Genomic DNA, 56851 nt, shown 5'->3' on the forward strand with positions numbered 1-56851 from the left:
GTTCTTCCGGGCTGACAAGTGCTAATTTAAAAAAAATTCTCGTTCGCATTAATTTTCAGCAGATCGCTGTTAATCACGCCGATTTGGCGGGCAATTGAGCGAATTCCTGCGCAAAGCGCCCCACCTGATGCCAGTCGGTATACTCCACCTCTTTCGTCTTATCCGTTTCTCCGCCGGTCATGCGCATAATCAGCTGGATCATCACCCGGTCGAACCAGCGGTAGCGCGGATAGCGCAGCGCGCCGGCGAACACTGCGCAGCAGTCTGGCTGCCACGGCGACTGCTGTAAGAACTTACGCGTATAGGTGTTGGTCTGCGGCGAGCGCTTCTCCGGTTTGCGCGCGGTCAGATTCACGCAAAAAAAGCCGCTTACGCGCATCTGCAATTCACGCAGATGTGTCTTAACGAATTTCGCCACTGCCGGATGGAAATTGCCGTAGCGAATTGAGGCACCAATCAGCACGCGATCGTATTGCGCCCAGTCAATCGAATCGGCATGCAAAATATTGAGGACGTCGCACGCCTGCCGCGCTTTCATTTCATTAGCAATATAAGAGGCAATTTCGCGCGCTTGCCCGTCGCGGCTGGAAAAGAGAATTAACGCTTTCATCGTGACTTCCTGTTTTGCTTATTCACGCCAGAAGGTCGGCGTAAAGAGGACTAATAAGGTAAAGACTTCAAGACGCCCGAACAGCATGGTCGAGATCAGGATCCATTTCGCCACATCATTCATTGACGTAAAGTTATCCGCCACTACCCCCAGGCCGGGTCCCAGGTTGTTCAGGGTCGCCGCAACCGCCGCAAAGGCGGAAAAGTCATCGACGCCGGTGGCGATAATCGCCAGCATGCTGACCAGAAACACCAGCGCATAGGCCGAGAAGAATCCCCACACCGCTTCCAGAATGCGTTCCGGCAGCGCGCGATTGCCAAGCTTAATGGTATAAACCGCATTCGGGTGCACCAGACGCTTCAGCTCGCGCGAGCCCTGCTTACAGAGCAGCAGAATGCGGATCACCTTCAGCCCCCCGCCGGTCGATCCCGCCATGCCGCCGATAAAAGCAGAACAGAGCAGCAGCACAGGCAGGAACAGCGGCCAGCGCGCAATGCTGTCGGTAGTGAATCCTGCCGTAGTCGCCATCGAAACGACCTGGAAGAAGGCCTGATTAAGCGTTTGCCAGCCGCTGGCGTATACGTTATGAAACCAGAGCACCAGCGTACAGATGACCACCAGCGTCAGCTGCACGCCAATAAAGGTGCGAAATTCTGGGTCGCGCCAGTAGACGCGCAGGTTGCGATTGCTGAGCAGCGAGAAGTGCAGGCCGTAGTTACAGCCGGAGATCAGCAGAAAGACAGCGACAATGGTATTGATGGTGCCGCTGTTGAAATAGCCGATGCTGGCGTCGTGCGTTGAAAATCCGCCGATGGCAATAGTAGAGAAACTGTGCCCTATCGCATCGAACAGCGGCATGCCCGCCAGCCAGAGCGCCACCGCGCAGGCGACCGTCAGCAGCACATAGATCAGCCACAGCGTTTTGGCGGTTTCCGCAATTCGCGGGCGCATCTTATTGTCTTTTAGCGGTCCCGGCATTTCCGCGCGGTAGAGCTGCATGCCGCCGACGCCCAGAATAGGGAGAATTGCCACCGCCAGCACAATGATTCCCATCCCGCCCAGCCATTGCAGCATTTGCCGGTAAAAGAGAATGGCTTTCGGCATGCTGTCGAGCCCCACCAGCGTAGTTGCGCCGGTAGTGGTCAGGCCGGAAAAAGATTCAAAGAACGCGTCGGTTACGGAGAGATGCGGCTGCTCGGCGAAGATAAAAGGCATCGCCCCCACGCTGCCGAGCACCGTCCAGAACAGCACGACGATCAGGAAGCCTTCGCGCGGCTTCAGCTCGGTGCGCTGTTTGCGGTTCGGCCACCACAGCAGCGAGCCGATCGCCAGCGCCATCAAAAAGGTCTGGCTAAACGCGCGCCCGGCGCCGTCGCGATAAATCAAAGCCACCAGTCCCGGCACAATCATGGTGACGGAAAAGAGGATTACCAGCAGACCGACAATGCGAGTAATGGCGCGAAAATGCATTCAGCCGTTCCTTAGAAAAGAGTTGTCAGGGTGTTAACGGGTCGAGGCTCAGCGCGCCCCGGCTAAAGTCAGAAAGCGTTTGTTTGAACGCCTCGATATGCGCATAGGGCAGCGCCAGCGTCAGCGCGATGTGGTCAAGGTAGACAATCTCATCGATGCGGCCGTCGAACCTGCCCAGCAGACGTTCGATATCGCCGAGTTGAGCATAGTCGCACTTTAGCGCATAGCGCTTCATCGGCACTTTGCGCGTGCGCGCCAGCTGCCTGAGTCCTTGCTGTACGCCGCCACCGTAGGCTTTTACCAGCCCACCGGTGCCGAGCATGATGCCGCCATAGTAACGCACCACCACCGCGGTGATCTCGCCGATATCCGCGCCCATCAGCTGCGCCAGCATCGGTTTTCCCGCCGTGCCGGAGGGTTCGCCGTCATCGGAGAAGCCCAGCTGCTGCGAATCGTGCGGCGCGCCCGCGACCCAGGCCCAGCAGTGGTGGCGCGCGTCGGGATGTTCGCTTTTCACCTGCTGAACAAAGGCGCGCGCCGCTTCTACGCCGTCGGTATGGGCCAGCAGCGTAATAAAGCGGCTTTTCTTAATCGTCTCCTCGCTGATGCTGACGGCATCAGCGGGAATATCGTAAGCGTCCATCAGGCAAGGTGCAGATCGCGCGTCATGTTCTCAATGCGGTTGGCATGCACCACCACGTTGTCTTCAATGCGGATGCCGCCGTAAGGCTTCAGCGCGTCAATCGCCTGCCAGTTAAGATACTGGCTGAATCGACCTTCACGCAGCGGCGCCAGCAGCGACTCGATGATATAGAAGCCTGGCTCGATGGTCAGCACCATGCCCGGCTCCAGCACGCGCGTGCAGCGCAGATAAGGGTACTGCGCCGGCGCCGCGAGATGGGTACCCGCTTCATCCTGCATAAAGCCTGCGACGTCATGAACCTGCAATCCGAGCGGATGACCCAGCCCGTGCGGCATAAAGGGGCCGGTGATGTTCTCCGCCACCAGCGCCTCTTCGCTGATGCCTTGCGCCAGGTCGAACTTTAGCAGCAGCTTCGCAATGCGCTGATGCATCTGCAGATGATAGTCGGTGTAGCGTACGCCCGCTTTCAGCGTGCCGATCAGCGCCAGCTCTTCGCTGTTCATCGCCGCGACCAGGCTGGCGTAAAGCGAATCCTTCTGCGCTGCGTAGCTGCGCGTTAAATCGGCAGCGTAGCCAAGGTATTCCGCTCCCGCGTCGATCAGGAAGCTGTGACGCTTCGCCGGCGGCAGGTGATCAAGCCGGGTGTAATGCAGCACGGCGGCATGTTCGTTAAGGGCGACGATATTGCCGTAGGGCACGTCGATATCGCGATGGCCAGTCGCCGTCAGGTAGGCCTGATTGATATCGAACTCGCTGAGGCCAGAGAAAAAGGCCTCTTTCGCGGCGCGGTGTCCAGCGACAGCGAGCTTTTGCGCCTCGCGCATGCAGGCCAGCTCGTAATCGGTTTTAATGCTGCGGTGGTAGTGAAGAAAATCGATCACCGCTTTCGGGTTAGTGTTGTCGGCGCTGATGCCGAGCTGCGCGGCGCGATGCACCACCGGCCCGATATAGGCGACATTCTCGCGCTGCGCGGGCAGCAGTTGCCCAATCTCGTCGGCGCTTTTCAGCCCGACCACGTCGACGGCTTCGGTCCAGAAGCTGTTCGGCAGCGGCTCGACGTTATGCCAGTAATCAACCGGCGAGTAGAACCAGAGTTTCGGCTTATTGACGCCGTCGATCCAGAGCCAGCAGTTCGGCACCTGCGTGACCGGCACCCAGGCTTTGAACTGAGGATTCACCTTAAAGGGATAGTCATGATCGTCGAGAAAAACCGTCAGCAGTTCGCCGGAATGAATCAACATCGCATCCAGTTTATTGCGCGTCAGCACCTGCTGCGCCCGCTGTTGCAGCATGGCGATATGCGTCTGATACAGCGTTTTCAGTGAATCCATTGCTCGCTCTCCCGTGTCGCGAAAATCGCCGCAGTGTAGCACAGCCGCCGCCTGAACGCCGCGTTCCCAACGCTGTGATCCTGTTAGCAAATAAGCAAACTTTGGTTTGCAAAAAATTAACACGAATCCCACACTCCTGATCATCTGGTATGACCAGATCCCTTTTCGCGATCAGGAGACGCACATGCTCTACCAAGGCGATACCCTTTCCCTGCGCTGGCTCGAGGACGGCGTCGCTGAGCTGCAGTTCGACGCCCCCGGCTCAGTCAATAAACTCGACACCCGCACCGTCGCCAGCCTTGGCGAAGCGATTGGCGTGCTGGAGCAGCAAACCTCGCTGCGCGGCGTACTGCTAAGCTCGGCTAAGCCCGCCTTTATCGTCGGCGCCGATATTACCGAATTTCTCTCGCTGTTCGACGCGCCGACGGAAAAGCTCAGCCAGTGGCTCGCTTTCGCCAACAGCATCTTTAACCGGCTGGAAGATCTGCCGGTGCCGACCATCGCCGCGATAGACGGCTACGCGCTGGGCGGCGGGTGCGAATGCATTCTGGCGACCGATCTGCGCGTCGCTACGCCTGGCGCGCGCATCGGTCTGCCGGAAACGCGGCTGGGTATTATGCCGGGCTTCGGCGGTAGCGTACGCCTGCCGCGCCTGCTGGGCGCCGACGCCGCGCTGGAGATTATCGCCGCCGGAAAAGATGTCGACGGCGCCAGCGCGCTTAAGCTCGGGCTGGTCGATGCGGTGGTCAGCAGCGATAAGCTGTGCGCCGCCGCGCTCGCCATGCTGAAGGAAGCTATCGCGCAGGGCGACTGGCAGGCGCGCCGCGCGCCGAAGCTGGCGCCGCTGCGCCTCAGCCCGATTGAAGCCGCCATGAGCTTTACCGTGGCTAAAAACGTCGTGCTGCAAACCGCAGGCAAACACTATCCCGCACCGCTCGCTGCGGTTAAAACCATCGAGGCCGCCGCCGCGCTGGGGCGCGACGATGCGCTGAAGCTGGAAACCGCCGCCTTCGTGCCGCTGGCGCAGAGCGATGAAGCGCGGGCGCTGGTCGGCATTTTCCTTAACGATCAGTATGTCAAAGGGCTGGCGAAAAAGTACGCCAGCGCCAGCAGCGCGCCGGAACAGGCGGCGGTGCTGGGCGCGGGCATTATGGGCGGCGGCATCAGCTATCAGTCGGCGTGGAAAGGCGTGCCGGTGAAGATGAAGGATATTCAGCCGCAGGCGCTGACGCTGGGCATGAACGAGGCGAGCAAGCTGCTGAATAAACAGCTGGAGCGCGGCAAGATCGACGGCGGCAAGCTGGCCAGCACCATTGCCATGATCCAGCCTACGCTCGACTATGCCGGTTTCGAGCGCGCCGATATCGTGGTCGAAGCGGTGGTCGAGAATCCGCAGGTCAAAGCGAAAGTGCTGGCGGAAACCGAACAGCATCTGCGCGCGGATGCGGTACTCGCTTCCAATACCTCGACGATCCCCATCAGCCAGCTGGCTCAGGCGCTGCAGCGTCCGGAAAATTTCTGCGGCATGCACTTCTTCAACCCGGTGCCGCGTATGCCGCTGGTAGAGGTGGTGCGCGGCGAGAAGAGCAGCGACGCCACCATCGGCAAAGTGGTGGCCTGGGCGAGCAAAATGGGCAAGACGCCGATCGTCGTCAATGACTGTCCTGGCTTCTTCGTCAACCGCGTGCTTTTCCCCTACTTCGCCGCCTTCGGCCTGCTGCTGCGCGACGGCGCGGACTTCCGTCAGATCGATAAGGTGATGGAAAAGCAGTTCGGCTGGCCGATGGGCCCGGCGTGGCTGCTGGACGTGGTCGGCATCGATACCGCGCATCACGCGCAGCGCGTGATGGCGGAAGGTTTTCCGACGCGCATGCAGAAAGAGTACCGCGACGCTATCGACGTTCTGTTCGATGCGGGACGCTATGGCCAGAAGAACGGCAAAGGCTTTTACCGCTGGGAGACGGATCGCAAAGGCAAAGCGAAAAAAGCGGTCGATCCCGAGGTGGACGCGCTGCTTAACCCTGTTTGCGCCGCTACGCGCGTCTTCAGCGACGAAGAGATCCTTAATCGCATGATGATCCCGATGCTGAACGAAGTGGTGCGCTGCCTGGAGGAGAAGATCGTCGCCTCGCCGGCCGAAGCCGATATGGCGCTGGTCTACGGCCTCGGCTTTCCGCCGTTCCGCGGCGGCGCGCTGCGCTATCTCGACACGCTCGGCAACGGCAACGTGGTGGATCAGGCCAGACGCTACGGCGATCTGGGCGCGCTCTACCAGCTGCCTGACCTGCTCCTGCAGAAGGCGCATCAGCGCGAAAGCTGGTATCCGGCGGTTCAACCTATCGACGAAGCGGCGCTGCAAAGCGCCTGAGGACAGAAGATGGAAAATGTGGTGATTATTGACGCGGTCCGCACGCCGATGGGCCGTTCCAAAGGCGGCGCCTTTCGTCAGGTGCGCGCGGAAGATCTCTCTGCGCATCTGATGCGCGAGCTGTTAAGCCGCCATCCGGCGCTAAATCCCGCCACGCTGGACGACATCGTGTGGGGCTGCGTGCAGCAGACGCTGGAGCAGGGCTTTAATATCGCGCGCAACGCCGCGCTGCTGGCGGAAATTCCCCATCGCGTGCCGGCGACCACCGTCAATCGCCTGTGCGGATCGTCGATGCAGGCGCTGCACGATGCGGCGCGCGCCATTATGGTCGGCGACGCGCACGCCTGCCTGGTCGGCGGCGTCGAACATATGGGTCACGTGCCGATGAGCCACGGCGTCGATTTTCATCCCGGACTGGGCCGCACGGTCGCGAAAGCGGCGGGCATGATGGGTCTGACCGCCGAAATGCTGGCGCATATGCATCATATCGGCCGCGAACAGCAGGACGCCTTTGCGCTGCGCTCTCATCAGCGCGCCTGGGCCGCGACGCAGCGCGGCGATTTTCGCCGGGAGATCGTGCCGACCTACGGTCACGATGCCGACGGCGTGCTGAAGCGCTACGATTTTGACGAGGTGATCCGCGAGGAGACCAGCCTTGAAGGGCTGGCGGCGCTGAAGCCGGCGTTCGATCCGGTGAACGGCACGGTCACGGCGGGCAGCTCTTCGGCGCTCTCCGACGGCGCCGCCGCGCTGCTGGTAATGAGCGAAAGCCGCGCGCGTGAACTGGGGCTGACGCCGCGCGCGCGCGTCAGAAGCATGGCGGTCATCGGCTGCGATCCGTCGATTATGGGCTACGGTCCGGTGCCTGCCAGCAAGCTGGCGCTGAAGCGTGCCGGATTAAGCGTGGAGGATATCGACATATTCGAGCTGAACGAAGCGTTCGCCGCGCAGACCCTGCCCTGCATTAAAGATCTCGGTTTGCTGGATCGGCTGGACGATAAGGTGAATCTGAACGGCGGCGCCATCGCGCTCGGTCATCCGCTTGGCTGCTCCGGCGCGCGCATCAGCGCCACGCTGCTGAACATTATGGAACGACGTGATGCCCAGTTCGGCCTGGCCAGCATGTGCATCGGCTTAGGCCAGGGCATCGCCACCGTATTTGAGCGTCTGTAATACGTTGGATCACGTTGGAAGTCAGTTCCCGCCCGTCAGGGGCGGGTTTTTTCTGCCTGACGCCTCAAATAAAGGCGAACGCGTCACCGAACATCTGCGCTTCTTTTGCGCCGCGCTCAGCGCAGAAGCGGTCACGAGCGATCTTCGCCATCTCAAAGCGGCCGGCGATATAGATATCATGCTCCGCCAGGGTGGCGAAATCCTGCATTACCGCCGTCAGCACCGTGCCGGAACGTCCCTGCCAGCCCTCTTCGGGCTGTTCGACCACCGGCACCACGCGCAGATTAGGGTGCTTCACCGCCAGCGCATTGAGCTCGTCGAGATCGTAGAGGTGCTGTAGTTCGCGACCGCCCCAGTAAATAGCGATTTCGCGATCCGGCTGCTGCGCCAGCGCGGTCAGCAGGATAGAGCGCGCATAGGAGAAGCCGGTACCGCCAGCGATCAGGATAATCGGACGCGTGCTCTCTTCCCGCAGCCAGGCGTCGCCGTGCGGAATATCCACGGTGATCTGCCGGTCGTCGCGGATGCGATCCATCACCGCCATGGCGTAGAGATTGAGATCGGAGGCACCGATATGCAGCTCAATAATCTCTTTTTCCATCGGCGTCGAGGCGAGCGAGAACGGACGCTTGTCGCGCTCGTCCATCACCACCATCAAATACTGCCCGGCGCGGAAGGTAAAATCCGCTTCGGGTATCAGGCGGACGCGATACACGGTCTCGGTAATCGCTTCAACTGAAGTTACTTTACAGCTTAAAATCGTCATGCGTTCCCTCTGTCGGGTCGTCATTAGGGTTGTGCGCGCCGTCAGCGCTGCGGCGGCTGAGTAAAGATGCCTAAGTCATCCCAGATCGCGTCGATGCGCGCCGTGACGGCGGGATCTTTCACGATCGGTCGTCCCCACTCGCGCTGGGTCTCGCCCGGCCATTTATTGGTGGCGTCCAGGCCCATCTTGGAGCCCAGGCCGGAAACCGGCGAGGCGAAGTCCAGATAGTCGATAGGCGTGTTTTCCACCAGCACCGTGTCGCGTGCCGGATCCATACGGGTGGTAATGGCCCAGATCACATCGTTCCAGTCGCGTGCGTTAACATCGTCGTCACACACAATAACAAATTTGGTGTACATGAACTGCCGCAGGAATGACCAGACGCCGAACATCACGCGCTTTGCGTGTCCTGCGTACTGTTTTTTCATCGTCACCACCGCCAGGCGATAAGAGCAGCCCTCCGGCGGCAGATAGAAATCTACAATCTCCGGGAACTGCTTAATCAGGATCGGCACCAGCACTTCGTTCAGCGCGACACCCAGCACCGCTGGCTCATCGGGCGGACGGCCAGTATAGGTGGAGTGATAGATGGCGTTCTGCCGCTGCGTAACGTGCGTGACGGTGAAAACCGGGAAGTTATCCACTTCATTGTAGTAGCCCGTATGATCGCCATAGGGCCCTTCCGGCGCCATATCGCCCGGCTCAATGTAACCTTCCAGCACGATCTCCGCGCTGGCGGGCACTTCCAGATCGTTGGAGAGGCACTTCACCACTTCCGTTTTATTACCGCGCAGCAGACCGGCGAAGGCGTACTCCGACAGCGTATCCGGCACCGGCGTTACCGCGCCGAGAATAGTGGCGGGATCGGCGCCGAGGGCGACGGAAACCGGGAAGCGTTCGCCAGGGTGGGTCTGGCACCACTCCTGATAGTCGAGCGCGCCGCCGCGATGGGAGAGCCAGCGCATAATCAGGCGATTTTTGCCAATCACCTGCTGCCGATAGATGCCCAGATTTTGCCGCTCTTTGTGCGGCCCGCGCGTAACGGTCAGCCCCCAGGTAATCAGCGGTGCGGCGTCGTCAGGCCAGCACTTCATCACCGGAATGCGCGACAGGTCGACCTCATCGCCGCTGAACACCTCTTCCTGACAGGGCGCGTTGCGCAGCCGTTTGGTTGGCATGTTCAGCACCTGTTTGAACTGCGGCATCTTGTCGAACAGATCGCGAAAGCCTTTCGGCGGCTCCGGCTCTTTCAGAAACGCCAGCAGCTTGCCGACTTCGCGCAGCGCGCTGACCTCTTCCTGGCCCATGCCCATCGCCACGCGTTTCGGCGTGCCGAACAGGTTGCACAGCACCGGCATGTCATAGCCTTTGGGATTTTCAAACAGCAGCGCCGGTCCGCCCGCGCGCAGCGTGCGGTCGGCAATTTCCGTCATTTCCAGCTCAGGATCGATAGCGTGGCTAATGCGCTTTAACTCGCCGCGCTGTTCCAGCAGCGTAAGGAAGTCTCGTAAATCGTGATATTTCATGCGGCCTTCGCTTCCAGCCAAAGTGAATCGGCCATTATAGGGCCGATTCTTAAGGCGTGTTGGATTTTATGCAGCAACCTTAGTCGCAGCGAAAGGGAACCAGTGCCTGCAGCGCCGTCGCGTCGCGGCAGGCCTGAATCGGCTGATTATGGCGGAATACTTTAAAATCCTCGCCGCGCACGCTGAAGTAAGAGAGCTGGTTTTCATGCACATGCAGAAAACTGCCTTCGCGCAGCGCAATCACTGACTCTTCGGGATTAACGGCGCAAAACTCCGCCAGCCGTTCGTCGCGGGTTTCGCCCATATGCCCGCTGGCGTGCGCGTCAAGGTAGTGGGGATTGATCTGAACCGGAAACAGGCCCAGCGCAGGCAACACCACGCTGCTGCGCACCGGCATATCGTTGGTGGTGCGAATCGAGGGCGTCGCTACGTTGCAGCCCGCGCTCCATCCGACGTAAGGCACCGCCCGTTCGCGTACGGCGCGCTGGATCGCCACAATCAGGCCGCTCTCGTGCAGCATCTGATTCAGCAGCCAGGTATTGCCGCCGCTGACCAGAATCAGCTCCGCCTGCTCAATGGCCGCCACCGGCGTCGCGAAATCCTGTACGCAGCGCACGGTAACGCCCAGCGACGCGCTCAGCTCGGCGGCGCGCTGTTGATGGTCACCGCGAATAATGGCGTAAGGCACCAGCACCGCCGAACGAATGCCGCGCTGGGCGATCATCGCATGCAGCTGCGGCTGCGCATAGCCAAGCAGCGGCGCATCGTCGGCCAGCCTGCCGTTGCTTAATAAAAACAGTTCCATCAGCAGATCCTTTTCGCAAACGTTATGAGTCCCGAGTCTGAACCAGCGCACCGCCGCTCGTCAATTTTCCCGCTTGTGTCGGGCAGTTTGCGGAAACCTCGGCCACTTTGTCCGCTTCGGCATCTTTCCACGCTGCGATGCGCTATAACTCTGGCAGCAGGTTTGCTATTCTTAGCGTCCATTCAATGGGAGCATTTATGGAATCCTGGTACTTACTCTATTGCAAACGTGGACAGCTGTTGCGCGCGAAAGAGCATCTTGAGCGGCAGGAGGTGCATTGCCTCAGCCCGATGATCGCTCTGGAAAAAGTGGTGCGCGGCAAACGGACCACCGTGAGTGAGCCCCTGTTTCCTAACTACCTCTTTATCGAATTCGATCCGGAAGCGATTCATACCACCACCATCAGCAGCACGCGCGGCGTCAGCCACTTCGTGCGCTTCGGCACGCTGCCTGCGACAGTGCCTTCCGCCGTTATCGAAGCGCTGCAAACCGACGTGCCGCAAACGCTGATCGATCCGGAAACGCCGCAGGTCGGCGATGAGGTCATCATCACCGAAGGGACCTTTGAAGGCCTGCGCGCCATTTTCGCTGAACCCGATGGCGAAACGCGCTCTATGCTGCTGCTTAACCTGCTAAATAAACAGGTAATGCGCAGCGTCGACAACAAGCAGTTCCGCAAGCTTTAGGGCAGACGGAACAGCGCGCGCGCGTTACGATCTACCTGCTGCGCCAGCGCCTCCTGCTCTTCTCCGCGCCACTTCGCCACCTGCTGCACGATATGCGGCAAAAAACAGGGTTCATTACGACGCGACGTCGGCCGCGGATGCATATCGCGCGGCAGCAGCCAGGGCGCGTCCGTCTCCAGCAACAGTCGCTCTGCCGGGATCAGCGGCAGCATCTCACGCAGCGCCATACCGCGACGCTCATCGCAGACCCAGCCGGTAATGCCTACCGACAGCCCCATCGCCAGACAGGCCTCCAGCTCGTCGCGCGTGCCGGTAAAGCAGTGTACCACCGCGCCTGGCAGCTTCGGCAGCCAGGGTGCCAGCACCGCTGCAAAGCGGTCATGCGCCTCGCGACAGTGCAGGAAAACCGGCATATTCAGCTCGGCGGCCAGCGCCAGCTGCGCGTCGAAGGCATACTCCTGCTGCTCGTGGGCAGCAAGGTTGCGGTTGAAATCGAGGCCGCATTCGCCAATCGCCACCACCTGCGGCCGCTCTGCCAGGCGCCGCAGCGTATTGGCCGTCTCATTCGACCATTCGCTGGCGTGATGCGGATGCACACCCGCCGTCGACCAGCAGAAGTCGGGCTGACGCTCGGCCAGCCGCTGCGCCTGTTGGCTCTCCAGCGCATTGGTCCCGGTGATTAACATGCCGGTGACGCCCGCTTCGCGCGCACGCTTTACCACCTTGTCGCGGTCGGCGGCGAATTGCGTGCTGGTCAGGTTTACACCGATATCAAACATAATCTTTCCCATAGCTTATTAAACAAAAACCGCCCAGATGGGCGGTTCGGTAACAGGGTCTACCCGCCAGGCGCGGGAAAGATACTGATAACGGGTCAGGAATCGGTATGCTGTTCCTGTTCCTCTTCCTGTGCCCGCCGTCCCTTCCCGACGTAGTAACGGGAAAAGAATACGCCGACTTCAAACAGGCAGTACATCGGAATAGCGAGCAAAGTTTGCGAGAAAACGTCCGGCGGTGTGAGCAGCATCCCAACAACGAACGCGCCGACCAGAATATAGGGGCGTTTCTTTTTCAAATCTTCCGGCGTAGTGATACCGGTCCAGCAGAGCAGCACGATCGCCACCGGCACCTCGAACGCCACGCCGAATGCCATAAACAGCGTCATGACGAAATCGAGGTAGTTGGTGATGTCGGTCGCGATGGTCACGCCCTGCGGCGCGGTTTTGGCGAAGAAGCCGAACGCCAGCGGAAAGACGATGAAGTAAGCGAAGGCGACGCCGACGTAAAACAGCAGGGTGCTGGAGAAGAGCAGCGGCATCACCAGCCTGCGTTCATGCCGGTAGAGCGCTGGCGCAACAAAAGCCCATACCTGATAGAGGATCACCGGCACCGCGAGAAACACCGACACGATGATGGTGAGCTTAATCGGCGTGAAAAACGGAGAGGCAACGTCGGTCGCGATCATGCTGGCGCCGGCCGGCATCTGGCTGATCAGCGGCGAAGCGACCAGGTGATAGATGTCGTTGGCGAAATAGATCAGCGCCATGAAAATCGCAAACACCGCGACGATGCAGTACAGCAGACGCTTACGCAGCTCAATTAAGTGGCTGATAAGCGGTTGGGTATCTTCAACGGCCATGGTTATCGTTCATCACTTGCAGAAGAGGTTGTTGTCGGACTGCGCGGCGCAGCCGGCGTCGAATTAACAACCGCCGCCTGCGGGTTCACATCGGTTTTAGCGGCTTCAGCGGCCTCCGTTGCCGCTTCCGGCGTCTGTGCCGGCGCGCTGGCCTGAGTATGGGCCGTCGCTGGCGTTACGGATTCTGCCGCGCGTTGCTGAGGGGCATGGATGGTATTGGCTTCATCCTCGGCTTTTTCGATGTCGATGCTCTGCTGAACCGAACGCTTCATCGAATCGGCAGTCTTGCGCAGCTCTTCCATCGACTCTTTCAGCTCCGGCGACATGGCGCCGCGGCTCGCCTCTTCCACCTTTTTCAGGCTATCCTGCAGCTCCTGCAGTTTCAGCTCCTGCGCCAGCTCGTGCTGCACGTTGGCGGCCAGCGAGCGCATCGCACGAATCCAGCCTACTACGGTTTTTACCGCAACCGGCAGTCGCTGCGGGCCGAGAACAATTAGCCCGATCACGAACACCAGTACCAGTTCACTAAAACCAATGTCGAACACGGTTTACACCTGCTTGTCGTTTTTGACGTCTTCTTTGTTAGCCGAAGTTTGCTGTTTGTCCGCCAGCGTTTTGGCATTGAAATCAGCGTCCTGCTGGTTTGGATGATCCTTTTTCTCATCCTCATCGCTCATGGCTTTTTTAAAGCCCTTGATAGAGGAACCGATATCGGAACCCAGATTTTTTAACTTATTGGTGCCAAACAGGAGTACAACGATGACGGCAATAATTAATAATTGCCAGATACTGATACCGCCCATGAGATAGTGCCTCTGATGTTGCGAGAAAATTAAGAAGAGTAATGTCAGCCAAAAGCCCTGATGACGCCGGGCTTAAGGCTGCGACATTACCGCGATTCAGGCGTGGCTGACAATTAGTTTGTCTTGCGCCAGCCGATTAGCCAGGCAACGAAACCCGCCGCCATTAACAAAGCCGGAAAGAAATCCCAGTCCGGGCGGCTCAGTAATACGGCCGTACCGCTGAGCAGCAGGGTGGCGCCGACGCCGAACAGATAGCGCGCTTTATGATGTTGCGTCCGCTGGGCGTGCATATCCTTGCTCAGCTTATCGACGCTGTGCTGCAAAAGTTTATGATGCCGCATGCTTTCATAAAACAGTTCTGGCAGTTCCGGCAGCTTCTCCGCCCAGAAAGGCGCTTTTTCTTTTACTGCGCGCAGGATTGCCGGCAGACCAATCTGGTCCTTAATCCACTCTTCCAGGAATGGCTTGGCGGTTTTCCACAGGTCGAGCTGCGGATAGAGCTGGCGGCCGATGCCTTCGACATAGAGCAGCGTTTTTTGCAGCAGCACCAGCTGCGGCTGCACTTCCATATTGAAGCGGCGCGCGGTACTGAAGAGGTTAAGCAGCACGTGGCCGAAAGAGATTTCCGCCAGCGGCTTTTCGAAAATGGGTTCGCACACGGTGCGAATAGCGAACTCAAAGTCTTCGACGTTGGTATCGGGCGGCACCCAGCCTGAATCGACGTGCAGCTCCGCCACTTTGCGGTAGTCCCGGTTGAAGAAGGCGATAAAGTTTTCCGCCAGATAGCGCTTATCCTCTTTGTTCAGCGAGCCGACGATGCCGCAGTCGATACCGATATATTGCGGATCTTCCGGATGGTCGTAGCTGACGAAGATATTGCCGGGATGCATATCGGCATGGAAGAAGCTGTCACGGAATACCTGCGTAAAGAAGACCTGCACGCCGCGCTCGGCCAGCAGCTTCATGTTGACGCCGTGCTGCTCCAGCGTGGCCACGTCAGAGATGGGAATGCCGTAAATGCGCTCCATCACCAGCATGGTTTCGCTGCAGTAGTCCGAATAGACTTCCGGCACGTAGAGCATGGGGCTATCTTCGAAGTTACGGCGCAGCTGAATGGCGTTGGCCGCTTCGCGCAGCAGATTCAGCTCGTCGATCAGGGTCTTCTCGTAGTCGCGCACCACTTCCATGGGACGCAGACGACGTCCGTCCGGCAGCAGCCGCGCCACCAGGCGTGCCAGGCGATAGATCAGCTTCATGTCCGCACGGATCACCGGCAGGATGTCCGGGCGAATCACCTTGATTACGACCTTCTTGCCGGTGGATTTCAGCGTGGCGGTGTGCACCTGCGCAATGGATGCCGAGGCCAGCGGTTTGATATCGAAATCATCGAACCAGGTTTCTACCGGGCCGCCGATCGATTTTTCAATCTGCTCTTTGGCCTTTACGCCGTCGAAGGGCGCCACGCGATCCTGCAGGATAGCGAGCTGATCGGCGATCACGGGCGGAAAAAGGTCGCGACGCGTGGAGAGCATCTGGCCGAACTTAATCCAGACCGGACCGAGCTGCTCCATTGCCAGGCGCATACGCACGCCGATCTCTTCATCTTTATGACGGTTAGGCAGCCAGAAAATCGTGCGGCGCCACAGGCGCAGCGGAATGGTAAGGCGCATGCGGGGGATCAGTTCATCAAGACCGTAGGTCAAAAAGATCCTGATGATGAAATATAAACGGCGAATCTCTCCAAACGTCATTTCGCCTCCAGCTGCGCTAAACGCGCCGTGAGCGCATCAAGCGAACGTTCCATCGCGTCTACCTCCTCAGAAAACCACGCCAGTTCCAGCGCGCCCGGCGCGACGCGCCACTCTTCGGTTAACGCCTGTCCCAGATAATCCTGACGGCGCGCGACCTCGCCGCGTAACAGCCGCAGGGCGCGCTGCGCCGCCTGGCTGACGCCCTGCGCGGCGATATCGCCAATCCAGGGCGCGAGATATTCGGCCGGGTCCAGCTCGGCCAGATCGATGAGGGCGGAAAAGCGCTGCACCACCTGCAGATCGCCTTCGACCTGCAGCTCGCCGCTGCGGATCAGGCTGGTCAGCTGCTGTCGATCGCGCAGCTTCGGCAGGGTTTTCAGCTGCGTAATCACGGTGCAGTCGCTGCTGTCCTGCCAGTCGCTCAGCACGTCAAGCTGCTGTTCGCTGAAGACCAGCACCAGCGGATGGGAGAGCTCCTCAAGACGTAGCGTCAGCACCTGTCCTGCCAGGCGCTGACGTGCGGCTTTCAGGCCGCGATCGCGATAGAGCATGCGGTTTAGCGCGGTCTCAAGACCGGCGGTAATCAAGGGCGTCAAGCGCATCACCATATCCGGTTAAAACTTAAATCCACGATGCAGCGCGACGATGCCGCCGGTCATGTTGGAATAAGTGGTGTTCTCGAATCCGGCGTCGTTCATCATCGCCTTCAGGGTCTCCTGGTCGGGATGCATGCGGATCGACTCTGCCAGATAGCGGTAGCTTTCGGCGTCCTGCGCCACCAGCTGACCGACGCGCGGCAGAATATGGAACGAATAGGCGTCGTAGGCTTTGCTGAGAGGATCGAGCACCGGTTTAGAGAACTCCAGCACCAGCAGGCGTCCGCCTGGCTTAAGCACGCGGAACATTGACGCCAGCGCCTTCTCTTTATCCGTCACGTTACGCAGGCCGAAAGAGATGGTGATGCAGTCGAAATAGTTATCCGGGAAGGGCAGCGCTTCGGCATTGGCCTGCACATAGCTGACGTTGCCGACTACGCCGAGATTGCGCAGCTTGTCGCGGCCCATTTTCAGCATGGAGCTGTTGATGTCCGCCAGCACCACCTGGCCGGTGTCGCCGACCAGACGGGAAAACTTCGCCGTCAAATCGCCGGTGCCGCCTGCCAGATCGAGCACGCGCTGACCGCGACGCACGCCGCTGCTGTCGATGGTAAAACGCTTCCAGATGCGATGGATGCCAAAGGACATCAGATCGTTCATCAGGTCATATTTCGCCGCTACGGAGTGAAACACGTCCGCGACTTTGTCAGCTTTTTCGCTTTTGGCGACCGTCTGAAAGCCAAAATGGGTAGTTTCCTGCTGTGATTCATCTGCCATCGGTTTTACCTGTTCCACAAACAATACTTCCCGAAGTGTATCAGAGTCAGGGTAGTCAGGCACGCAACGACCCGCTTATTCGTGGAGCCGCCTCACACGCGTCTCCAGGCTTTCAGCAACGTCGTCTGGCGCCTCATGGTCATCCCATGCCTTTTCCGGCATCGCCTGCTCGACTAACTGCGGATTGATTGAGCGTTTAACTTCAACGCCCAGGGATTTAAACGCCTCGCTCTGCGCGATCAGGTTGCCGCGCCCTTCCGCCAGCTTTTTCATCGCCTCGCGGTAGCTGTTGTGCGCCTTATCCAGATTATGGCCGATGCCGCTCATATCATCGACGAACAGTCGCATCTTGTCGTAAAGCCGCGCCGCGCGATCGGCGATGCGCTGCGCGTTGCGGCTCTGATGCTCATAGCGCCACAGGTTGTTAATGGTGCGCAGCGCCACCAGCAGCGTTGTCGGGCTCACCAGCATAATGTTCTGCTGCAGCGCCTCGCTGATCAGCTCTGGCTGACGATCGATCGCCAGTAGAAAGGCTGGCTCGACCGGAATGAACATCAACACATAATCGAGCGAGCGTAAACCGGCCAGTTGTTGATAATCTTTACGGCCCAGCAGCCGAATATGGCTGCGCACAGCGGCGACATGCTCCTGAAGCGCCTGCTCGCGCGTCACTTCATCTTCCGCGTTGAAGTAGCGCTCATAGGCCACCAGCGTCATCTTGGCGTCAACCACCACATCTTTGCCCTGCGGCAGCCGCACGATCACATCCGGTTGCATTCTGCCCTGCTGTTCCGACTGCAAACTGACCTGCGTCTGATACTCATGGCCTTCGCGCAGGCCTGACGCTTCCAGCACGCGGCTCAGCACCACTTCGCCCCAGTTGCCCTGAATCTTGTTGTCGCCTTTCAGCGCCCTGGTGAGGTTGATCGCCTCCTGCGCCATCTGCGCATTCAGCTGCTGCAGCTGGCGGATTTCGTGCGCCAGCGTGTGACGCTCACGCGCCTCCTGGCCGAAGCTGTCATGCACCTGGCGGCGAAACCCGTCCAGCTGTTCGCGCAGCGGGCCGATCAGGCTGTTCAGGCTCTGGCGGTTCTGCTCGTCGACGCGGCGGCCGCTGTTTTCGAAGATGCGGTTGGCAAGATTTTCGAACTGCGCGCTGAGGCGCTGCTCGCTGCTGGTGAGCAGGCGCTGCTTCTCTTCGGCGGCGAAGCGCGTCTCTTCAAGGCGGATGGTTACCTCGCGCAGCTCGGCCTCCTGCGCGCTGTTGACCTCTAGCTGGTTACGCAGCTCGCGGTTAAGCTGTTCGCATTCGCCGCGCCAGTAGTCGAGCTGTTGCAGCCGCTCCTGCGCGCCGCTCAGCGCGCCGTGCAGCTGGCGCAGCTCCTGTTCACGCTGCTGCAGCTGTTGCTGGAGCTGTTCAAGCTGCTGCTGCTGACGCTGCTGCGCCTCCTGCTGCAAACGCCGCTCGGTGGCAAAGCTGGCGGCCTGATGGCCAGCGCGCAGCTGCGCCAGCATCCAGCCGATACCCAGTCCGGCGAGCGCCAGACAGGCGCTAATAATAATCTGCTGATCCATGGTTCCCTCGCGACGCGCATTGCTCGGGAAAAGGTAAAGTCGGCCTGTATGAATGTCCAGACTATTTTCGGGCGGTTTTCACCCCCACGGCAGGCGCTATAGCGCTTTGACCTGCAGCTCGCCCGCTTTCCATGCGTCGGTAAGGAAAAAGGGCATCGGCATCAGCCATTCATCCCCTTTTACCCGCGCCGGATAGACAAAGACGTTGCCGCCCCAGGTGAACGCCACGAACTGCGTCTCTCCCTCTTTCACCGTCGCCTTGCCCGCCATGCTGGCAAAGCCGGCGTTGCTGCCAACGTGGAATTTCTCCATGCGCCAGCGCACCGGCGCGTGCGGCGGCCAGGGCTGAGCCTGATGAAAACGGAAAATCTCATCGTGGCTCAGCAGGCTTTCGCGCACCGTCGGCCACAGCGCCGCCTTCAGGAAATATTGATCGGTAAAGCGCGCGCTGCCGCTGTAGCGGGCGATAAAGTCGCGCATCGCCTGTGCCATCTTGCTGAAGACGCCGTTACAGCCGCCCCACATGCCCGCCAGCAGCAGCTCGGTATGGGAAAAGTAGTCGCGCATATGGTGGAACCAGTACGGCGAGGCGAGCCAGGCGTCGACCGCCGCCGCTTCGCGCTCCGACAGCAGCGAGTCGGCGTCACGGATAATAAAGCGTTTGACGCCGGGATCGTCCATCACCAGAAAACGCCACATCGTCGGGTAGATCGCCTTTTCCTGCGACATATCGACCAGGTCCACGTGCGGCTGATTGAGACGCTGCCACACATGCTGCGGCACGCTCTGATCGAGATAAATGCGGCAGCGCCAGCCGGGATAGAATTGCTGCGCGACCTCGACGTTTTTAATCAGCGTTTCGCAGTAGCGCGGCTGACCGCCATAGAGGCTGAAGGCGATCGCGTTCTGTTCGGGTTTCGTCAGGTCGATCGGTTCCGGCCGCGCCGCCGGGAAGGGGTAACGCTGCCCCTGGCGAAAACGCGCGTCTGCGCCGTTCAGCGCTTCCAGGCCATATTTCGCCAGCGCCTCTCGCTTGCCCATCCAGCCGCACAGCTCCGCCAGCCCGTCCAGCCAGGTTTCCGAAGCGGTGGCGCGCACCGCAGGCGGCGCCTGATAGATTTTCTGATAGACGCGGTAAGATTTGCTGTAGTGGCCAAGCCGCATCAAGCAGAGCGCATAGTCGCTCAGTACCTGCATCTGATTTGGCATGATGCGCAGCACCTCTTCGCAGCAGCTGGCGGCGGCGGCGTAATCCTGCTGCGCCATATGCTGGCGAAAGCGGGCGGCGGCATTTTCAAGGCGCGCCTGCATGGCGGCGGGAGAAGCAGTTAAGGCGGATTTGTGTCGTGGCGGCGTGTGGCGCATCGGGCAATCCTCGCTTTTGCTGTAAAGAGCAACGGCAGCGCGCAGAAGCGCTGCCTGAAAGCGTTATAACAAACGGCGCGCCGCTTCGACCACAATTTTTACCGCATCGCTCTCGGTCTGCTTCATGGCGGCCGCATCCGGGATCTCTTTCTGGGTACGATTGACGATGACGCCCGCCACCATGCCCGCGCGCAGCCCCTGGCTGGCGCACATCGTCAGCAGCGTCGCAGATTCCATCTCATAGTTAAGCACGCCCATCTGCTGCCACTCCTTCATTGAGCCCTGGAAGCGGCTGGCCACGCGGCCGGAGAAGGTGTCGTAACGCTCCTGGCCCGGATAGAAGGTGTCGGACGACGCGGTTACGCCGATATGGGTGGTCGCGCCGCTCGCTTCTGCCGCCGCGACCAGCGCGGTGGTGCAGGCAAAATCCGCTACGGCGGGGAATTCCAGCGGCGCGAAGTGCTGGCTGGCACCGTCGAGGCGCACCGCGCCGGTAGTCACCAGCACGTCGCCGACGTTAATGTGCGGCTGAATAGCACCGGTGGTGCCGACGCGCAGGAAGGTGCGCACGCCAAGCTGCGCCAGCTCCTCTACTGCGATAGAGGTTGACGGGCCGCCGATACCGGTGGAGCAGACTACCACTGGCTTACCGTCCAGCTTCGCCAGCCAGGAAGTGAACTCCCGGTGCGACGCCAGCGGCTGGGCATCCGCCATCAGTCCGGCAATTTTCTTTACGCGCTCCGGATCGCCGGGAACGATTGCCAGGGTCGCGCCCTGCAGATCGGCTTTGGTCAGGCCAAGGTGGAAAACGTCAGACATAGCAAACTCCTGAACAGGGAAGTGAAGCGCGCCACCTACGTCAGCGCAGCGCAAATTTGTGTGATAACAGTCACTATCAAAAATGAAAGTTACATTTTACATAGAAAGCAATGAGATCTGAGTCACATAACCAAGCCATTCAGAACGCCATTGCTACAAGCTGTGTGCGTCGGGCTTCGCAGCAATGTTAAAGAGAAGAGTGTTTTTGCTTGCTCCCTACTCTGTACCCGGTCTCTGGTCCAGGCGTCATCTGGCCAGGCTATAGTTACGTGATTGCGCTACTGCCAGCACGGAGAAAAAAATGAAAACCGAAGACAATATGGCACAAAAATCATCGACGGGCGGCTTTGCACCTGCAGTCCAGCCGACCGCCTCAACCACGATTCACACCGACAGCCCGGATATCCAGGCAGGCGAAACCTCAGTGCCGAGCCAGGGCGAAAATATGCCCGCTTACTACGCCAGACCGAAAGAGACGAACGGTCCGCTGCCGGTAGTGCTGGTGGTGCAGGAGATCTTTGGCGTGCACGAGCATATCCGTGATATCTGCCGTCGGCTGGCGCTGGAGGGCTATCTGGCCGTGGCGCCGGAACTCTATTTCCGCGAAGGCGATCCGAACGATTATAACGATATCCCCACCCTGTTCAGCGAGCTGGTCAGCAAAGTGCCGGACAGCCAGGTGCTCTCCGATCTCGACCATGCCGCCAACTGGGCCGGCCGCAACGGCGGCGATATTCGCCGCATGGGCATTACCGGCTTCTGCTGGGGCGGTCGCATCAGCTGGCTTTATGCCGCGCACAATCCGCAGCTGCGCGCTGCCGTCGCCTGGTATGGTCGCCTCATCGGCGAGAAAACCATGAAGCAGCAGAAGCATCCGATCGATATCGCCGTGGATCTCGGCGCGCCGGTGCTGGGCCTCTACGGCGGCCAGGACGATGGCATTCCGCTCGAGAGCGTGGAGCAGATGCGTCAGGCGCTGCACGCCGCTAACGCCAAAGCGGAGATCGTCGTCTATCCCGATGCGGGCCACGCCTTCAACGCCGACTATCGTCCGAGCTATCACGCCGAATCGGCGCAGGATGGCTGGGCGCGCATGCTGACGTGGTTTAAGCAGTTCGGCGTCGCCTGATGACGCACGCAATAAAAAAGGGGCGCCGCAGCGCCCCATCCTCAGCAGCAACACCTTACACTCCGGCGTTTTCGCCGCGCAGTCTCTTCGCCGCCTCGACCATGTTCGCCAGCGCCTGACGGGTTTCCGTCCAGCCGCGCGTTTTCAGGCCGCAATCTGGGTTGACCCACAGACGCGCTTCCGGGATGCACTGCGCGGCTTTACGCAGCAGATTCTCCATCCACTCGACGCTCGGCACGTTCGGCGAATGAATATCGTAAACGCCGGGGCCGATTTCGTTCGGATACTCAAATACTTTAAAGGCTTCCAGCAGATCCATATCGGAACGCGAGGTTTCGATAGTGATGACGTCGGCATCCAGCGCCGCGATGGACGCCATGATGTCGTTGAATTCGCAATAACACATATGGGTGTGGATCTGGGTGTCGTCTTTCGCCACCGCGGCGTTAAGGCGGAAGGCGTCTACCGCCCATGCCAGGTAGGCGGCCCAGTCAGACTGGTGCAGCGGCAGGCCTTCGCGCAGCGCCGGCTCGTCAATCTGGATAATGCCGATGCCCGCCGCTTCGAGATCGGCGACCTCGTCGCGCAGCGCCAGCGCGATTTGCTTCGCAATGGTTTCACGCGACACGTCTTCGCGCGGGAAGGACCAGCAGAGAATGGTTACCGGGCCGGTCAGCATTCCTTTTACCGGCTTGCTGGTCAGCGACTGCGCATAGGTCGCCCACTCCACGGTAATCGGCCGCGGACGGCTGACGTCGCCGATAATCACCGGCGGCTTGACGCAGCGCGAGCCGTAACTCTGTACCCAGCCGTTCTGGGTGAAGACGAACCCCTCCAGGTTCTCGCCGAAATACTCCACCATATCGTTACGCTCCGCTTCACCGTGCACCAGCACGTCGAGGCCCAGACGCTCCTGTTCGACGATCGCCTGTTTGATATGCTGCGCGATGCCGGTGCGGTAGCTGCTACCGTCGATATTGCCTTTTTTGAAGTCGAGGCGTAGCCCGCGGATCTCAGTGGTCTGGGGAAAGGAGCCGATGGTAGTGGTGGGCCAGGCGGGCAGATTAAAGCGGCTGCGCTGGGCACGGGCGCGGACGGCGTAAGCGCTGGCGCGCGCGGTATCCTGCGCGGAGATCGCCGCCAGACGCCTGCCGACCGCCGCGTTGTGGACGCGGCTGGAGTGGGCGCGATGGCGAATGGGCGCGCTCCAGGCCTCCAGCGAGGCCGCGTCGTTATGGTTGAGCGCGTCGCTCAGCAGCTTTAGTTCGCTGCATTTCTGCAGCGCGAAGGCGAACCAGCTTTTGACTTCATCGTCGAGGCGGGTCTCTGCATTCAGATCGATCGGGCTGTGCAGCAGCGAACATGAGGTGCCGATCCACAGCCGTTCACGCTGGCCGACCAGCGGCTGTAGGCGTTCGAACCAGCGGCTCAGGTCGGCGCGCCAGACGTTGCGGCCGTTGATAACGCCCAGCGACAGCAGCCACGTCGCCGGCAGCTGCTGGTTTAGCTGCGCAAGGTCGTCGCGACCGTGCACCAGATCGACATGCAGCCCCTGCACCGGCAGCGCGCGAATGACCTCAAGGTTCTGCCCGATGCTGTCGAAATAGGTGGTCAGCAGCAGCTTCACGTTGCCCTGCAGCGCCTGGTAAGCGGGCCTGAACGCTTCGCGCCACGCCTGCGGCAGCTCCAGCGACAGCGCCGGCTCGTCAATCTGCACCCACTCGACGTCGCGCTTTTTCAGCTCGGCCAGCAGCTGCTGGTAAACCGGCAGAAGATCATTCAGCAGCGACAGGCGATCGAACGGCTCGCCTTTAACTTTGCCGAGCCAGATATAGGTCACCGGGCCGAGCAGCACCGGCTTCACCTTGTGGCCCAGCGCCAGCGCCTCGTCCACTTCGTCCAGCAGCTGGGTCCAGGCGAGCCTGAACAGCTGGCCTTTTGTGAACTCCGGCACGATATAGTGATAGTTGGTGTTAAACCATTTAGTCATCTCGGCGGCGGCGGCAGGTTCGCCGGTGGGTGCCCGGCCGCGCGCAATGCGAAACAGCGTATTGAGGTCAATAGACCCGTCTTTATTCTGATGGCGCGCCGGAACGTTGCCCAGCATCAGGCTGGTGGTCAGCACATGATCGTACCAGGCAAAATCGCCTACCGGCAGCAGATCCACGCCCGCCTCTTTCTGCTGCTGCCAGTGGCGGGCGCGCAGTTCGCGTCCGGTCGCCAGCAGCTCTTGCTGGGTCGCCTTGCCCGCCCAGTAGCTCTCCTGCGCTTTTTTCAGTTCGCGACGCAGGCCGACGCGGGGAAAGCCAAGGCTGTGGTTCAGAATGGTCATACGCTGTTCTCCCGATAGGTTCTCTTTGGCTCAGTCTGGCAGCCAAAGATGTTTAGCCGTCCAGATGTTTACACCGCTATATTCTGCGGGTAGTGTATGTTGCTCAAGCGCAAATTGTTCAATCTCCATGTGAAGGACGCTCATGATCGAACTTAAGCACCTGCGGACGCTTCAGGCTCTGCGTAATACTGGCTCGCTGGCCGCTGCCGCCGCGCAGCTTCATCAGACGCAATCGGCGTTGTCGCATCAGTTCAGCGATCTCGAGCAGCGGCTGGGATTCCGCCTGTTCGTGCGCAAAAGCCAGCCGCTGCGCTTCACGCCGCAGGGTGAAATTCTGCTGCAGCTGGCGGAGCTGGTGCTACCGCAAATTCAGCAGGCGCTGCAGGCGTGCCACGAGCCTTATCAGGCGACGCTGCGCATCGCCATTGAGTGCCACAGCTGCATTCAATGGCTGACGCCGGCGCTGGACAACTTTCGCCAGAGCTGGCCGCAGGTAGTCATGGATTTTAAATCGGGCGTGACCTTCGATCCGCAGCCTGCGCTGCAGCAGGGCGAACTGGACGTGGTGCTGACCTCCGATATCCTGCCGCGCAGCGGCCTGCACTACACGCCGATGTTCGACTTCGAAGTGCGCCTGGTGCTGGCGCCCGATCATCCGCTGGCGCAGGTCGAGCACATTACCCCCGAGGACCTGGCGCAGGAGGTGTTGATGATCTATCCGGTGCAGCGCCAGCGGCTCGATATCTGGCGGCACTTTCTTCAGCCGGCAGGCGTCAGCCCGGCCCTCAAGAGCGTCGACAATACGCTGCTGCTGATTCAGATGGTGGCGGCGCGCATGGGCATCGCCGCGCTGCCGCACTGGGTCGTAGAGAGTTTTGAAAAGCAGGGATTAATCGTGACGAAAACTCTGGGCGAAGGGCTGTGGAGCCGCCTTTATGCTGCCGTGCGCGATGGCGAGCAGCGTCAGCCGGTGCTGGAAGCCTTTACCCGCTTTGCGCGGCAGCACGCCTGCGAACACCTGCCGTTCGTGCGCGATGCGGCGATTCCTGGCGCGATTTTGCAACGCTGAGCCGCAAATTCCCCTATAATGCGCAGCCTGTTAAACGACCATGAGAAAATCTCACCATGACCAATAACGATATTTTGCGCAGCGTGCGCTTTATGCTGAATTTAAGCGATGCCAAAGTGGTAGAGATTTTCGCACTCACCGACTGTGAAGTTGCGCTGAGCGACGTGCAGGCCTGGCTGAAAAAAGAGGATGACGCCGCGTTTAAACCGCTGCCGGACGTGCTGATGGGCTATTTTCTCAACGGCCTGATTTTCTTCCGTCGCGGCAAAAGCGAAGAGATGCCAGCGCCCTCAATCGAACGCCGCATGAACAACAACATTTTTATGAAAAAACTGCGTATCGCGTTCGATCTGAAAACCACCGATATTCCGGCCGTGCTGGAAAAGGCGAACTTTACGGTTTCTCAGGCGGAAATTGGCGCCATTTTCCGCAAGCCGGATCATAAAAACTATCGCGAATGCGGCGATCAGATTATGCGTAACTTCTTAAAGGGCCTGACCCTGACGCTGCGCCCGACACAGCCGGTAAAAACCAGTCCGACGCAGGCGGTGAAAAGCGCGCCGTCTCAGGCCACTAAACCCCGTCCGACGCAGCCGGTAAAATCCTCCCCCTCGAAAACGGCGAAACCGCGCCCGACCCAGCCGCCAAAAGCAGGAAAATAGCTCCGCCGTTTCGCGCACAATGACCGTCAGGGCGATCGTCACTGCCCTGACGGATGGGACGCCTCAGCGACGGCGTATTACCCAGCGCTTATGCACATATAGCGAGGCGAAAATTACCAGCGCGCCAGCGATAAAGCTGGGCCAGTGCGGCTTCTGCTGCCAGATTGCCAGGTTCACCAGCAGCCCCGCCGGAACATGCATATTGTTCATAATGCCCAGCGTGCCCGCATCCACCTGCGTGGCGCCGTAGTTCCACATAAAGTAGCCCAGCCCCGACGCCGCCACGCCCAGCCAGACCAGAATGCCCCACTGCAGCGAGGTGGTCGGCAGTTTCGCGGGGTTGCCCCACAGGCACCAGGCGATAATCGCAATCAGCACTGCACCAAGGTAAAACCAGGAAAAAGCGGTGTGCTGCGGCATCGGCCGGGTTTCCTGCAGCCGTTTATAGCCCACCATGCCTATGGCAAAACAGATATTTGCCAGCTGCACCAGCAGCAGGCCGAACCAGAAATGATCGCTAACCTTGTCGTAGCGAATAATGGCCGCGCCCGCGACTGCCAGCAGCGCGCTGAAGGCGTAGCCGATACGCAGCGGACGCTTGCTGATCAGATCATAAATCAGGGTAACGTAGAGCGGCGTCATGACGGTAAACAGCAGGAACTCGGAAACGCTAAGGTAGAGATAGGCTTCGAAGCTAATCAGGTACATGATGCCGAGCTGCAGCATCCCCACCAGCATATAGAGCAGCAACGTCGACGGGCGATAGCCACGCCAGCGCAGAAAAGGCAAAAACACCAGCGCCGCCAGCGCCAGACGCATCAATACCGAGAACCAGGAATCCACCTGCCCCGCCAGATATTCTCCAATCAGGCTGAAGGAAAACGCCCAAAGAATAGTGGTAACGATCAGTAACAGCACAGCTTCGATCCTGCAAAAAGAGAGAGGCCGCTAGTGTAATCAATGTACTTTTCCTGCGCGGCCCTTTCTGGTTGACAAGCGGGCATAAAAACACCGATTGACGCATTTCGCCGCTGCGCAATTCACGATTTATGCGCGATTATCGCTATTTTGTGAATTTCACCCTACGTGACTGTCATAAAAGTGTAACAAATGTGTCAACTATCACAGCCAGCATGCGCGAAAAGCACCATGATAAACGCGAAAAGGAACATGGCGGCGACCTCTGGGATGCGTCGTCCCTTTCCATAATGACAACGTGCCTGGGAGGGCAATTATGCTGAGCATCTTTAAACCCGCGCCGCATCGGCCACAGGTGGCGGAAGATCAGGTTGATCCTTTATACCGCCGCCTGCGCTGGCAGATCTTCTTCGGGATCTTTTTCGGCTACGCCGCCTACTATCTGGTACGCAAAAACTTCGCGCTGGCGATGCCCTATCTGGTCGAGCAGGGCTTTTCGCGCGGCGACCTCGGTTTTGCGCTTTCCGGTATCTCGATTGCGTACGGCTTCTCAAAATTTATTATGGGTTCGGTTTCGGATCGCTCGAATCCGCGCGTGTTTCTGCCTGCCGGACTGATCCTCGCCGCCGCGGTGATGCTGTTTATGGGCTTCGTCCCCTTGGCGACCTCCAGCATTATGGTGATGTTCGCGCTGCTGTTTGCCTGCGGCTGGTTCCAGGGTATGGGCTGGCCGCCCTGCGGGCGCACCATGGTGCACTGGTGGTCGCAGAAAGAGCGCGGCGGCATCGTTTCGGTATGGAACTGCGCGCATAACGTCGGCGGCGGCCTGCCGCCGCTGCTCTTCCTGCTCGGCATGGCCTGGTTCAACGACTGGAAAGCGGCGCTCTATATGCCCGCTTTCGCCGCCATCGCCGTGGCGCTGATCGCCTTCGCGCTGATGCGCGATACGCCGCAGTCCTGCGGATTGCCGCCCATTGAGGCGTATAAAAATGATTATCCGCCAGACTACAGCGCCACGCATGAAGAGGAGCTGACGGCGAAACAGATCTTCACCCAGTATGTGCTGCCCAACAAGCTGCTGTGGTATATCGCGCTGGCGAACGTCTTCGTCTACCTGCTGCGCTACGGCATTCTCGACTGGTCGCCCACCTACCTGAAAGAGGTGAAGCACTTTACGCTGGATAAATCCTCCTGGGCCTACTTCCTGTACGAATATGCTGGCATCCCCGGCACGCTGCTGTGCGGCTGGATGTCGGACAAGGTGTTCAAGGGGAATCGCGGCGCGACCGGCGTCTTCTTTATGACGCTGGTAACCATCGCCACGATAATCTACTGGTTTAATCCGGCCGGCAATCCGGGCGTGGATATGGCCTGTATGATTATCATCGGCTTTCTGATTTATGGTCCGGTGATGCTGATCGGCCTGCACGCGCTGGAGCTGGCGCCGAAAAAAGCGGCGGGCACCGCCGCAGGCTTTACCGGCCTGTTCGGCTATCTTGGCGGCTCGGTCGCGGCCAGCGCCATCGTCGGCTATACCGTCGATTTCTTCGGCTGGAACGGCGGTTTCCTGGTAATGGTGGTGGGTTGCGTGCTGGCGGTGATCCTGCTGCTGTTGACCATGATTAACGAACGCAAGCACAAGCAGCAGCTGGCGTCATAAACAAAGAGGCCGGCATCGCGCCGGCCTCTTGCGTCAGGATAAAAACAGCGTGCGCAGCGTATGCGGCACGGCATCATCCGCATTGCTGCCGATCACTTCCAGGTCCGGCAGCGTATCCTTCAACCGCTGGTGGGCGTTACGCATAATGCAGCCCTTGCCCGCCATGCTCAGCATCTCTACGTCGTTCATGCCGTCGCCGAAGGCGATGCACGCCTTGAGCGAGTGCCCCAGCTGTTTCGCCACCGCTTCCAGCGCATGCCCCTTCGACACCCCGCCCGCCATCACCTCCAGACAGGTCGGCAGCGAAAAGCTGACGTTCACGCGATCGCCCCAGCGCGCCTGCAGCGCCAGTTCGAGCGGGATCAGCGCCTCGGGATCGTCGCTGGTGAAAAAGACCTTGCTGATATTGTCGCCCGGCAGCATGCCTGGCTCATACACCTGATAAGTGAATACCGACTCGCGGAAATAGTCCTGCTCCGCCGGATGGGTGCGGCTCATAAACCATTCATCGTCGCGATAGACGTGCGTCAGGATGGCGGGATTGGCGTAGTGCAGCTCATAAAGCTCCAGCGCGATATCTTCGTCGAGGTTGTGGCTGAACACCAGCTCACCCTCGGCGTTGTGCACGCGCGCGCCGTTGGAGGTGATCATATAGGCGGGAATGCCCAGCTTGTCGCGCATCTGCCCCACGTCGATGTAATGACGGCCAGTGGCGAAAACAAAGTGGATATCGCGCGCCACCAGCTGTTGCAGAATATCGTGGGCGTAAGGCGTTAACCGATGTTCAGGAGAGAGCAGCGTGCCATCCAGATCGAATGCGACGATTTGAAACATGAAAACCTCAGGTATTGTTATAGGCCGTAGCCGGTAAGATAACTTTTCGAATCAGGGATGCGCCTCGAAGAAATCGACCAGCGCATTCAGCGCTTCGGCGCGCATGGCATCTTTTTCAAACAGAATTTCGTGGCGCGCCTCTTTGATGACGCGCGTTTCGCAGGGATGGCCCGCCTGCGCCATCGCCGCGCAAAAAAGATCCTGCGAACGGTTGTCCACCACGCGATCCTCGCCCGCCTGCAGCAGCAAAAGCGGCGTGGTAATGGTACTGGCCAGGCTCAGAATATTGCGCCCGGCGTGAATGCCTTCGCGCACCCAGTGATAGGTGGGGCCGCCGACGCGGATGGCGGGATCGTCAGCGTAAAAACGCAGGCTGCGCCGATAGCGCTCCGCGCTGTGCGTCAGGCGGTTGATGCCGAACGGATGCGCGCGCCAGCGTCCGGTGCCGAGCGCATAGCCATCGCGGATCGCCGGGCGCTTCTCCGCCCAGTCAAGAATACGGTCAGCCAGGAAAGAGGGCATCGGCAGCGCGATGCCGAACATCGGCGCCACCAGCGTCACGGCATGAAACGCCTGCGGCTGGCGCGCCAGAAACAGCGTCAGGATGGCGCCGCCCATCGAATGCGCCAGCGCGTAGCGGTGCTGGTAGTGGCCGCCGACAATCTCTTTCAGATAGAGCGTCTCTAAGTCGTCGACGTAGTGCGTGAACTCTACCACATGGCCGCGGTGAGTATCCTGCAGCAGCCGATCGGACCGTCCTTGCCCGCGATGGTCAAGGATCACGACGTCAAAGCCGCAGTGAAACAGGTCGTACGCCAGTTCCGGGTATTTGACGTAGCTTTCAATGCGCCCGGGCACGATAAGAATAACGCGCTTATGTTGCGGCGCGGTGAAGCGCACATAGCGCAGAGTGACGTTTTCCACGCCGACGAATTCACGCTCTTCGCGCCGGTGCCAGAAGTCGAGCAGCGGACCGTGCGCAAAGGCAGCAAAGGCTTTTTCCCGATTGAGCCAGCTCGCTTTATGTCGTTCCATCTCTCCCCCTGCAGACGCGCGATAAGCCTGTTGCGAGCCGCGCATGCGGCCCGTAGCGTCACGCTTGTTTCTGGCGTATTGTGTCATATTTCCGCCCAGACAGGGAGCGCAACCCATGACCACTGAATGGTGGCTGACCTACCTTCTCACCACCACTATCCTCAGCCTCTCGCCCGGTTCCGGCGCGATTAATACCATGAGCACCGGCATCAGCCACGGCTATCGCGGCGCGGCGGCCTCAATCAGCGGCCTGCAGCTTGGCCTGGCGATTCATATTGTGCTGGTGGGGATCGGGCTGGGCGCGCTCTTTTCCCAGTCGCTGCTGGCGTTTGAAGTACTGAAGTGGGCGGGCGCGGCCTATCTGGTCTGGCTCGGCATACAGCAGTGGCGCTCTGCGGGCGCGATCGATCTTGATGCGGTGGCGAAAGCGACGCCGCGCCGCCGCCTGTTCAAGCGCGCGGTGCTGGTGAACCTGACCAACCCGAAAAGCATCGTGTTCCTTGCCGCGCTGTTTCCGCAGTTTATTTTGCCGCACCAGCCGCAGGCGATGCAGTACCTGGTGCTCGGCGCCACCACTATTGTCGTCGATATCATCGTGATGATTGGCTACGCCACGCTGGCGACGCGCATTGCGGCCTGGATCAAGGGACCGAAGCAGATGAAGCTGCTGAACCGGATCTTTGGCGGACTGTTTATGGCGGTAGGCGCGCTACTGGCCAGCGCCAGAAGAATCGCTTAAGGCAGTAAGCGCCGATGCTTAAGGCCGTCGGCGGCGCAGCCAGATTGCGGGCGGACAGCGCGCAGTCACCGGAGCGTACTACAGTACGTGAGGATGACGAGCACTGCCCAACCGCAAGCTGGCAAGTAAGCCAGGCCTTAACGAGAAATGATAAGGTGGATGCCGAAACCGGCGAATAATACACCCGCTACGCCATCGACCCACTTCGCCGCGCGCTGATACTTATCACGCATCCACGGCAGCGCGAAAATCGCGGCGACCAGTGTGAACCACGCAAAGGTCTCGCCGACAATCAGCAGAAACAGGCCCCAGCGCTCCAGCGCGCCGACGTCGTTGCCGACAAAGAGCGAGAAGACGCTGCCGAAATAGATAATTGCTTTCGGGTTCGACAGATTGGTGAGAAAGCCTTTCAGAAAGCTTCTGCCCTTTTTCGGCAACTCCATCACCGGCGCATCCTGCTCCGGCTGCTTATGACGCTGACGCGCCGAGCTGAGCAGCTGCCAGCCCATCCACAGCAGATAAAGACCGCCGCCAACCATGATGATCTGATGCAGCCACGCCATCTTCTCCAGGATCAGGTGAAGCCCCATCAGCGCGACGCCCGCCCAGATAACGATCCCCAGCGTAATGCCGAGCACGCCCATCATCGCCTCTTTGCGCGAGCGGCTGGCCGCGGTTTGCGAAACAAAAAAGAAGTCCGGCCCGGGACTCATCAGCGCGACCAGATGCACCAGCGCAACCGTGGCAAATAACATCAGCATAGGTAGTGTCCTTTACTCTTCATCATCAAGATGCTCTTTGATCATCACCAGGAAGGGTTTGCCAAAGCGCTCCAGTTTACGATGGCCGACGCCGTTGACGCTCAGCATCTCCGACGCCGTTACCGGCATCTGCTCCGCCATCTCAATCAGCGTGGCGTCGTTAAACACCACGTAAGGCGGGATATTCTCTTCGTCGGCAATCGCTTTACGCAGCTTACGCAGCTTGGCGAACAGCTTGCGATCGTAATTGCCGCCGTAAATTTTCGGCGCGCTGCTGCTTTTCGGCTTCGCCGCGTTAAGGCGCGGCACCGCCAGCATCAGCGGCACTTCACCACGCAGCACCGGACGCGCCGCTTCCGTCAGCTGCAGGGCGGAGTGCATGGCGATATTCTGCGTCACCAGCCCAAGGTGGATAAGCTGACGCAGCACGCTGACCCAGTGTTCGTGGCTCTGCTCGCGGCCGATGCCGTAAACCGGCAGTTTGTCATGGCCCTGGTCGCGGATGCGCTGGTTATTGGCGCCGCGCAGCACCTCGACCACATAGCCCATACCGAAACGCTGCCCGACGCGATAGATGCAGGAGAGCGCTTTCTGCGCCTCCACCAGGCCATCATAACGCTTTGGCGGATCGAGACAGATGTCGCAGTTGTCGCACGGCTGCTGACGCCCTTCGCCGAAGTAGTTCAGCAGCACCAGACGTCGGCAGGTTTGCGCTTCGGCGAAGGCGCCCATGGCGTTGAGCTTATGACGTTCAATATCCTGTAGCGGGCCGGGCGCTTTCTCTTCCAGACATTTGCGCAGCCACGCCATATCCGCCGGGTCGTAGAGCATCATCGCTTCGGCCGGCAGCCCGTCACGTCCGGCGCGACCGGTTTCCTGGTAGTAGGATTCAATATTGCGCGGGATGTCGAAGTGCACCACAAAGCGCACGTTGGGCTTGTTGATGCCCATGCCGAACGCCACCGTCGCCACCACAATCTGCAGGTCATCGCGCTGAAACGCCTCCTGCACCCGGGCACGCTGTGCGCTGTCGATACCGGCATGATAGGCGCCGACGCTCAGCCCGCGGCTCTGCAGACGCGCGGCGGTGTCTTCCACCTTCGCGCGGCTGTTGCAGTAAATAATGCCGCTTTTGCCGCGCTGATCCTGAACGTAGCGCAGCAGCTGCTCGGTGGGCTTGAACTTCTCTACCAGCGTATAGCGAATGTTAGGGCGGTCAAAGCTGCTGATCTGAATCAGCGGGTCCTGCATATTGAGCAGGTGAACGATGTCGTTGCGCGTGGTTTCGTCGGCGGTGGCGGTCAGCGCCATAACCGGCAGCTGCGGGAAACGCTGACGCAGCTGCCCCAGCGCGCCATACTCCGGCCGGAAGTCGTGGCCCCACTGCGAGATACAGTGCGCCTCGTCGACCGCCAGCATCGCAGGCTGCCAGTGCGCCAGGCTCTCAAGGAAGTTATCCATCATCAGACGTTCTGGCGCGATATAGAGCAGCCTGACGCGGCCAGTGCGGCAATCCGCCATCACCTGCTGCTGCTGCTCGCGCGTCATGGTGGAGTTGAGGCACGCCGCCGCGACGCCGTTCGCCAGCAGCTGATCTACCTGATCTTTCATCAGCGAAATCAGCGGCGACACCACCAGCGTCAGGCCTTCCTGCACCAGCGCGGGGATCTGATAACAGAGCGATTTGCCGCCGCCGGTAGGCATTACGACCAGACAATCCCGCCCGCTCAGCGCCGCATTGATGATGGTTTGCTGACCGGGACGAAAATGCTGATAGCCGAAGGTATCCTGCAATACCTGCTGCGCCAGCGCCTCCTGATTATGTACTACCGAGATTGCCACTGTATTCCTGTTGTTTTCCGGAGAGTCAGAACAGATCGTTCAGCATGACGCCGACGCCGAGACGCGTCTGACGATGGTTATAGTCGATAAGCGACTCGCCATAACCGCTAAACACCTGGGTATAGAAACGAACGTGTTCGCTGATGGGATAGCTCCAGCCCAGCGTCGCGCCGCCAAAACCGGTATTCCAGTTGTAGTTGCCTTCCACGCTGAAGATATTCTCGCCGGCAACATAGCCCAGCTTCAGACGGTAATAGCCCATATATTTGGTGATATCCGGGTTATCGTCTTCGCTGTCCGGTATGCGGTACCAGGGTTTGACTTCGGCGAGGAAGTTGCCGTTCTGCGCCATCAGGCGCGCGTAAACGCGGTTCCAGCTGCGTGAAGTCGGGTCGCTGCGGCCGTTGGACTGGTGATTAAAGCCCATTTCCACATCGCGCAGCGTCCAGCCGGCGAAGTCGTAATCCGTGGCCCAGCCGAGGAAAATCTGCGGCTCGTAGTTGGTCTCGCGAAACGGCGACGACTCGCCGCGGTTCGACAGCTGCCACCAGGAACGCTGCGTATAGGAGGCGGCCAGCACGGAGTTGTCACCCAGAATACCGCGCCACAGCGGAAATGCCAGACTGAGCTGAAATTTCACTTCATCTTTGCGCGCGTTGTCCGCCCAGTTATAGGAGGAGATCGCCTCTTTATTGATGTCGCTGGTGTAGGTATAGAGCAGATAGTTGCTCTCATACGGATAGAGCACAAACGGATTGTCGTGCTTCTCCAGCAGGTTGGCGATAATGCTGCCGCGCACCTGAGGGGTATCATGGACCTCTTTTACGGTGGCTTCCTCTGCCTGCGCGAGCGCAGGGAGTAACAGGGCGGCTGCTAACAAGGCGCGATGCTTGCGCATAACTTTCTCCGATGAAGGCTGCGTGTCAAATGAATGGGGAGTCATAAAAAGGAGGCCATTCTACACGCAAAAGGCGGTGAAGATGAGCGCTGATTTCCGAAACTGGAAACCCTCTCGCGCGCGGCATAGAATACACAACTCGTTAACATTTCACGCCGTCCAGGGCGTATTCGCAGGATTGCCGCTATGTCATCACTGCTGCTGTCTCAGCAGGAAGCCCGCCAGAGGGTGGGCGAAATTTTTGTTTACCATATGCCCTTCAATCAGGCACTCGGCCTGGAGCTGGATCGGCTGGAGAGCGACTATGCCGAAATCAGCTTCGCCAATAAAACCATGCTGGTCGGCAACGCGGCACAACAGATTCTGCACGGCGGTGTTATCGCCTCGGTGCTGGACGTCGCCGCCGGAATGGTCTGCGTCAGTAACGCCCTGACGCGCGCAGAGAGCATCAGCGAGGAGGAGCTGCGTCAGCGCCTGTCGCGCATGGGCACCATCGATATGCGCGTCGATTACCTGCGGCCCGGCCGCGGCGAGCGCTTTACCGCCACCAGCAGCCTGCTGCGCGCCGGTAACAAAGTGGCGGTAGCGCGCGTTGAGCTGCATAACCAGCAGGGCGACTATATCGCCACGGCGACGGCGACCTATTTGATTGGTTAATCGCGCACGCCGTGCGAAAATCGACTTTTTCCGGACGCTTTCTCTCTATGGATACGCAACAAACCCGCCAGGGCATTGGCTTCGCGCTCGGCGCCTACTTTATCTGGGGCATCGCCCCGGCTTACTTCAAGCTGGTAAAAGCCGTGCCGCCGACGGAGATCATGACGCACCGCGTCATCTGGTCGGCGCTTTTTATGCTGGTGCTGATTAGCCTGAGCCGTAGCTGGGCGCAGGTGCGCAGCGTGCTGGCGCAGCCGAAGAAGGTGCTGCTGCTGGCGCTGACCGCCGTGACGATCGGCGGCAACTGGCTGCTGTTTATCTGGGCGGTGAATAATCAGCATATGCTGGAAGCGAGCCTCGGCTACTTTATTAACCCGCTGATTAACGTGGTGCTCGGCATGCTGTTTCTGCGCGAGCGCTTTCGACGGCTGCAGTGGCTGGCGGTGCTGCTGGCGGCCATTGGCGTGCTGGTGCAGCTGTGGCAGTTCGGCTCGGTGCCGCTGATCGCCCTCGGCCTGGCGCTGAGCTTCGCCTTTTACGGGCTGGTGCGCAAAAAGATTCAGGTCGATGCGCAGAGCGGCATGCTGATTGAGACGCTGTGGCTGTTTCCGCTGGCGGCGATCTATATTTTTGGCGTCGCTGATACGCCGACCAGCCATCTGAGCGCCAACCCGCTGAGCCTTAACCTGAAGCTGGTGGCGGCGGGCATCGTGACGACGATTCCGCTGATGCTGTTTGCCGCCGCCTGCACGCGGCTGCGCCTCTCCACCGTCGGCTTTTTTCAGTATCTCGGCCCGACGCTGATGTTCCTGCTGGCGGTGCTGTTTTACGGCGAAACCATTACGCCCGACAAGATGGTGACCTTCGCCTTTATCTGGCTGGCGCTGGCGGTATTTATTTTTGATGCGGTGGTGGCGACGCTGCGTAGCCGACGCGCGATAAAGCGGACTGCTTAGTCTGTTAGTTTGGTGCCTGCGCGCATGGCCTGGCCCGATCGCAAAGTCGCTTTACGCATCCCTGCTCGCTCGGCCCGCGACATCCTTGTCGCGGGACGCTTTGCTCTTCGGGCCAGGCCATTCGCTAGTTAACGTCTCTGCGGCCTGTAAGATTAGGCCGTGCGGTTTGAGACGTTACAGCCAGTTCTTGCGTTTGAAATAGAGATAAGGCGCCAGGCCGGCGAGGATCATCAGGCCAATCGCCGCTGGATAGCCAAAGCTCCACTTCAGCTCCGGCATAAACTCGAAGTTCATCCCATAGCTCGAGGCCACCAGCGTTGGCGGCAGAAACACCACCGACACCACCGAGAAGATCTTGATAATGCGGTTCTGCTCGATGTTGATAAAGCCCATCGCCGCCTGCATCAGGAAGTTAACCTTCTGGAACAGCGATTCGTTATGCGGCAGTAGCGACTCGATATCGCGCAGGATCTCGCGCGCCTGCTCCAGCTGATTGTTGGGCAAACGCGCCTTGCGCACCAGGAAATTAAGCGCGCGCTGAGTATCCATCAGGCAGAGACGCACCTTCCAGCCGATATCCTCCAGCTCGGCGAGACGCGACAGCGCCTGGTCATACTCCTCGCCCTGCTGCCCCTCCATAATCACGCGGCTGAGCTTCTCCAGCGCGCTATAGATATTCTCGATCTCATCCGCCAGCTGCTCGATTTTGGTTTCGAACAGATCCAGCAGCAGCTCAAAGGCGTTGCCGTCGATCAGCGTCTGATTGCGGGCGCGCATGCGGTAAAGGCGAAATGCAGGCAGCTCGCGCTCGCGCAGGGTATAGAGCCGTCCTTCGCGAATGGTGAAGGCCACGGTGGAGTTGCCGGCGTGATCTTCCGCATCTTCATAAAAGAAGAAAGAGTGAATATGCAGCCCGTCTTCATCTTCGAAAAAACGCGCTGAGGCTTCGATATCCTCCAGCTCGGGACGCGTTGCCAGGCTTTGCCCCAGTTCGCTCTGCACGCGGTCGCGCTCGCCCTCTTCCGGCTCGATCAGATCAACCCACACCGACGTGGTCAGTTTGTCGTTTTCGTCTTCCAGCTCCAGACGCGTCAGGCGGCTGCGATCCAGTTTAAATGCGCTCAGCATAGCAATACTCCCCATTGCAGACTTAATGGGACAAGGCCGTTGGCCGATCGGCCACGGCAACGCCTGAACACGGAAACGCTCGTTCAAAAGGTGAATCAGTGCTGACTCGTGCGACGGGATAAAAAAGGGAGGTCGCTGATAACCGCTAAGGCTACCCGCTAAAAGAGGAAGCCTTAGATGTTATTCCTGGTAACCAGGTGACTAAGCCAGCATCGACTGGGCGTATCCAAGGCGTTGTCCTCTCTTGATAATAGTGCGCGCATGTTACGCTGAGACGAAAAAGTCGTCAACCGGTGACTAAGCGGTTTCCAGCTTCGCATAGGCGGCCACCAGCCACTTGATGCCCTGGCCCTGGAACGCCACCTGCACGCGGCTGTGCTCGCCGCTGCCTTCCAGGTTGATGATGGTGCCTTCGCCGAATTTCGCATGCTTCACGCGCTGACCCAGCGAGAAGCCGCTGTCGCTTTTCGCGATCGGCGCGCCCATGCGCTGATGGCTGACCGGCCGGCTGACGCTGGCACGCAGGCGCACCTCTTCGATGCACTCTTCCGGCAGTTCGCCAATAAAGCGCGACGGCCGGTGATAAACCTCTTTGCCATAAAGCCGCCGCGACTCGGCGTAGGTCAGCGTCAGCTTCAGCATGGCGCGCGTCACGCCGACGTAGGCAAGACGCCGCTCCTCTTCGAGACGGCCGCCCTCATCAATCGACATCTGGCTTGGAAACATTCCCTCTTCCATGCCGACGATAAAGACCTGGCTAAACTCCAGACCCTTCGCCGAGTGCAGCGTCATCAGCTGCACCGCATCCTGCCACTTATCGGCCTGGCCTTCGCCCGCTTCCAGCGCGGCATGTGACAGGAACGCCTGCAGCGGCATCAGATCTTCGTCTTCGTCCTGATAGCTGAACTGGCGCGTCGCCGTCACCAGTTCCTCCAGGTTTTCGATGCGCGCCTGGCCTTTTTCGCCTTTCTCCTGCTCATACATCACCCACAGGCCGGAATCTTTAATGACGCGGTCGGTCTGCACGTGCAGCGGCATCTCGGCGGTTTCGCTCGCCAGCGAATCGACCAGCTCGCAGAAGCGCTGCAGCGCAGAGGCCGCGCGCCCCGCCAGCGCTTTGGTTTGCAGCAGTTCGCGCGTCGCCTGCCACAGCGTCATCTGGCGTTCGCGAGCGGTCTGACGCACCACGTCGAGGGTACGATCGCCCACGCCGCGCGTCGGGGTATTTACTACGCGCTCGAAGGCGGCATCGTCGTTGCGGTTGGCGATCAGGCGCATATAGGCGAGCGCGTCTTTGATCTCCTGACGTTCGAAGAAGCGCATGCCGCCGTAGATGCGATAGGGCATGCTGCTCTGCAGCAGCGCCTCTTCCAGCACGCGCGACTGGGCGTTGCTGCGGTAGAGAATGGCGCAGTCCTGCAGGGCGTTGCCGTTCTCCTGCCAGGTTTTGATGCGGTTGACCACAAAGCGCGCTTCGTCCAGCTCGTTAAAGGCGCAATAGATGGAGATAGGATCGCCGTCGCTGCCGTCGGTCCACAGCTCTTTGCCGAGACGGCCATTGTTGTTGGCGATCAGGGCGTTGGCCGACTTCAGAATATTGTTGGTGGAGCGATAGTTCTGCTCAAGGCGAATGGTTTCCGCCGCCGGGAAATCCTGCAGGAAGCGCTGGATGTTCTCGACCTGCGCGCCGCGCCAGCCGTAGATCGACTGGTCGTCGTCGCCGACGATAATCACCCGGCCGCTGTCGCCCGCCAGCATGCGGATCCAGGCGTACTGAATGTTGTTGGTGTCCTGAAACTCATCCACCAGAATATTGCTGAAGCGCTCGCGATAGTGGTTGAGAATATGCGGCTTATGCAGCCACAGCTCATGGGCGCGCAGCAGCAGCTCGGCGAAATCGACCAGTCCAGCACGATCGCACGCTTCCTGATACGCCTGATAGATGCGCAGCCAGGTCTGCTCCACCGGATTGCCGTAGCTTTCGATATGTTTCGGGCGCAGCCCTTCATCTTTTTTGCCGTTGATGTACCACATGCCCTGACGCGCGGGCCACTGCTTCTCATCCAGATTCATCGCCTTGATCAGGCGCTTCAGCAGACGCAGCTGATCTTCGCTGTCGAGGATCTGAAAATCCTGCGGCAGGCCGGCATCAAGATGGTGCGCGCGCAGCAGGCGGTGGGCGAGGCCGTGAAAGGTGCCGATCCACATGCCGCCCTGGCTGGTGCCGATCAGCTGCTCGATACGGTGACGCATCTCCGCCGCCGCTTTATTGGTAAAGGTCACCGCCATAATTGAATAGGGCGAGCAGTTCTCTACCGAGAGCAGCCAGGCGATGCGGTGCACCAGGACGCGCGTTTTTCCGCTGCCTGCGCCTGCGAGCACCAGCAGGTTGCTGCGCGGCGCCGCTACGGCTTCGCGCTGTTTGTCATTCAAACCGTTGAGCAGATCAGAAACGTCCATAGGCACCGTTCACTAAAGAAAACAAAAAGCGAACCCTGAATCATTCGGCTTGCAGCAAGCGGCATGACTCAGGGTACGACTGGATAAATCCACAGCCATTATAACAGTGAGGTCAGGGATGCCAATCGCGAAATTTCCACGTGCGGCACCAGACGCGCATCGGCCACCTGCATCAGGTTGCCGCCGCGCAGGTTGATCCAGCACGCCTGCATGCCGCAGCGCAGCGCGCCAGCCACGTCGGTGGTGAGGTCATCGCCCACGTGCAGAATGTGCTCCGGCGCGATGCCGAGCCGCTGCGCGGCGAGATGATACATATCCTGATAAGGCTTCGCGCGGCCATCCGGCCCGGCGCGCAGCGCGAACTGGAAATAGTCGGCGATGCCGAGCTGCTCCGGGCGCGCGTTGCCGTTGGTGATCGCCACCAGCGGCACTTTTTCGCCCAGCGCCTTCAGTGTCTGATGCGTCTCTTCCGGCATCTCTACCTGACTGCGCCAGTGGTGAAAGACGCCCATGATGTCGTCTGCACCCGCCGCTGCTTCCTGCGCGGAGAGCCCGGCGTTCAGCAGCGCCAGCTCGACCGAGCGACGACGCCACTCCGATACGTCGTGATAAATATCAGGCTCGCGCGCCAGCAGCTCGTCGCGCAGCCGTTGGTAATCGAGCGGCGTAAATTCGCGCAGCGACGGATGATAAGCCTGCAGCGCCGCATGCGATTCGGCGGTGGTTTTGCGGATCACCGGATAGTTGTCGTAAAGCGTATCGTCGAGATCGAAAGTCATCGCCTTCACGGCGCGTAGCGGACGGTAAAACTTCATTCGTTCTTTCCTCGTTTGGCGCGGGGATGCGCAGCGTCATACACCGTTGCCAGATGCTGGAAGTCGAGATGGGTATAGATCTGGGTGGTCGAGAGATTGGCGTGGCCCAGCAGCTCCTGCACCGCGCGCAGATCGCCGCTCGACTCCAGCAGATGCGTGGCGAAAGAGTGGCGCAGCTTGTGCGGATGAATATGGCTGGCGACGCCCTGCTTCACGCCCCATTCGGCGAAGCGCTTTTGCACGTTGCGCGTTGAAATGCGGCGTCCACGGCTGGAGAGAAACAGCGCGTCATCCTCGCTGCCAAAGGCGGCGCGCAGCGGTAGCCACTGTTCCAGCCAGGTGACGGCGGTGCGCCCAATCGGCACGCGGCGCTCTTTGCTGCCTTTGCCCACGACCCAGACCTCGCCCGCGTCGAGGTCGACGTGGCGGCAGTCCATATTTACCAGCTCCGACAGGCGCAGTCCGCCGCCGTACATCACCTCCAGCATTGCGCGGTCGCGCACCGCCAGCGGATCGTTAAGGTCGATCTCCAGCAGCTGATTCACTTCGTCGACGTCGATATTCTTTGGCAGATGACGCGCGTTACGCGGCGTGGTGATCCCTTTGGCGGGATTGGCGGAGAGTTTGCCCTGGCTGACCTGCCAGTCGAGAAAGCTGCGCAGCGCTGACAGACGCAGCGCGAGGCTGCTGGCGCCTAATCCGGCGCGACGGCTGCGCGACGCCATGCTGCGCACCTGCGCCGGCTCCAGCTGCGCCCAGCTCTCCAGCTTCATCTCTTCGGCCATCTCGCTCAGCGTCGCCAGCTGGCGCGCATAGTTTTCCTGCGTCAGCGGGCTGAGCTGACGCTCGACCTTAAGGTAGCGCAGGAATTCATCAACGGCGGCCTGCAGCGCGCTCATGCGCGTTCCACCCACCGCGACAGCAGCCCCGGCATCATCTGCGCCAGGTGCTGCAACAGCAGCGTGCCCATGCCGGCCTGATAGTGCTGGCTGTCACGGCTGCTAAAAATCAGCACACCCAGCTCGCCGCGCTCGCCCATCAGCGACATCGCGACCGAGCCGATCGCTTTAGCCTGCGGCAGCAGCAGCAGCAGTTCGGGGCCGTTCAGGCTGCCAAGAAAATGGTGCTGCTGGCCGAAGCGCTGGATGCGCAGCGGCTCAAACGCCTGGCGCGCCAGGCTGAGCTGCACAAATTCTGAAGGCGCGCCCAGCCGCCATTTGTCGGCAAAAAGGCGCAGATTGGCGCCCGCCAGCCCCAGATCGCGCGCCCAGCGGTGCAGGCGGTTGAGCATCTCCTGCAGCGAATCGGCCGCCGCCAGATGCCCCTGCAGCGCCAGCAGCCGATCGAACAGCTCATGGTTGGCGCTGGCCTGCTCCATCAGCAGGGTGATCTCCTCTTCCAGCCGCTGGATATGGTTGCGCTGACGCGCCATATGCCACTCCACCAGCGACACGCTGCCGCGCACCGGATGCGGCACCGCCATCTGTTCGACCTGACGGGCGTTGCGAATAAAGAAATCAGGATTTTGCTGCAGATAATCGTTAACGGCCTGATCGTCCAGCAGGATCGTGCTGTCAGCCTGCTCTTCGATATTTTTCATAGATGAATAAACCCATCGTAAACGTGTGTGGCGGGTCCGGTCATAAACAGCGGCTGACCGGCTCCTTTCCAGGCGATGTGCAGCGTGCCGCCCGGCAGATCGACGCGCACCTTTGGCGCCAGAATACCCTGCTGAACGCCGCAGGCTACGGCGGCGCATGCGCCGCTGCCGCACGCCTGGGTTTCGCCCGCGCCACGCTCGTAGACGCGCAGGCGAATGTGCTCCGTCGATACCACTTCCATAAAGCCGACGTTGACGCGTTCAGGAAAGCGCTCATGGCTTTCCAGCGCCGGGCCGAGGGTCTCGACTGCGGCGGTCTGCACGCTGTCGACCTGGATCACGCAGTGCGGGTTGCCCATCGACACCGCGCCAAACATGACGGTCTGTTCGGCGACGCGCAGCAGATAGAGATTTTCCGCTTTATTCGCGCGGAACGGCACCTGCTGCGGCTCGAAACTGGGCTCGCCCATATTGACGCGCACCAGTTCGTCCGGCGTCACGCTCAATACCATGCGTCCGGTTTGCGTGCTGACGCGGATTTCGCTTTTGTTGGTCAGTCCTTTCAGCCTGACGAAGCGGGCGAAGCAGCGCGCGCCGTTGCCGCACTGCGCCACTTCGCTGCCGTCGGCATTGAAGATACGATAGTGGAAATCGAGATCGGGATCGTAAGGCGGCTCGACGATCAGCAGCTGATCGAAACCGATCCCCAGATGGCGATCCGCCAGCCGGCGAATCAGCTCCGGCGAGAAAAAGACGTTTTGCGTCACGGCATCCACAACCATGAAATCGTTGCCGAGTCCGTGCATTTTGGAGAACTGCATTTTTTGCTCCGCCGGGTGCGCCATTACAATTATTCTGCTGACATGCTGGCGTTGCCGCCGCTCACCAGTCCATTCGTGTCTGCCTGAGCCGCACGCTGTTGCTGCTGGTTTTTCTGCTGCTCAGCTTGCTGGGGAGTTTGCGTTTTTGGCTGGTCAGCGGGCGGGAAGTAAAGCGGTCCTTTTAGTCCACAGCCTGCCAGGCTCGTCAGCGCCAGCGCCATTGCCAACAGGCTTTTTACTCTCTTCATCTCTTCTGCTCTTTTGTCCTTAACCTGGTTGCTTATCATCGCAGTTGAAGATGGAAAAGCAACAGGAAATCCCCGCAATTCGCGTGCGCGCGACGGCGTTCTAAGGAAAGGGCCGCGCGGGGAGCGCGGCGTCAGTGCGCCTGGTAGCGCGGCTGGTAGTCGCCGTTGTCGTTATCCGGCTGCGTGGCGCAAAGCTGGGCCAGCGTCTGGCTGCGGAACGGGATCACCTGGAAGCGGTCGCCGGTATTGACGATCTGGTAGAACTGCGGCAGGTTGAAATTGATAAAGCTGGAGCCGTAGGTAAAGCGATCGTGTGAAGAGGAGTAAAAGCGGCTGACGTCGCGCACCAGCTCCTCTTTGCTGCCTTCGCAGTGGTGATAGACCTCGACGCGGTTAGTTTCATCCAGGATATAGATGTTGAAACCCTGCTCGTCGGTGGTGTCTTCGAAGAAGAACTGAATGATCCCTTCGCTGGCGTAGCCATTCACTACCGGCGGCAGCGGCGTCTGGTTCGATTCTACTTTGATCGACAGGCCATGCAGCTTGTTGTTGGAGATCGCGCCGTAGAACTCCACCGCGTTTTCCAGCTTCTGCACCGACACGCTCATGCGCTCGAAGAAAAGTCCCCACGTCTGGCCCGCCATGCGCAGCGCTTTAAAACGGCCCGGCTCCTGACGCGTGCTGGAGAGGCGCAGCTCAATGCATTCGGAGACCAGCTGCTGAACGCGCGTGCGGATCAGTCCGCGCAGATGCTGGCTGTAACAGAAGACTTCCACCGTGTCCGGCGGCGAAGCGTCCTGATGCATTTTGCCCAGAATGGTTTTCAACGCCTCGATCATCGCCTGCTCACCGCTGAAGTGCAGCGTGCGCACTTCGTTCCACGAGTTGCGATAGAGCAGATCAATGCTGCCGATCAGGCACTGCTGCTGCTGGCCGAAGCTAAAAACGTCAAGCTTGCGGAAATCGAAGTGCACCACCTGATTGCGGAAAGCGGAGGTCGGGTCGTGCTCGAGGTTGACGATAATTGCCAGATGACGGATTTCGCACGGGCTGTAGAGCGCTTTCGGCGTCGGCGCAGGCAGACGCAGCGGAAAGTGCGACGAAACGTCGTTTACCAGCTCCTGCAGGCGCGCCAGATCGCAGATCTCATTGCCTTTGATATGCAGGCGCGTTCTGCTGGTCAACAGGCCGTTGAACCAGGCCCAGGCCACCAGCTTATTCAGATAGCGGTTATATTCCAGCGGCTGATGGCTGATGATCGAGCTCATATCCGGCGCCTGGTTATAGAGATACCAGCCTGAACGGTTGGCGCGTCCCGCCGGCACATGAATAAAGGTCAGATTCTCTTCCGAAAGGTCGGGCGAAATCTGCGGGTTGACCAGCGTGACCTTGCCCGGCAGCGCTTCAAACGCAGCGTACAGTTTACGCGTCAGCACGCCGATATCCTGCGGACTCGCGCTGACGCTTAAATTGTTGCGGCGGGCAAAGCGGATCAGGTTGCGATAGCTCTGCATCATCGCATCCAGCAGTTCGTTATGCGCCTCGCGTACGCGCTCGATTTTCCAGCCGCTGCGGTTGTCAAGAATCGCCAGTTTTTCCTCGTCCCAGCCCCACTCTTTCACCAGCTGCGACAGGATTTCGCGTCGCCAGCCCGAGCGGCTGCTGGTTTCGTCGGCGCTCAGCTTTTCGCACACTTTCAGGTAGAAGCAGCGGCGCACCAGGTCGAGGCGCGGCCGATCGTCCACGCTGGTCAGGTAGTGCGTCACGCGCTCCAGCATCATGCAGTAGGGATCGAGGCCGAAGCTGACGATTTCGCCATCGTGCAGGCGCTGTTTGATATCCATCGCCAGCAGTTGGGTATTGGGATACTCCCAGCTGTAGGCTTCCAGCAGCAGGGTTTTCAGCACCGCTTTATAGGGCGAGTCGATACTTTTATAGAGCTGCCACAGGCTGGCGCCGAAATACTCTTCCGCCGACAGCGTGCCTAGTCCGCCGAGATCGAGCCACTCGTTAGGCGTCAGTACGCCCTGCGCGTAGAGCGACATCACATAGTCGTCGTAGTGATGTTCTTCCTCGCACGGCACCATATTCCACAGGATGCGTTTGCCCGCCATGCGCACGGCGGTACGGTAGAATTCGTCCAGCAGCAAAATATGCTGCGTCGAGCCGCAGTCTTCTCCGCCGAGACTGCCGCTTTCGTTATGGCGGAAGCGGTTTTCATCAATCAGGAAGAAGCTGACCTCTACGCCCATCGATACGCACCACTTCTGCAACAGCGTGCATTTGCGCTGCAGATTGAGGCGCTCTTCGTTATCCAGCCAGGACTGATGGCAGACCCAGATGTCCAGGTCGGAGACGCTGTTCTGCCCAACCGATGAGGTGCTGCCCATGGAGTAGATGCCGGTAATCGGCATTTCGCCAGTGGGCGATACGTCCAGCGTCAGCTCGCGGCTGCCCGCCAGTTCACGCATCAGCAGAAGCTGGTTTTCTTCAGGCGTGAAGAAGCTGATGCCGCGGGGAACGTTACCGTCGAAGTAACCCGGCATCAGCGGATGATGATAATGTAATAAGGTCGGCAGCAGACTGTATACGTGCTGGAAAGCAGGTCCCATCGCAGCCAGCGCACGATCGACACGCAGCTGATTAATGGCATCCAGTCTCTGTTTCAGTGTCTCAATGTAGAGGTACAAGACGTTTCGCCTGATTGTTCCAGTGATTAAGCAACCTGTTTCCTCAATCCGCCGCTTTATAATCAAAAAAAGTTGGACGAATTATTGCTGGAAACGTGATCAATCTAACACCTGGCAGATTGACCGTAAAGAAAGTTGCGCTACTTAACAGTTTAGCACGTTCCTGTTCGCTTCCTGCGCTTTCGGACATCGGTGCCCGCTCTGTCTCCTTTTTACCGACCAATCTCACCGCCAGCCCGGTCAAATAATCCGTTGAAACTGTCAGCCATCAGCCGACAATGATAGGATATTCAGTGAACGATCAAAATGGTTAACAGCATGTTAGACAAAATTTTCAGAATTGCTACAAGACAAAGTCCTCTCGCACTCTGGCAGGCACATTATGTCCAGCAACGCCTGATGGCCGCGCATCCGGGCCTGCGTGTAGAGCTGGTGCCTATGGTTACCAAAGGCGACGTCATCCTCGACACGCCGCTGGCGAAAGTCGGCGGTAAAGGACTCTTTGTCAAAGAGCTTGAGCTGGCGATGCTGGAAGATCGCGCCGATCTCGCGGTCCATTCAATGAAAGATGTACCGGTCGCCTTCCCCGAAGGATTAGGGCTGGTCACGATTTGCGAGCGCGAAGATCCGCGCGACGCCTTTGTCTCAAACCACTACGACTCGCTTGACGCGCTGCCGCAGGGCGCGGTGGTTGGCACCTCCAGCCTGCGCCGTCAGAGCCAGATTAGCGAACGCCGTCCGGATCTGGTGATCCGCTCGCTGCGCGGCAACGTCGGCACGCGTCTGTCGAAACTCGATGCCGGCGAGTATGACGCTATTATTCTGGCGACCGCCGGGCTGAAGCGTCTGGAGCTGGAGTCGCGCATTCGTCAGCCGCTGCCGGCGGAAATCTCGCTGCCCGCCGTCGGCCAGGGTGCGGTTGGCATCGAATGCCGTCTCGACGACAGCGAACTGATTCATCTTCTCCAGGCGCTCAACCACGACGATACCGCCGTCTGCGTTAAAGCCGAGCGCGCGATGAACACCCGGCTGGAAGGCGGCTGCCAGGTGCCAATCGGCAGCTTCGCGCTGCTGGAAGGTGACCAACTGTGGCTGCGTGGCCTGGTCGGCGCGCCGGACGGCAGCGTGATGGTGCGCGGCGAACGTCGCGGCCCGCGCGCCGAGGCGGAAGCGATGGGCATTTCTCTCGCCGAAGAGCTACTCGGCAAGGGCGCGCGCGACATTCTGCGTGAGGTCTACCAGGGGCAGCCGCCGGTATGACTATCCTGGTCACTCGCCCGGAACCTGCCGCCAGCGCGCTGGTGACTCGCCTGCGCGGCCTTGGCCGTCAGGCCTGGAGCCTGCCGCTGATCGAGTTTGCGCCGGGCAGCGACCTCGATCGTCTGCCGCAGCAGCTTGCCACACTACGCGCGGGCGACCTGGTTTTCCTGCTTTCTCAGCAGGTGATCCACTTCGCGCAGCCTGCGCTAGCCCGTCATCACACAGCGTGGCCTGCGGACGTAGACTATTATGCAATTGGTCGCAGCACCGCGCTGGCGTTTCATACCGCCAGCGGTCGCCACGTCGATTATCCGCACGCGCAGGAGACCAGTGAAGCGCTGATAAGCCTGGCAGCGCTACAGCGCGTATCCGGTAAGAAAGCGCTGATTTTACGTGGAAATCCGGGACGGGAACTGCTGGCGGAAACGCTGACCGCTCGCGGTGCAGAGGTCTCATTTAGCCAGTGCTATCAGCGCTGCCAGAAGCGCTACGACGGCCCAGTTGAAGGTCGACGCTGGCGCAACCGCGGCATCACAACGCTGGTGGTCAGCAGCGGTGAAATGTTACAACAGCTGTTTTCTCTGTTCCCCGCGATCGATCGCGAGGAATGGTTATTGCGCTGTCGACTGGTTGTCGTCAGTGAACGTTTGGCTACGCTTGCCGGAGAACTGGGCTGGCAGGATATTCAGGTAGCTGATGGTGCCGATAACGACGCGCTGCTGCGCGCGTTACGCTGAACTTAATCATGGGATGTGCCACAGATGACGGAACAAAAAGCGACCTCCGCCACGGTTGAAGAGACTACGCCAGCGGCAGACACTTCGCCCTCTTCTCATCCGCAACCGCCGCGCGACAAAAAGAGCGGCGGCATGGTGCTGGGCGCGGTGGCAATTGTCATCGCCCTTGCGACCGGCGCGGGTTTATACCTTAACGGGAAACATCAGGCTGAACTTCAGGCGCAGGCGAATCAGAGTCTGAGCGACAAGCTGAACGCCTTGCAGCAGCAAGCGGGCAGCGACAAACAGCAGCTGACTCAGCAGCTCAGCAGCGCGCAAAGCGCCCTGAATGACGCGCGTACCCAGCAGGCCGCCACGGCGAAAGAGCTGGAAGCCCTGCGTGAAAAAGTCGCGACCATTTCCAGCAGTGACGTAAATGCCTGGCTGGTATCGCAGGCTGACTACCTGGTGAAACTGGCGGGCCGCAAGCTCTGGAGCGATCAGGACGTCACCACGGCGGCAGCGCTGCTGAAAAGCGCCGACGCCAGCCTGGCGGATATGAACGATCCCAGCGTCACCAGCGTGCGTCGCGCGCTCACGCAGGATATCAGCACCCTTTCTTCCATCAATCAAATTGATTACGACGGCATTATTCTGAAGCTCAACCAGCTCTCTAACGGCGTCGATAACCTGCGTCTGGCGGATAACGACAGCGACGACGCGCCGATGGACAGCGACGGTGGCGAGCTGACCTCTTCGCTGCGCGAATGGCGTCAGAACCTGGTGAAAAGCTGGCATAACTTTATGGATGACTTCATTACCATCCGCCGCCGCGACAATACGGCGCAGCCGCTGCTGGCGCCGAACCAGGACGTTTACCTGCGCGAGAACATCCGCTCGCGTCTGCTGATCGCCGCGCAGGCGGTGCCGCGTCATCAGGACGAAATTTATAAGCAGTCTATCGACACCGTGTCTAGCTGGGTGCGCGCCTGGTATGACACCAACGATCCTGCAACCAAAGCCTTCCTGGCGCAGCTGGATGAACTGAGCCAGCAGAGCATCAATATGAATCTGCCGGACAGCCTGGAAAGCCAGCCGCTTATCGATAAGCTGATGCAGACGCGCGTGCGCACCCTGATTGCGCAGCCTTCCGTTGCCGCTGACCAGCAAGGGGGCTAAGCGCATGCTTAAGGTATTTATCCTGTTTATCCTGCTGATCGCCGGTATTGTGGTCGGTCCGATGATTGCCGGCCATCAGGGCTACGTGCTGATTCAGACCGATAACTGGAATATCGAAACCAGCGTCACCGGTCTTGCGATCATTCTGATCGTTAGCCTGCTGATTATTCTCGGCGTCGAATGGCTGCTGCGTCGTCTGTTTCGCACCGGCGCCCGTACCCGCGGCTGGTTTACCGGCCGTAAACGCCGTCGCGCGCAGCGTCACACCCAGACTGCGCTGATGAAGCTGGCTGAAGGCGATCACCGCCAGGTAGAGAAGCTGCTGTCGAAAGATGCCGATCACGCTGACGTGCCGGTGGCCAACTATCTGCTGGCCGCCGAAGCGGCGCAGCAGCGCGGCGATGAGATCCGCGCCAACCAGCATCTGGAGCGCGCCGCCGAACTCTCCGACAACGACGTGATTCCGGTTGAGATCACCCGCACGCGCATTCTGCTGGCGCGCAATGAAGATCACGCCGCGCGTCACGGCATTGACCGCTTGCTGGAGGTTGCGCCGCGCCATCCGGAAGTGCTGCGCCTGGCGGAGCAGGCTTACGTGCGCACCGGCGCTTGGAGTTCGCTGATTGATATTCTGCCAGCAATGGAAAAATCGCAGGTAGGCGATGAAGAGCATCGCGCCCGTCTGCAGCAGCAGGCGTGGCTGGGCCTGATGAATCAGGCGATGGCCGATCAGGGCAGCGACGGCCTGAAGCGCTGGTGGTCAAACCTGAGCCGTAAAACGCGTCAGCAAACGGCGCTGCAGGTCGCGATGGCAGACCACCTGATTGAGTGCGACGATCATCAGACCGCGCAGGATATCGTGCTGGAAGGGCTGAAACGCCACTATGACGATCGTCTGGTGCTGCTGATGCCGCGCATCAAAAGCAGCAACCCGGAAGCGCTGGAGAAAGCGCTGCGCCAGCAGATCAAGCAGCATGGCGCGACGCCACTGCTGCACAGCACGCTGGGGCAGTTGCTGATGCGCCATGGCGAATGGCAGCAGGCCGTCGAAGCGTTCCAGCAGGCGCTGGCGCAGCGTCCCGATGCATTCGACTATGCGTGGCTGGCGGATGCTTACGACCGTATGCATCGTCCGGAAGAGGCAGCGAAAATGCGCCGTGAGGGCTTACTGCTGACGCTGAAAAACAACCCGAATGCTTAATGTTGTTGTTACTTGTTTACGCCGGGCTTGCCCGGCTTTTTTTTACCTGTTTTCAGGACAAAAAAATACCTGCCAGAGGCAGGTATAAGATCAGGTCGGTAAGACAACCCTGAGGTATCCGACTCAACGGTGTGTCTGTTAATCCTGTAAGGCGTGAGCGATACAGGCAGGCAGACAACGGATACCCAAAAGTGGCTCTGCGTCATTCCCAGGTTTATGCAGCATCAGCAGACATAAGAGGTGGAATGAGCATCTACGCGCTAAGTATTGCACAGAGCGTGCCAGGCTGCAGAAAATAGATTAAATTCTTTATTTTCATAAGGATAGATTATTACGCCATCCTCTGGCGCGCCGGTCTTGTCTGCCTTAGACGACAACCGGCCCGCTTGCTGTCTCTTTTTAGAGACGATGAAAGATCACTATCATTAATTCATTTAAAATCAACTACTTAATAGTCTCCAGATAGAGACAATCCTTATCTGTGTCAATTCCACACAGGCGATGATGTTTAAAAGTGAGTAACGTAAAGCGCCTATCGACAGGGATAGAGCCTGCTCAGCTATTCAGACAGGCAGCTCATTAGATGAAACGCGGATGGCATGGATGGAAGAGCAAAGCGTCCCGCGACAGAGACAAAAACGCCGGGAGCGTTTTTAAACAGCGCGTAGCGTTGGCCCGTTTACGGGCGCACCTCAGGGATGAGGTGCGTACTCGCGCGGGCCGAGCGCGCAGGGATGCGTACAGCGACGTTGCGATCCGTCCATGCCATCTGCGTGAGCACTCAAATCCACAGTGCCGGCTTTTTTAACGATGCTTATTTCCTGCAGACGAAAAAAAACCTGCTTTTTCAAGCAGGTTTATAAAATGGTCGGCGAGAGAGGATTCGAACCTCCGACCCACTGGTCCCAAACCAGTTGCGCTACCAAGCTGCGCTACTCGCCGATAATTTTTATTGTTTTGTTTTGCCTGGTGCGAAGAGAGGGACTTGAACCCTCACGTCCGTTAAGACACTAACACCTGAAGCTAGCGCGTCTACCAATTCCGCCACCTTCGCGTATCCCAGCAAAATCTGGGGTGGCTAATGGGACTCGAACCCACGACAACTGGAATCACAATCCAGGGCTCTACCAACTGAGCTATAGCCACCACAATTCGTTATGTTGCAAGCCACCGACCTACACCATGTAACTCTTTACTAACGCGGTAATGTAACCACCGCAGCTCCTGCGCACAAACTAAATGGCGCGCCCGACAGGATTCGAACCTGAGACCTCTGCCTCCGGAGGGCAGCGCTCTATCCAGCTGAGCTACGGGCGCGTAGCGCCGTTGCGGATGGGCATACTACGGACTTGGGGTGATGCTGTCCAGTGCTTTTTTAATAAAAAAACGCGTTTGATTACGCTTTGTGCATTTCGTCGAGTAATGCAGCACTCTGGCTGTTTATGCAGCGAAAAAAGGCCGCAGTAATCAGTAATATCAGAGATCGCCGCGCCAGTGATAGCGCAAATATTTAAGCAACTTTAGCTGGCGACGCAGCCGGCTGGGCTGTCGAATCAAACGATAGAGCCATTCCAGCCCCAGACGCTGCCAAATCTTCGGCGCGCGCTTCACGTGGCCGGTAAACACGTCATAGGTGCCGCCTACGCCCATATAGAGCGCGTGCGGCCAGCGCGCGCGACAGTCGCGCATTAACAGCTCCTGGCGCGGCGAGCCCAGCGCAACGGTCACGATACGCGCCCCGCTGGCGGCGACGCGGGTAAAAAGCGCATCGCGGTCGGCAGGCGCGAAATAGCCGTCCTGCGCGCCGACGATATTCACATTCCACTGCCGACGCAGCTTATCGCAGGTTTCATCCAGCACCGTCTGACGTCCGCCGATTAAAAACACCGGCGTGCTCTGCCGTCCGGCGCGCTCCATTAACGCCTCCCATAAGTCGGCGCCCGCAATACGCTGCACCTCGGCCTGGGGATACTTTTTACGAATGGAGCGCACGATGCTGATGCCGTCGGGGTATTTGAATTCCGCCTCCTGCAACAGCGCGCGCAGCGCCTCGTCGTGCTCCGCCGTCAGCATCTTCTCGGCATTGAGCGCCACTAGCGTTCCGCTGCGCGCCGTCTCGCCCGGCAGCAGAAAATCCACAAAGGCGGACATACTGTCGAAACCATACAGCGACACGCCGCGAATCTCATACTGCGGCGCTTCCGGTAACCTTGTCATGGTTGAGTTCTATCTTCCTGTTATGCCAGAGGCGTTAAGTGAGGCTGTGTACCGCCTGGCTGCCGCGACGTCGAATCAGCCCGGCGCGATCCAGCAGCCAGTAAAGCATCTTCGCCACGCCGAGGCAGGCCAGAAAAATCAACGCGAAAAAAACCACGCGCGAGCCGAACGCGTCCAGCCCTTCGCGCGCCAGCACAATCATATTAAACACCGCGCCAAAGCAGAAACTCTGCATGATCGCGCCGCTATAGCGATTGTCGGCGTCGCGCCCGCGCAAATAGAGCGTATCGAAACCTTTGATAATCAACCCGACCGCCACCGCGCCCGGCAGGATAAACCCGATGCCGCCCATCACCACCAGCGAACCCAGCAGCGTAGGCGAAATCGCCAGGCCGGAATGGTTATTCAGCACTTCCCAGGTAAAGTAGTTAGCGCTGTTAAGCACCATCGGCGGCCTGCCCGGCCACAGCCAGCCGGGAATATAGACATAAAAGTCGCGCCAGATGGGCGCCAGCCCCTGAAACTCAATCTTTGAGTAATTCTCCAGCAGCAGGGCCAGATTCTCCCACGGCGAAAAGGTGTCGCGCGTCAGATAGAGAAAAGTGTAAACCGCCTCTTCGCCAAACACGTTGAGGTTATAGCGCCGCAGCGCCAGCCAGAACATGCCGCCTATCGCCAGCACGCCCGCCGCCGCCAGCATCCACAGGCTGATCCAGCCGCGCGTAATGCCGATAAACAGGAAGAGGGCGAACGCGATAATAATATTGGCGCGCGTGCCGCCCACCAGCGCGTAGGTCAGCAGGCCGAACGCCACTGTGACCACCAGAAACAGCAGCCAGTTGCGCTGCGTCGGCCGCAGAAAATAGAGGATCAGCATCGCCGGGATAAAGAAATAGAAAAAGCGCTTCAGCGCCACGCCTGAGACTTCGCTGGAGAAAATCTGGTTATAGGCGGTCAGACGGAACAGCAGAAAACCGTTGTGCAGGAAAAAGACCGTCACCGTGCCGATCGCGACCAGCGCCAGCAGCATGCAGGTCAGGTGCGTTTCGACGCGGTTCATCTGCAGCCACGGCCTGGCGCGCGGCACTGCCGCAGGACGCAGCCGCACCTTATAGCTGACGTAATAAACGGCGTAGAACGCCGTCGCCGACAGCAGCGCTTGCAGCAGATACTCCGAGGGCACCACCTCAACGTCAAAGCGGAACGCCAGCACGCTGGTTAGCGGAAAACCGAAATAGAATGTCAGTAAAAACAGCAGCGTAAAAAAGAGGTGGAAATTAAAGCGCACGCGCCTGAACTCCCGCCAGGTCAGGGTCAAAATAAAACCCAGCGACAGCAGATAAACCACCAGCAGACCGCTGAACTGCATGAGGTTCATAAAGACTCCCTTTCACATTGACGCAGCGCCTCGCACCAGCCCGCCACATAGCCTGGGGCGAAAAAGGCGATGGCCTGTTTATCGCAGCTCGCCAGCTGTCGGCGCGCTTCCGCGACGCTCGCGCGATCCAGCGCATCGCCGCTAAACAGCACCGGCAGCCCTTGCTCGCTGATATCGCGCCAGAACGGATTGCGCCGGTTCAGCACGAAAGGCACGTTGGCCTGAATCAGCAGGCAGAGCGTGCCGATGCCCTGCTGGCGTTCGAACATAAAATAGCCTAAATGGCAGCGGGCGAGCAGCGCTAAATAGTCATCAAAGGCGAGATTGCTGCGCAACAGCTCGACCTGCCCATCGGGGAACAACGTCGCGGCGGCTTTCGCCACCTCGCTGATGTAGGCGTCATTGTCAGGCGGATAGCCCAGCGGCACCACGACGCGCGTCTCTTCACCAAACTGCGCGCGAATCGCTTTGAGGCCGTCGATATGGCGATTGCTGGCATCGCCAGAGTTGCCCAGCAGCACGGTAAAGCGCGCATCCGGCGCGCTTTGCGGCGCGACGGCAGGCATCTTCGTCGGAAAATAGAGCAGCCGGGACGGTACGCGCGGGTGGCGCTGCTGATAGTAGTGTAAATCGCCGCGGGTGGCGAACACCCCGGCGACGCGACCCTGCGCGATGCGCCGCAGCAGATAGAACAGACGGAACTTCAGGCTGCGCGACGCTTCGTAAAGATCGGCGCCCCAGACGTGCCAGTAGATCTGGCTGGGGCGGATCTTACTGCTCAGCAGCGCCAGCCAGATGCCAGGATTAAACTGCCCGTGGCAGAAAAAACGCTGCTCGCGCGTTTTCGCCCGCGCCGTCAGCGCCTGCGCCAGCGCCTTTTTCGACGCGAAGGTCTCAATGTCGAGATGGCGGAAAGCGGCGAGCGCGGCAGGCTGCTGCGTCACCACCATAAAACGGCGCGGCCGATCGGCAGGCAGCTCAACGCTCAACACTTCGTTGAAAAAGCGCAGCACCGTCTGATTGTGATGGGGGATGTCCGATCCCAGAACGTGGATTAACGTCATTTTCTTCGGTAATAAATCATAAAAACGCCGCAGCAGAGCGCGAAATAAACGAGATAGGTAGCCATATAGGCCTGCGCCGCGCCGGTTACGCCCGACAGCGGAATAAGCCAGCGCGAAAAGAGCGTCAGCAGCGCGAACTGGCTCATTTCGGCCAGAATATAGAAGCGCAGCGACGCCTTAGCAATCACCAGATAACCGAAAACATAAGCGCCGACCTTGAACACGTCGCCGCACAGTTGCCAGACGAAGAGATCGCGCATGGCGTGAAACGCGGGTGAAAAGAGCAGCCAGATCGCGACGTCGCGCAGTAGCCAGACGCAAAAGCCGATCGCCGCCACGGCAGGCAAGACAAAGCGCAGCGCACGCACTATTTCACGCGCGATATCGCGCTTCTGCTCCAGCCGCGCCAGCGTCGGCAGCAGCCAGACGCTGAAGGTGGCGGTGATAAACTGCAGCCAGGCGTCGGAGATGCTGGTGACGCCCTGCCACAGGCCGACCTGCGCCCAGCCGTCCTGCTGCGCCAGCAGATTGCGCATCATTATCCACGCGACCGGCAGCGTCACCGAGGTAATCAGCGCCATCAGGGTGAATTTCGCCAGGCTGCGCGCCAGTGCCGGCTGCCACTGCGGCTTCAGCCACCCGAGTGGCGCTGGCACGCGCGTCTTCAGCAAAATGAAGGCTGGAACAGCCACCAGCGCAGGCACCAGCGCAAAGCCCGCCAGCGCGCCCGCATAGCCGCCTGTCCACCAGCAGAGCACATAGGCCGCGACGCCTATAAGGCTGCCGACGATCAGCGCCAGCGCGTTGCCGCGCGCGTCGCGATAGCCTTTCAGCAGCGCCAGCGCCAGGTTGGCCCAGGCGATGCCGAACTGCAGGAAAGCGACGATGCGCACCACATTCGCAAAGCGCGTATGGCCAAACAGCGCCTGGCTGATGGGCCCGGCCGCCAGCAGGAAAACCAGCGCCAGCAGCGTAGAAAAGCCCAGCACCATCGCCGATGCGGTGCCCAGTAGCGCGCGCAGCGGCTCCGGCTGATGCTGATACTTCGCAACGTAGGTGGTAACGCCATTAAAAATGCCTGCGCCCGCCAGCACGCCGAGCACGGAGATCAGCTGGCGAAAGTTGCCCGCCTGCCCTACCCCTTCCGGGCCAAAACTTACCGCCAGCAGCTTCACCACCAGCAGGCCAGCAGCGATTTTCACCAGCGTGGACGATGCCGTCCACACCGACGCTTTTGCCAGCGACATCAGGCGAAGAAGCTCAGCAGGGAACTGATAACCGTATTCTGGTTATTGTCCGTCAGGTTATAAAACAGCGGCAGGCGCAGCAGACGCTCACTCTCGGCGGTGGTGAAACGCTCTTCGCCGTGAAAGCGGCCAAACTGTTGGCCGGCGGGCGAGCTGTGCAGCGGGATATAGTGGAAAACCGTCAGGATCTCCGCCTCTTTCATCCAGCTAATCAGCGCCTGACGGTCGCTGCTGTCGCGCAGTTTGATATAGAACATATGCGCATTGTGCTCGCAGTCGGTGGGCAGCGACGGCAGCTGAATACGCCCTTGCGCCGCCAGCGGCTGCAGCGCGTCGTAATAGCGCTGCCACAGGCGCAAACGCTGCTGATTGATGCGGTCGGCCGCTTCAAGCTGCGCCCACAAATAGGCCGCCTGCAGATCCGCCATCAGATAGCTCGAGCCGATATCGCGCCAGGTGTACTTATCCACCTGGCCGCGGAAAAACTGGCTGCGGTTGGTGCCCTTCTCGCGGATGATTTCGGCACGCTCCACCAGCGCCGCATCGTTGATCAGGGTCGCGCCGCCTTCACCGCCCGCCGTGTAGTTCTTGGTTTCATGAAAGCTGAAGCAGCCGACATGGCCGATAGTGCC

50 protein-coding genes, 4 tRNA genes and 1 pseudogene (1 of these 55 cut by a window edge) are annotated in these 56851 nt (G+C 59.7%); 14 read left to right on the plus strand and 41 right to left on the minus strand.

Features of this window, described 5'->3' with window-relative positions:
* Nucleotides 1–73: 73 nt before the first annotated feature.
* Genes hemG through pepQ form a run of 4 tightly spaced genes read right to left on the minus strand, consistent with a single transcriptional unit; the run spans nucleotide 74 to nucleotide 4054 of the window.
* Nucleotides 74–610: a menaquinone-dependent protoporphyrinogen IX dehydrogenase gene (hemG, locus tag Q9R34_RS09740; RefSeq protein ID WP_485893324.1), complete on the minus strand. Its 537-nt coding sequence runs from the start codon at nucleotides 608–610 to the stop codon at nucleotides 74–76.
* 18 nt (nucleotides 611–628) lie between these two features.
* Nucleotides 629–2080: a Trk system potassium transporter TrkH gene (gene trkH / locus Q9R34_RS09745; RefSeq protein WP_434126515.1), complete on the minus strand. Its 1452-nt coding sequence runs from the start codon at nucleotides 2078–2080 to the stop codon at nucleotides 629–631.
* Between the two features lie 25 nt (nucleotides 2081–2105).
* Complete coding sequence (locus Q9R34_RS09750) at nucleotides 2106–2723, minus strand: IMPACT family protein (RefSeq protein ID WP_033754674.1); 618 nt, start codon at nucleotides 2721–2723, stop codon at nucleotides 2106–2108.
* On the minus strand, nucleotides 2723–4054 hold the full coding sequence (gene pepQ / locus Q9R34_RS09755; protein WP_485893327.1) for a Xaa-Pro dipeptidase: 1332 nt from the start codon (nucleotides 4052–4054) through the stop codon (nucleotides 2723–2725). Before pepQ ends, Q9R34_RS09750 begins: the two co-directional genes overlap by 1 nt.
* 184 nt (nucleotides 4055–4238) lie before the next feature.
* On the opposite strand from pepQ, the gene fadB reads away from it, so the two are divergent.
* Together fadB and fadA are read left to right on the plus strand one after the other, a co-directional pair.
* On the plus strand, nucleotides 4239–6422 hold the full coding sequence (gene fadB, locus Q9R34_RS09760; protein ID WP_485893329.1) for a fatty acid oxidation complex subunit alpha FadB: 2184 nt from the start codon (nucleotides 4239–4241) through the stop codon (nucleotides 6420–6422).
* A gap of 9 nt (nucleotides 6423–6431) precedes the next feature.
* The gene (fadA, locus tag Q9R34_RS09765) at nucleotides 6432–7595 is read left to right on the plus strand and encodes an acetyl-CoA C-acyltransferase FadA (protein ID WP_048786990.1); all 1164 of its coding nucleotides are present in this window, start codon (nucleotides 6432–6434) and stop codon (nucleotides 7593–7595) included.
* A 64-nt stretch (nucleotides 7596–7659) separates the two neighbouring features.
* On the opposite strand, the gene fre is transcribed toward fadA, so the two are convergent.
* The 3 genes from fre to pepE form a co-directional block, all read right to left on the minus strand.
* Complete coding sequence (gene fre / locus Q9R34_RS09770) at nucleotides 7660–8361, minus strand: NAD(P)H-flavin reductase (protein ID WP_434126525.1); 702 nt, start codon at nucleotides 8359–8361, stop codon at nucleotides 7660–7662.
* Nucleotides 8362–8402: 41 nt separating this feature from the next.
* Nucleotides 8403–9887 (minus strand): 4-hydroxy-3-polyprenylbenzoate decarboxylase, encoded by a 1485-nt coding sequence (gene ubiD / locus Q9R34_RS09775; protein ID WP_485893332.1) that lies wholly within the window; start codon nucleotides 9885–9887, stop codon nucleotides 8403–8405.
* 79 nt (nucleotides 9888–9966) lie between these two features.
* A complete protein-coding gene (pepE, locus tag Q9R34_RS09780; protein ID WP_485893334.1) occupies nucleotides 9967–10692 on the minus strand; it encodes a dipeptidase PepE in 726 nt (241 codons plus the stop codon).
* A 197-nt stretch (nucleotides 10693–10889) separates the two neighbouring features.
* Between pepE and rfaH the strand changes: the two genes are divergently transcribed.
* A complete protein-coding gene (rfaH, locus tag Q9R34_RS09785; protein ID WP_033754660.1) occupies nucleotides 10890–11378 on the plus strand; it encodes a transcription/translation regulatory transformer protein RfaH in 489 nt (162 codons plus the stop codon).
* On the opposite strand, the gene tatD is transcribed toward rfaH, so the two are convergent.
* The 10 genes from tatD to udp form a co-directional block, all read right to left on the minus strand.
* On the minus strand, nucleotides 11375–12157 hold the full coding sequence (tatD, locus tag Q9R34_RS09790; RefSeq protein ID WP_434126531.1) for a 3'-5' ssDNA/RNA exonuclease TatD: 783 nt from the start codon (nucleotides 12155–12157) through the stop codon (nucleotides 11375–11377). The genes rfaH and tatD overlap by 4 nt on opposite strands.
* 95 nt (nucleotides 12158–12252) lie before the next feature.
* Nucleotides 12253–13017, minus strand: a complete 765-nt coding sequence (gene tatC, locus Q9R34_RS09795; RefSeq protein ID WP_434126533.1) for a Sec-independent protein translocase subunit TatC — start codon at nucleotides 13015–13017, stop codon at nucleotides 12253–12255.
* Nucleotides 13018–13019: 2 nt separating this feature from the next.
* The gene (gene tatB, locus Q9R34_RS09800) at nucleotides 13020–13562 is read right to left on the minus strand and encodes a Sec-independent protein translocase protein TatB (RefSeq protein WP_485893337.1); all 543 of its coding nucleotides are present in this window, start codon (nucleotides 13560–13562) and stop codon (nucleotides 13020–13022) included.
* A 3-nt stretch (nucleotides 13563–13565) separates the two neighbouring features.
* Nucleotides 13566–13820 carry a Sec-independent protein translocase subunit TatA gene (gene tatA, locus Q9R34_RS09805; protein ID WP_033754649.1) on the minus strand — a complete coding sequence of 85 codons (255 nt, stop codon included), beginning with the start codon at nucleotides 13818–13820 and terminating at the stop codon, nucleotides 13566–13568.
* Nucleotides 13821–13933: 113 nt separating this feature from the next.
* Nucleotides 13934–15571, minus strand: a complete 1638-nt coding sequence (gene ubiB, locus Q9R34_RS09810; RefSeq protein WP_434126537.1) for a ubiquinone biosynthesis regulatory protein kinase UbiB — start codon at nucleotides 15569–15571, stop codon at nucleotides 13934–13936.
* Nucleotides 15568–16173, minus strand: a complete 606-nt coding sequence (gene ubiJ / locus Q9R34_RS09815; protein ID WP_485893340.1) for a ubiquinone biosynthesis protein UbiJ — start codon at nucleotides 16171–16173, stop codon at nucleotides 15568–15570. The genes ubiB and ubiJ overlap by 4 nt, the downstream gene beginning before the upstream one ends.
* Nucleotides 16174–16185: 12 nt before the next feature.
* Nucleotides 16186–16944, minus strand: a complete 759-nt coding sequence (gene ubiE, locus Q9R34_RS09820; RefSeq protein ID WP_103797471.1) for a bifunctional demethylmenaquinone methyltransferase/2-methoxy-6-polyprenyl-1,4-benzoquinol methylase UbiE — start codon at nucleotides 16942–16944, stop codon at nucleotides 16186–16188.
* A gap of 75 nt (nucleotides 16945–17019) precedes the next feature.
* Nucleotides 17020–18519: a DNA recombination protein RmuC gene (gene rmuC, locus Q9R34_RS09825; protein ID WP_434126542.1), complete on the minus strand. Its 1500-nt coding sequence runs from the start codon at nucleotides 18517–18519 to the stop codon at nucleotides 17020–17022.
* 96 nt (nucleotides 18520–18615) lie between these two features.
* Nucleotides 18616–19884, minus strand: coding sequence for a tetratricopeptide repeat protein (locus Q9R34_RS09830; protein WP_485893343.1), 1269 nt, complete (start codon nucleotides 19882–19884; stop codon nucleotides 18616–18618).
* 63 nt (nucleotides 19885–19947) lie between these two features.
* Nucleotides 19948–20703 carry a uridine phosphorylase gene (gene udp / locus Q9R34_RS09835; RefSeq protein WP_485893345.1) on the minus strand — a complete coding sequence of 252 codons (756 nt, stop codon included), beginning with the start codon at nucleotides 20701–20703 and terminating at the stop codon, nucleotides 19948–19950.
* 301 nt (nucleotides 20704–21004) lie between these two features.
* Here udp and Q9R34_RS09840 point away from each other — a divergent pair, with 301 nt between their 5' ends.
* Nucleotides 21005–21832 (plus strand): dienelactone hydrolase family protein, encoded by an 828-nt coding sequence (locus Q9R34_RS09840; RefSeq protein ID WP_485893347.1) that lies wholly within the window; start codon nucleotides 21005–21007, stop codon nucleotides 21830–21832.
* 55 nt (nucleotides 21833–21887) lie between these two features.
* On the opposite strand, the gene metE is transcribed toward Q9R34_RS09840, so the two are convergent.
* Nucleotides 21888–24164, minus strand: coding sequence for a 5-methyltetrahydropteroyltriglutamate--homocysteine S-methyltransferase (metE, locus tag Q9R34_RS09845; RefSeq protein WP_485893349.1), 2277 nt, complete (start codon nucleotides 24162–24164; stop codon nucleotides 21888–21890).
* A gap of 142 nt (nucleotides 24165–24306) precedes the next feature.
* Here metE and metR point away from each other — a divergent pair, with 142 nt between their 5' ends.
* On the plus strand, nucleotides 24307–25233 hold the full coding sequence (gene metR / locus Q9R34_RS09850) for an HTH-type transcriptional regulator MetR (RefSeq protein WP_485893351.1): 927 nt from the start codon (nucleotides 24307–24309) through the stop codon (nucleotides 25231–25233).
* 56 nt (nucleotides 25234–25289) lie between these two features.
* Nucleotides 25290–25748: pseudogene (locus Q9R34_RS09855) on the plus strand (YehS family protein); the annotation flags it as partial.
* A 210-nt stretch (nucleotides 25749–25958) separates the two neighbouring features.
* On the opposite strand, the gene Q9R34_RS09860 reads toward Q9R34_RS09855, so the two are convergent.
* On the minus strand, nucleotides 25959–26813 hold the full coding sequence (locus Q9R34_RS09860; protein ID WP_434126554.1) for a carboxylate/amino acid/amine transporter: 855 nt from the start codon (nucleotides 26811–26813) through the stop codon (nucleotides 25959–25961).
* Nucleotides 26814–27129: 316 nt separating this feature from the next.
* Between Q9R34_RS09860 and glpT the strand changes: the two genes are divergently transcribed.
* Complete coding sequence (glpT, locus tag Q9R34_RS09865; RefSeq protein WP_485893353.1) at nucleotides 27130–28473, plus strand: glycerol-3-phosphate transporter; 1344 nt, start codon at nucleotides 27130–27132, stop codon at nucleotides 28471–28473.
* A 33-nt stretch (nucleotides 28474–28506) separates the two neighbouring features.
* Here glpT and yigL read toward each other — a convergent pair whose 3' ends face one another.
* Together yigL and pldB are read right to left on the minus strand one after the other, a co-directional pair.
* Nucleotides 28507–29307 carry a sugar/pyridoxal phosphate phosphatase YigL gene (yigL, locus tag Q9R34_RS09870; protein WP_485893355.1) on the minus strand — a complete coding sequence of 267 codons (801 nt, stop codon included), beginning with the start codon at nucleotides 29305–29307 and terminating at the stop codon, nucleotides 28507–28509.
* Nucleotides 29308–29358: 51 nt separating this feature from the next.
* Complete coding sequence (pldB, locus tag Q9R34_RS09875) at nucleotides 29359–30342, minus strand: lysophospholipase L2 (RefSeq protein ID WP_434126560.1); 984 nt, start codon at nucleotides 30340–30342, stop codon at nucleotides 29359–29361.
* A 115-nt stretch (nucleotides 30343–30457) separates the two neighbouring features.
* On the opposite strand from pldB, the gene rhtB reads away from it, so the two are divergent.
* Complete coding sequence (gene rhtB / locus Q9R34_RS09880) at nucleotides 30458–31081, plus strand: homoserine/homoserine lactone efflux protein (RefSeq protein ID WP_033754609.1); 624 nt, start codon at nucleotides 30458–30460, stop codon at nucleotides 31079–31081.
* Nucleotides 31082–31218: 137 nt separating this feature from the next.
* Here rhtB and rhtC read toward each other — a convergent pair whose 3' ends face one another.
* Genes rhtC through pldA form a run of 3 tightly spaced genes read right to left on the minus strand, consistent with a single transcriptional unit; the run spans nucleotide 31219 to nucleotide 34582 of the window.
* Nucleotides 31219–31842, minus strand: coding sequence for a threonine export protein RhtC (gene rhtC, locus Q9R34_RS09885; protein WP_485893357.1), 624 nt, complete (start codon nucleotides 31840–31842; stop codon nucleotides 31219–31221).
* Between the two features lie 12 nt (nucleotides 31843–31854).
* Nucleotides 31855–33684, minus strand: coding sequence for an ATP-dependent DNA helicase RecQ (recQ, locus tag Q9R34_RS09890; RefSeq protein WP_485893358.1), 1830 nt, complete (start codon nucleotides 33682–33684; stop codon nucleotides 31855–31857).
* 25 nt (nucleotides 33685–33709) lie between these two features.
* Nucleotides 33710–34582 (minus strand): phospholipase A, encoded by an 873-nt coding sequence (pldA, locus tag Q9R34_RS09895; RefSeq protein WP_434126567.1) that lies wholly within the window; start codon nucleotides 34580–34582, stop codon nucleotides 33710–33712.
* Between the two features lie 186 nt (nucleotides 34583–34768).
* Between pldA and Q9R34_RS09900 the strand changes: the two genes are divergently transcribed.
* Nucleotides 34769–35239: a thioesterase family protein gene (locus Q9R34_RS09900; RefSeq protein ID WP_434126569.1), complete on the plus strand. Its 471-nt coding sequence runs from the start codon at nucleotides 34769–34771 to the stop codon at nucleotides 35237–35239.
* A 47-nt stretch (nucleotides 35240–35286) separates the two neighbouring features.
* A complete protein-coding gene (gene rarD, locus Q9R34_RS09905) occupies nucleotides 35287–36195 on the plus strand; it encodes an EamA family transporter RarD (RefSeq protein WP_485893361.1) in 909 nt (302 codons plus the stop codon).
* Between the two features lie 174 nt (nucleotides 36196–36369).
* Here the strand turns inward: rarD and corA are convergent, their stop codons facing one another.
* The 8 genes from corA to Q9R34_RS09945 all read right to left on the minus strand — a co-directional run bounded on the left by corA (nucleotide 36370) and on the right by Q9R34_RS09945 (nucleotide 45957).
* Nucleotides 36370–37323, minus strand: a complete 954-nt coding sequence (corA, locus tag Q9R34_RS09910; protein WP_033754593.1) for a magnesium/cobalt transporter CorA — start codon at nucleotides 37321–37323, stop codon at nucleotides 36370–36372.
* Between the two features lie 297 nt (nucleotides 37324–37620).
* The gene (gene uvrD / locus Q9R34_RS09915) at nucleotides 37621–39783 is read right to left on the minus strand and encodes a DNA helicase II (RefSeq protein WP_434126572.1); all 2163 of its coding nucleotides are present in this window, start codon (nucleotides 39781–39783) and stop codon (nucleotides 37621–37623) included.
* Between the two features lie 98 nt (nucleotides 39784–39881).
* The gene (yigB, locus tag Q9R34_RS09920; RefSeq protein ID WP_434126574.1) at nucleotides 39882–40598 is read right to left on the minus strand and encodes a 5-amino-6-(5-phospho-D-ribitylamino)uracil phosphatase YigB; all 717 of its coding nucleotides are present in this window, start codon (nucleotides 40596–40598) and stop codon (nucleotides 39882–39884) included.
* Nucleotides 40595–41497 (minus strand): tyrosine recombinase XerC, encoded by a 903-nt coding sequence (xerC, locus tag Q9R34_RS09925; RefSeq protein WP_485893364.1) that lies wholly within the window; start codon nucleotides 41495–41497, stop codon nucleotides 40595–40597. The genes yigB and xerC overlap by 4 nt, the downstream gene beginning before the upstream one ends.
* Entirely contained in the window at nucleotides 41494–42198 is a 705-nt protein-coding gene (locus Q9R34_RS09930) for a DUF484 domain-containing protein (protein ID WP_434126576.1), read from the minus strand. The genes xerC and Q9R34_RS09930 overlap by 4 nt, the downstream gene beginning before the upstream one ends.
* Nucleotides 42195–43019, minus strand: coding sequence for a diaminopimelate epimerase (gene dapF / locus Q9R34_RS09935; RefSeq protein WP_434126578.1), 825 nt, complete (start codon nucleotides 43017–43019; stop codon nucleotides 42195–42197). Before dapF ends, Q9R34_RS09930 begins: the two co-directional genes overlap by 4 nt.
* Nucleotides 43020–43048: 29 nt before the next feature.
* Nucleotides 43049–43267, minus strand: coding sequence for an LPS translocon maturation chaperone LptM (gene lptM / locus Q9R34_RS09940; protein ID WP_485893553.1), 219 nt, complete (start codon nucleotides 43265–43267; stop codon nucleotides 43049–43051).
* Between the two features lie 131 nt (nucleotides 43268–43398).
* Nucleotides 43399–45957 carry a class I adenylate cyclase gene (locus tag Q9R34_RS09945; protein ID WP_485893366.1) on the minus strand — a complete coding sequence of 853 codons (2559 nt, stop codon included), beginning with the start codon at nucleotides 45955–45957 and terminating at the stop codon, nucleotides 43399–43401.
* A 318-nt stretch (nucleotides 45958–46275) separates the two neighbouring features.
* On the opposite strand from Q9R34_RS09945, the gene hemC reads away from it, so the two are divergent.
* From hemC to hemY, 4 genes are read left to right on the plus strand one after another with little or no spacing between them, the layout of a single operon-like run.
* Nucleotides 46276–47217 (plus strand): hydroxymethylbilane synthase, encoded by a 942-nt coding sequence (hemC, locus tag Q9R34_RS09950; protein WP_485893368.1) that lies wholly within the window; start codon nucleotides 46276–46278, stop codon nucleotides 47215–47217.
* Nucleotides 47214–47954 (plus strand): uroporphyrinogen-III synthase, encoded by a 741-nt coding sequence (hemD, locus tag Q9R34_RS09955; RefSeq protein WP_434126584.1) that lies wholly within the window; start codon nucleotides 47214–47216, stop codon nucleotides 47952–47954. Before hemC ends, hemD begins: the two co-directional genes overlap by 4 nt.
* A 24-nt stretch (nucleotides 47955–47978) precedes the next feature.
* Complete coding sequence (gene hemX / locus Q9R34_RS09960) at nucleotides 47979–49112, plus strand: uroporphyrinogen-III C-methyltransferase (RefSeq protein ID WP_485893370.1); 1134 nt, start codon at nucleotides 47979–47981, stop codon at nucleotides 49110–49112.
* A gap of 4 nt (nucleotides 49113–49116) precedes the next feature.
* Nucleotides 49117–50313 carry a protoheme IX biogenesis protein HemY gene (gene hemY / locus Q9R34_RS09965; RefSeq protein ID WP_485893372.1) on the plus strand — a complete coding sequence of 399 codons (1197 nt, stop codon included), beginning with the start codon at nucleotides 49117–49119 and terminating at the stop codon, nucleotides 50311–50313.
* Between the two features lie 865 nt (nucleotides 50314–51178).
* Here the strand turns inward: hemY and Q9R34_RS09970 are convergent.
* The 9 genes from Q9R34_RS09970 to rffA form a co-directional block, all read right to left on the minus strand.
* Nucleotides 51179–51255 (minus strand) — tRNA-Pro (locus Q9R34_RS09970).
* A gap of 25 nt (nucleotides 51256–51280) precedes the next feature.
* Nucleotides 51281–51367, minus strand: a tRNA-Leu gene (locus Q9R34_RS09975).
* Nucleotides 51368–51383: 16 nt separating this feature from the next.
* Nucleotides 51384–51459: transfer RNA gene (locus tag Q9R34_RS09980), tRNA-His, on the minus strand.
* 94 nt (nucleotides 51460–51553) lie between these two features.
* Nucleotides 51554–51630: transfer RNA gene (locus Q9R34_RS09985), tRNA-Arg, on the minus strand.
* A 159-nt stretch (nucleotides 51631–51789) separates the two neighbouring features.
* Complete coding sequence (gene wecG / locus Q9R34_RS09990; protein WP_485893373.1) at nucleotides 51790–52530, minus strand: lipopolysaccharide N-acetylmannosaminouronosyltransferase; 741 nt, start codon at nucleotides 52528–52530, stop codon at nucleotides 51790–51792.
* A gap of 34 nt (nucleotides 52531–52564) precedes the next feature.
* The gene (gene wzyE / locus Q9R34_RS09995; protein WP_434126591.1) at nucleotides 52565–53908 is read right to left on the minus strand and encodes an ECA oligosaccharide polymerase; all 1344 of its coding nucleotides are present in this window, start codon (nucleotides 53906–53908) and stop codon (nucleotides 52565–52567) included.
* Nucleotides 53905–54972, minus strand: coding sequence for a TDP-N-acetylfucosamine:lipid II N-acetylfucosaminyltransferase (gene wecF, locus Q9R34_RS10000; RefSeq protein ID WP_485893376.1), 1068 nt, complete (start codon nucleotides 54970–54972; stop codon nucleotides 53905–53907). Before wecF ends, wzyE begins: the two co-directional genes overlap by 4 nt.
* On the minus strand, nucleotides 54969–56219 hold the full coding sequence (wzxE, locus tag Q9R34_RS10005; protein WP_485893378.1) for a lipid III flippase WzxE: 1251 nt from the start codon (nucleotides 56217–56219) through the stop codon (nucleotides 54969–54971). Before wzxE ends, wecF begins: the two co-directional genes overlap by 4 nt.
* Nucleotides 56219–56851, minus strand: partial view of a dTDP-4-amino-4,6-dideoxygalactose transaminase gene (gene rffA, locus Q9R34_RS10010; RefSeq protein ID WP_434126596.1) — the 3' portion only. The gene runs 498 nt beyond the window's last position; only the last 633 of its 1131 coding nucleotides appear in the window; the start codon falls outside the window, past its right edge — the gene reads right to left on this strand; it ends in the stop codon at nucleotides 56219–56221. Before rffA ends, wzxE begins: the two co-directional genes overlap by 1 nt.

It is taken from the genome of Enterobacter sp. BRE11 (assembly GCF_031844285.1).
Taxonomy (GTDB): domain Bacteria; phylum Pseudomonadota; class Gammaproteobacteria; order Enterobacterales; family Enterobacteriaceae; genus Pantoea.

Excerpts from the sequence above, each read along its gene's own strand:
- Q9R34_RS09930 (WP_434126576.1), bottom strand. The coding sequence starts at position 42,198 with ATGAAAAATATCGAAGAGCAGGCTGACAGCACGATCCTGCTGGACGAT.
- rmuC (WP_434126542.1), bottom strand. The coding sequence starts at position 18,519 with ATGGATCAGCAGATTATTATTAGCGCCTGTCTGGCGCTCGCCGGACTG.
- ubiJ (WP_485893340.1), bottom strand. The coding sequence starts at position 16,173 with ATGCGCTTGACGCCCTTGATTACCGCCGGTCTTGAGACCGCGCTAAAC.
- ubiB (WP_434126537.1), bottom strand. The coding sequence starts at position 15,571 with ATGACGTTTGGAGAGATTCGCCGTTTATATTTCATCATCAGGATCTTT.
- fadA (WP_048786990.1), top strand. The coding sequence starts at position 6,432 with ATGGAAAATGTGGTGATTATTGACGCGGTCCGCACGCCGATGGGCCGT.
- wzxE (WP_485893378.1), bottom strand. The coding sequence starts at position 56,219 with ATGTCGCTGGCAAAAGCGTCGGTGTGGACGGCATCGTCCACGCTGGTG.
- wzyE (WP_434126591.1), bottom strand. The coding sequence starts at position 53,908 with ATGAACCTCATGCAGTTCAGCGGTCTGCTGGTGGTTTATCTGCTGTCG.
- tatA (WP_033754649.1), bottom strand. The coding sequence starts at position 13,820 with ATGGGCGGTATCAGTATCTGGCAATTATTAATTATTGCCGTCATCGTT.
- hemC (WP_485893368.1), top strand. The coding sequence starts at position 46,276 with ATGTTAGACAAAATTTTCAGAATTGCTACAAGACAAAGTCCTCTCGCA.
- rhtC (WP_485893357.1), bottom strand. The coding sequence starts at position 31,842 with ATGCTGATGTTATTTGCCACGGTTGCGCTGGTGCATCTGGTCGCGCTG.
- Q9R34_RS09840 (WP_485893347.1), top strand. The coding sequence starts at position 21,005 with ATGAAAACCGAAGACAATATGGCACAAAAATCATCGACGGGCGGCTTT.
- hemG (WP_485893324.1), bottom strand. The coding sequence starts at position 610 with ATGAAAGCGTTAATTCTCTTTTCCAGCCGCGACGGGCAAGCGCGCGAA.
- Q9R34_RS09830 (WP_485893343.1), bottom strand. The coding sequence starts at position 19,884 with ATGCGCCACACGCCGCCACGACACAAATCCGCCTTAACTGCTTCTCCC.
- lptM (WP_485893553.1), bottom strand. The coding sequence starts at position 43,267 with ATGAAGAGAGTAAAAAGCCTGTTGGCAATGGCGCTGGCGCTGACGAGC.
- pldB (WP_434126560.1), bottom strand. The coding sequence starts at position 30,342 with ATGGAACGACATAAAGCGAGCTGGCTCAATCGGGAAAAAGCCTTTGCT.
- rarD (WP_485893361.1), top strand. The coding sequence starts at position 35,287 with ATGGATACGCAACAAACCCGCCAGGGCATTGGCTTCGCGCTCGGCGCC.
- metR (WP_485893351.1), top strand. The coding sequence starts at position 24,307 with ATGATCGAACTTAAGCACCTGCGGACGCTTCAGGCTCTGCGTAATACT.
- wecF (WP_485893376.1), bottom strand. The coding sequence starts at position 54,972 with ATGACGTTAATCCACGTTCTGGGATCGGACATCCCCCATCACAATCAG.
- hemY (WP_485893372.1), top strand. The coding sequence starts at position 49,117 with ATGCTTAAGGTATTTATCCTGTTTATCCTGCTGATCGCCGGTATTGTG.
- Q9R34_RS09900 (WP_434126569.1), top strand. The coding sequence starts at position 34,769 with ATGTCATCACTGCTGCTGTCTCAGCAGGAAGCCCGCCAGAGGGTGGGC.
- wecG (WP_485893373.1), bottom strand. The coding sequence starts at position 52,530 with ATGACAAGGTTACCGGAAGCGCCGCAGTATGAGATTCGCGGCGTGTCG.
- corA (WP_033754593.1), bottom strand. The coding sequence starts at position 37,323 with ATGCTGAGCGCATTTAAACTGGATCGCAGCCGCCTGACGCGTCTGGAG.
- dapF (WP_434126578.1), bottom strand. The coding sequence starts at position 43,019 with ATGCAGTTCTCCAAAATGCACGGACTCGGCAACGATTTCATGGTTGTG.
- xerC (WP_485893364.1), bottom strand. The coding sequence starts at position 41,497 with ATGAGCGCGCTGCAGGCCGCCGTTGATGAATTCCTGCGCTACCTTAAG.
- fadB (WP_485893329.1), top strand. The coding sequence starts at position 4,239 with ATGCTCTACCAAGGCGATACCCTTTCCCTGCGCTGGCTCGAGGACGGC.
- uvrD (WP_434126572.1), bottom strand. The coding sequence starts at position 39,783 with ATGGACGTTTCTGATCTGCTCAACGGTTTGAATGACAAACAGCGCGAA.
- rhtB (WP_033754609.1), top strand. The coding sequence starts at position 30,458 with ATGACCACTGAATGGTGGCTGACCTACCTTCTCACCACCACTATCCTC.
- fre (WP_434126525.1), bottom strand. The coding sequence starts at position 8,361 with ATGACGATTTTAAGCTGTAAAGTAACTTCAGTTGAAGCGATTACCGAG.
- glpT (WP_485893353.1), top strand. The coding sequence starts at position 27,130 with ATGCTGAGCATCTTTAAACCCGCGCCGCATCGGCCACAGGTGGCGGAA.
- yigL (WP_485893355.1), bottom strand. The coding sequence starts at position 29,307 with ATGTTTCAAATCGTCGCATTCGATCTGGATGGCACGCTGCTCTCTCCT.
- tatC (WP_434126533.1), bottom strand. The coding sequence starts at position 13,017 with ATGGCCGTTGAAGATACCCAACCGCTTATCAGCCACTTAATTGAGCTG.
- udp (WP_485893345.1), bottom strand. The coding sequence starts at position 20,703 with ATGTCTGACGTTTTCCACCTTGGCCTGACCAAAGCCGATCTGCAGGGC.
- hemD (WP_434126584.1), top strand. The coding sequence starts at position 47,214 with ATGACTATCCTGGTCACTCGCCCGGAACCTGCCGCCAGCGCGCTGGTG.
- pepE (WP_485893334.1), bottom strand. The coding sequence starts at position 10,692 with ATGGAACTGTTTTTATTAAGCAACGGCAGGCTGGCCGACGATGCGCCG.
- metE (WP_485893349.1), bottom strand. The coding sequence starts at position 24,164 with ATGACCATTCTGAACCACAGCCTTGGCTTTCCCCGCGTCGGCCTGCGT.
- yigB (WP_434126574.1), bottom strand. The coding sequence starts at position 40,598 with ATGAAGTTTTACCGTCCGCTACGCGCCGTGAAGGCGATGACTTTCGAT.
- pepQ (WP_485893327.1), bottom strand. The coding sequence starts at position 4,054 with ATGGATTCACTGAAAACGCTGTATCAGACGCATATCGCCATGCTGCAA.
- ubiD (WP_485893332.1), bottom strand. The coding sequence starts at position 9,887 with ATGAAATATCACGATTTACGAGACTTCCTTACGCTGCTGGAACAGCGC.
- ubiE (WP_103797471.1), bottom strand. The coding sequence starts at position 16,944 with ATGGCAGATGAATCACAGCAGGAAACTACCCATTTTGGCTTTCAGACG.
- trkH (WP_434126515.1), bottom strand. The coding sequence starts at position 2,080 with ATGCATTTTCGCGCCATTACTCGCATTGTCGGTCTGCTGGTAATCCTC.
- pldA (WP_434126567.1), bottom strand. The coding sequence starts at position 34,582 with ATGCGCAAGCATCGCGCCTTGTTAGCAGCCGCCCTGTTACTCCCTGCG.
- rfaH (WP_033754660.1), top strand. The coding sequence starts at position 10,890 with ATGGAATCCTGGTACTTACTCTATTGCAAACGTGGACAGCTGTTGCGC.
- Q9R34_RS09750 (WP_033754674.1), bottom strand. The coding sequence starts at position 2,723 with ATGGACGCTTACGATATTCCCGCTGATGCCGTCAGCATCAGCGAGGAG.
- hemX (WP_485893370.1), top strand. The coding sequence starts at position 47,979 with ATGACGGAACAAAAAGCGACCTCCGCCACGGTTGAAGAGACTACGCCA.
- tatD (WP_434126531.1), bottom strand. The coding sequence starts at position 12,157 with ATGTTTGATATCGGTGTAAACCTGACCAGCACGCAATTCGCCGCCGAC.